Annotated in this window: 50 protein-coding genes and 1 riboswitch (1 of these 51 running past the window's edge); of the genes, 15 read left to right on the top strand and 35 right to left on the bottom strand. The window is 67.5% G+C overall.

The genetic code is table 11. The features are described from left to right. A protein-coding gene (locus tag FVP33_RS00850) for a 3-oxoacid CoA-transferase subunit B (RefSeq protein WP_147781753.1) crosses the window boundary here: on the bottom strand, positions 1 to 332 show its 5' portion. The gene continues 322 nt to the left of window position 1, outside the view; only the first 332 of its 654 coding nucleotides appear in the window; the start codon lies at positions 330 to 332; its stop codon lies off the left edge, out of view. Further along, positions 322 to 1,020, bottom strand: coding sequence for a 3-oxoacid CoA-transferase subunit A (locus FVP33_RS00845; RefSeq protein WP_147781752.1), 699 nt, complete (start codon positions 1,018 to 1,020; stop codon positions 322 to 324). Before FVP33_RS00845 ends, FVP33_RS00850 begins: the two co-directional genes overlap by 11 nt. A gap of 139 nt (positions 1,021 to 1,159) precedes the next feature. Between FVP33_RS00845 and FVP33_RS00840 the strand changes: the two genes are divergently transcribed. Next, positions 1,160 to 1,852 carry a GntR family transcriptional regulator gene (locus FVP33_RS00840; RefSeq protein WP_147781751.1) on the top strand — a complete coding sequence of 231 codons (693 nt, stop codon included), beginning with the start codon at positions 1,160 to 1,162 and terminating at the stop codon, positions 1,850 to 1,852. Here FVP33_RS00840 and FVP33_RS00835 read toward each other — a convergent pair. The 3 genes from FVP33_RS00835 to FVP33_RS00825 are packed head-to-tail and all read right to left on the bottom strand — an operon-like array spanning position 1,839 to position 5,493. Then, positions 1,839 to 2,786 carry a 3-hydroxyacyl-CoA dehydrogenase gene (locus FVP33_RS00835; protein ID WP_222706585.1) on the bottom strand — a complete coding sequence of 316 codons (948 nt, stop codon included), beginning with the start codon at positions 2,784 to 2,786 and terminating at the stop codon, positions 1,839 to 1,841. The genes FVP33_RS00840 and FVP33_RS00835 overlap by 14 nt on opposite strands. Then, complete coding sequence (locus tag FVP33_RS00830) at positions 2,783 to 4,030, bottom strand: iron-containing alcohol dehydrogenase (RefSeq protein WP_147781749.1); 1,248 nt, start codon at positions 4,028 to 4,030, stop codon at positions 2,783 to 2,785. Before FVP33_RS00830 ends, FVP33_RS00835 begins: the two co-directional genes overlap by 4 nt. Further along, positions 4,030 to 5,493 (bottom strand): NAD-dependent succinate-semialdehyde dehydrogenase, encoded by a 1,464-nt coding sequence (locus FVP33_RS00825; RefSeq protein WP_246142108.1) that lies wholly within the window; start codon positions 5,491 to 5,493, stop codon positions 4,030 to 4,032. The genes FVP33_RS00830 and FVP33_RS00825 overlap by 1 nt, the downstream gene beginning before the upstream one ends. A 292-nt stretch (positions 5,494 to 5,785) precedes the next feature. Between FVP33_RS00825 and FVP33_RS00820 the strand changes: the two genes are divergently transcribed. Beyond that, entirely contained in the window at positions 5,786 to 7,525 is a 1,740-nt protein-coding gene (locus FVP33_RS00820; protein WP_147781747.1) for an AAA-type ATPase lid domain-containing protein, read from the top strand. 44 nt (positions 7,526 to 7,569) lie between these two features. Here the strand turns inward: FVP33_RS00820 and FVP33_RS00815 are convergent, their stop codons facing one another. The 4 genes from FVP33_RS00815 to FVP33_RS00800 all read right to left on the bottom strand — a co-directional run bounded on the left by FVP33_RS00815 (position 7,570) and on the right by FVP33_RS00800 (position 13,100). Then, a complete protein-coding gene (locus FVP33_RS00815; RefSeq protein WP_187270522.1) occupies positions 7,570 to 8,580 on the bottom strand; it encodes an ABC transporter permease in 1,011 nt (336 codons plus the stop codon). Continuing rightward, the gene (locus FVP33_RS00810; protein WP_147781745.1) at positions 8,577 to 11,114 is read right to left on the bottom strand and encodes an ATP-binding cassette domain-containing protein; all 2,538 of its coding nucleotides are present in this window, start codon (positions 11,112 to 11,114) and stop codon (positions 8,577 to 8,579) included. Before FVP33_RS00810 ends, FVP33_RS00815 begins: the two co-directional genes overlap by 4 nt. 12 nt (positions 11,115 to 11,126) lie before the next feature. Continuing rightward, positions 11,127 to 11,846 carry an SDR family NAD(P)-dependent oxidoreductase gene (locus tag FVP33_RS00805; protein WP_147781744.1) on the bottom strand — a complete coding sequence of 240 codons (720 nt, stop codon included), beginning with the start codon at positions 11,844 to 11,846 and terminating at the stop codon, positions 11,127 to 11,129. Between the two features lie 102 nt (positions 11,847 to 11,948). Beyond that, positions 11,949 to 13,100 carry a substrate-binding domain-containing protein gene (locus FVP33_RS00800; RefSeq protein WP_187270521.1) on the bottom strand — a complete coding sequence of 384 codons (1,152 nt, stop codon included), beginning with the start codon at positions 13,098 to 13,100 and terminating at the stop codon, positions 11,949 to 11,951. Positions 13,101 to 13,545: 445 nt separating this feature from the next. Between FVP33_RS00800 and FVP33_RS00795 the strand changes: the two genes are divergently transcribed. Genes FVP33_RS00795 through FVP33_RS00775 form a run of 5 tightly spaced genes read left to right on the top strand, consistent with a single transcriptional unit; the run spans position 13,546 to position 18,244 of the window. Further along, complete coding sequence (locus FVP33_RS00795; protein WP_147781742.1) at positions 13,546 to 14,451, top strand: alpha/beta hydrolase; 906 nt, start codon at positions 13,546 to 13,548, stop codon at positions 14,449 to 14,451. A 59-nt stretch (positions 14,452 to 14,510) separates the two neighbouring features. Further along, positions 14,511 to 16,157, top strand: a complete 1,647-nt coding sequence (locus tag FVP33_RS00790) for a flavin-containing monooxygenase (RefSeq protein WP_147781741.1) — start codon at positions 14,511 to 14,513, stop codon at positions 16,155 to 16,157. After that, the gene (locus FVP33_RS00785; protein ID WP_147781740.1) at positions 16,157 to 16,927 is read left to right on the top strand and encodes an SDR family NAD(P)-dependent oxidoreductase; all 771 of its coding nucleotides are present in this window, start codon (positions 16,157 to 16,159) and stop codon (positions 16,925 to 16,927) included. The genes FVP33_RS00790 and FVP33_RS00785 overlap by 1 nt, the downstream gene beginning before the upstream one ends. A gap of 1 nt (position 16,928) precedes the next feature. After that, positions 16,929 to 17,171: a glutaredoxin family protein gene (locus tag FVP33_RS00780; protein ID WP_187270520.1), complete on the top strand. Its 243-nt coding sequence runs from the start codon at positions 16,929 to 16,931 to the stop codon at positions 17,169 to 17,171. After that, complete coding sequence (locus FVP33_RS00775; protein ID WP_147781738.1) at positions 17,168 to 18,244, top strand: NADH:flavin oxidoreductase/NADH oxidase; 1,077 nt, start codon at positions 17,168 to 17,170, stop codon at positions 18,242 to 18,244. The genes FVP33_RS00780 and FVP33_RS00775 overlap by 4 nt, the downstream gene beginning before the upstream one ends. A gap of 184 nt (positions 18,245 to 18,428) precedes the next feature. On the opposite strand, the gene msrA is transcribed toward FVP33_RS00775, so the two are convergent. From msrA to FVP33_RS00755, 4 genes are all read right to left on the bottom strand, one after another. Continuing rightward, on the bottom strand, positions 18,429 to 18,947 hold the full coding sequence (gene msrA, locus FVP33_RS00770) for a peptide-methionine (S)-S-oxide reductase MsrA (protein ID WP_147781737.1): 519 nt from the start codon (positions 18,945 to 18,947) through the stop codon (positions 18,429 to 18,431). Positions 18,948 to 19,497: 550 nt separating this feature from the next. Next, positions 19,498 to 20,583, bottom strand: a complete 1,086-nt coding sequence (locus FVP33_RS00765) for a VIT1/CCC1 transporter family protein (protein ID WP_222706582.1) — start codon at positions 20,581 to 20,583, stop codon at positions 19,498 to 19,500. Between the two features lie 193 nt (positions 20,584 to 20,776). After that, on the bottom strand, positions 20,777 to 21,730 hold the full coding sequence (locus FVP33_RS00760; RefSeq protein WP_147781736.1) for an aldose 1-epimerase family protein: 954 nt from the start codon (positions 21,728 to 21,730) through the stop codon (positions 20,777 to 20,779). Between the two features lie 9 nt (positions 21,731 to 21,739). After that, entirely contained in the window at positions 21,740 to 22,558 is an 819-nt protein-coding gene (locus FVP33_RS00755) for a DeoR/GlpR family DNA-binding transcription regulator (protein ID WP_147781735.1), read from the bottom strand. An 82-nt stretch (positions 22,559 to 22,640) separates the two neighbouring features. Between FVP33_RS00755 and galT the strand changes: the two genes are divergently transcribed. From galT to FVP33_RS00740, 3 genes are read left to right on the top strand one after another with little or no spacing between them, the layout of a single operon-like run. Further along, entirely contained in the window at positions 22,641 to 23,750 is a 1,110-nt protein-coding gene (gene galT / locus FVP33_RS00750) for a galactose-1-phosphate uridylyltransferase (RefSeq protein WP_147781734.1), read from the top strand. Next, positions 23,747 to 24,907 carry a galactokinase gene (gene galK / locus FVP33_RS00745; protein WP_147781733.1) on the top strand — a complete coding sequence of 387 codons (1,161 nt, stop codon included), beginning with the start codon at positions 23,747 to 23,749 and terminating at the stop codon, positions 24,905 to 24,907. The genes galT and galK overlap by 4 nt, the downstream gene beginning before the upstream one ends. A 37-nt stretch (positions 24,908 to 24,944) precedes the next feature. Next, positions 24,945 to 25,697 carry a hypothetical protein gene (locus FVP33_RS00740; protein ID WP_147781732.1) on the top strand — a complete coding sequence of 251 codons (753 nt, stop codon included), beginning with the start codon at positions 24,945 to 24,947 and terminating at the stop codon, positions 25,695 to 25,697. Here FVP33_RS00740 and FVP33_RS00735 read toward each other — a convergent pair. From FVP33_RS00735 to FVP33_RS00695, 9 genes are all read right to left on the bottom strand, one after another. After that, complete coding sequence (locus FVP33_RS00735) at positions 25,682 to 26,350, bottom strand: pyridoxamine 5'-phosphate oxidase family protein (protein ID WP_246142099.1); 669 nt, start codon at positions 26,348 to 26,350, stop codon at positions 25,682 to 25,684. The two genes, FVP33_RS00740 and FVP33_RS00735, sit on opposite strands and share 16 nt — an antisense overlap. Beyond that, a complete protein-coding gene (locus FVP33_RS00730; RefSeq protein ID WP_147781731.1) occupies positions 26,347 to 27,222 on the bottom strand; it encodes a bifunctional methylenetetrahydrofolate dehydrogenase/methenyltetrahydrofolate cyclohydrolase in 876 nt (291 codons plus the stop codon). The genes FVP33_RS00735 and FVP33_RS00730 overlap by 4 nt, the downstream gene beginning before the upstream one ends. Then, a complete protein-coding gene (glyA, locus tag FVP33_RS00725; RefSeq protein ID WP_147781730.1) occupies positions 27,219 to 28,535 on the bottom strand; it encodes a serine hydroxymethyltransferase in 1,317 nt (438 codons plus the stop codon). The genes FVP33_RS00730 and glyA overlap by 4 nt, the downstream gene beginning before the upstream one ends. Before the next feature lie 42 nt (positions 28,536 to 28,577). Beyond that, positions 28,578 to 28,660, bottom strand: a riboswitch (ZMP/ZTP riboswitch). A gap of 21 nt (positions 28,661 to 28,681) precedes the next feature. After that, positions 28,682 to 29,635, bottom strand: coding sequence for a PfkB family carbohydrate kinase (locus FVP33_RS00720; protein ID WP_147781729.1), 954 nt, complete (start codon positions 29,633 to 29,635; stop codon positions 28,682 to 28,684). Further along, positions 29,632 to 30,624 carry an ADP-ribosylglycohydrolase family protein gene (locus tag FVP33_RS00715; RefSeq protein WP_147781728.1) on the bottom strand — a complete coding sequence of 331 codons (993 nt, stop codon included), beginning with the start codon at positions 30,622 to 30,624 and terminating at the stop codon, positions 29,632 to 29,634. The genes FVP33_RS00720 and FVP33_RS00715 overlap by 4 nt, the downstream gene beginning before the upstream one ends. A gap of 1 nt (position 30,625) precedes the next feature. Continuing rightward, positions 30,626 to 31,348, bottom strand: coding sequence for a GntR family transcriptional regulator (locus FVP33_RS00710; protein WP_147781727.1), 723 nt, complete (start codon positions 31,346 to 31,348; stop codon positions 30,626 to 30,628). Beyond that, entirely contained in the window at positions 31,345 to 31,914 is a 570-nt protein-coding gene (locus FVP33_RS00705) for a cysteine hydrolase family protein (protein WP_281289353.1), read from the bottom strand. Before FVP33_RS00705 ends, FVP33_RS00710 begins: the two co-directional genes overlap by 4 nt. Further along, the gene (locus FVP33_RS00700) at positions 31,911 to 33,416 is read right to left on the bottom strand and encodes a purine-cytosine permease family protein (protein WP_246142098.1); all 1,506 of its coding nucleotides are present in this window, start codon (positions 33,414 to 33,416) and stop codon (positions 31,911 to 31,913) included. The genes FVP33_RS00705 and FVP33_RS00700 overlap by 4 nt, the downstream gene beginning before the upstream one ends. A gap of 133 nt (positions 33,417 to 33,549) precedes the next feature. Continuing rightward, on the bottom strand, positions 33,550 to 34,770 hold the full coding sequence (locus tag FVP33_RS00695) for an MFS transporter (protein WP_246142106.1): 1,221 nt from the start codon (positions 34,768 to 34,770) through the stop codon (positions 33,550 to 33,552). Positions 34,771 to 34,868: 98 nt separating this feature from the next. On the opposite strand from FVP33_RS00695, the gene purU reads away from it, so the two are divergent. From purU to nagA, 3 genes are all read left to right on the top strand, one after another. Continuing rightward, on the top strand, positions 34,869 to 35,726 hold the full coding sequence (gene purU / locus FVP33_RS00690; protein WP_147781725.1) for a formyltetrahydrofolate deformylase: 858 nt from the start codon (positions 34,869 to 34,871) through the stop codon (positions 35,724 to 35,726). A 123-nt stretch (positions 35,727 to 35,849) separates the two neighbouring features. Beyond that, the gene (locus tag FVP33_RS00685) at positions 35,850 to 36,224 is read left to right on the top strand and encodes a YrdB family protein (protein WP_147781724.1); all 375 of its coding nucleotides are present in this window, start codon (positions 35,850 to 35,852) and stop codon (positions 36,222 to 36,224) included. Beyond that, positions 36,221 to 37,357 (top strand): N-acetylglucosamine-6-phosphate deacetylase, encoded by a 1,137-nt coding sequence (gene nagA, locus FVP33_RS00680; protein ID WP_147781723.1) that lies wholly within the window; start codon positions 36,221 to 36,223, stop codon positions 37,355 to 37,357. The genes FVP33_RS00685 and nagA overlap by 4 nt, the downstream gene beginning before the upstream one ends. 106 nt (positions 37,358 to 37,463) lie before the next feature. On the opposite strand, the gene FVP33_RS00675 is transcribed toward nagA, so the two are convergent. The 10 genes from FVP33_RS00675 to FVP33_RS00630 form a co-directional block, all read right to left on the bottom strand. After that, positions 37,464 to 38,234 carry a glucosamine-6-phosphate deaminase gene (locus tag FVP33_RS00675; RefSeq protein ID WP_147781722.1) on the bottom strand — a complete coding sequence of 257 codons (771 nt, stop codon included), beginning with the start codon at positions 38,232 to 38,234 and terminating at the stop codon, positions 37,464 to 37,466. Continuing rightward, positions 38,222 to 39,151, bottom strand: coding sequence for an ROK family protein (locus FVP33_RS00670; protein WP_147781721.1), 930 nt, complete (start codon positions 39,149 to 39,151; stop codon positions 38,222 to 38,224). Before FVP33_RS00670 ends, FVP33_RS00675 begins: the two co-directional genes overlap by 13 nt. Beyond that, positions 39,148 to 40,623, bottom strand: coding sequence for a glycoside hydrolase family 3 protein (locus FVP33_RS00665; RefSeq protein ID WP_147781720.1), 1,476 nt, complete (start codon positions 40,621 to 40,623; stop codon positions 39,148 to 39,150). The genes FVP33_RS00670 and FVP33_RS00665 overlap by 4 nt, the downstream gene beginning before the upstream one ends. 124 nt (positions 40,624 to 40,747) lie before the next feature. Then, entirely contained in the window at positions 40,748 to 41,953 is a 1,206-nt protein-coding gene (locus FVP33_RS00660) for an ROK family transcriptional regulator (RefSeq protein WP_147781719.1), read from the bottom strand. 140 nt (positions 41,954 to 42,093) lie between these two features. Continuing rightward, complete coding sequence (locus FVP33_RS00655; RefSeq protein WP_147781718.1) at positions 42,094 to 45,117, bottom strand: alpha-mannosidase; 3,024 nt, start codon at positions 45,115 to 45,117, stop codon at positions 42,094 to 42,096. A 51-nt stretch (positions 45,118 to 45,168) separates the two neighbouring features. Next, entirely contained in the window at positions 45,169 to 46,005 is an 837-nt protein-coding gene (locus tag FVP33_RS00650; RefSeq protein ID WP_147781717.1) for a carbohydrate ABC transporter permease, read from the bottom strand. After that, entirely contained in the window at positions 46,005 to 46,946 is a 942-nt protein-coding gene (locus tag FVP33_RS00645; protein WP_147781716.1) for a carbohydrate ABC transporter permease, read from the bottom strand. Before FVP33_RS00645 ends, FVP33_RS00650 begins: the two co-directional genes overlap by 1 nt. Positions 46,947 to 46,948: 2 nt before the next feature. Then, positions 46,949 to 48,289 carry an extracellular solute-binding protein gene (locus FVP33_RS00640; RefSeq protein WP_147781715.1) on the bottom strand — a complete coding sequence of 447 codons (1,341 nt, stop codon included), beginning with the start codon at positions 48,287 to 48,289 and terminating at the stop codon, positions 46,949 to 46,951. Between the two features lie 158 nt (positions 48,290 to 48,447). Beyond that, positions 48,448 to 49,692: an ROK family transcriptional regulator gene (locus tag FVP33_RS00635; protein ID WP_147781714.1), complete on the bottom strand. Its 1,245-nt coding sequence runs from the start codon at positions 49,690 to 49,692 to the stop codon at positions 48,448 to 48,450. A gap of 106 nt (positions 49,693 to 49,798) precedes the next feature. Beyond that, positions 49,799 to 51,013 (bottom strand): NADP-dependent isocitrate dehydrogenase, encoded by a 1,215-nt coding sequence (locus FVP33_RS00630; protein WP_147781713.1) that lies wholly within the window; start codon positions 51,011 to 51,013, stop codon positions 49,799 to 49,801. 140 nt (positions 51,014 to 51,153) lie between these two features. Here FVP33_RS00630 and FVP33_RS00625 point away from each other — a divergent pair, with 140 nt between their 5' ends. Together FVP33_RS00625 and FVP33_RS00620 are read left to right on the top strand one after the other, a co-directional pair. After that, positions 51,154 to 51,606 (top strand): GNAT family N-acetyltransferase, encoded by a 453-nt coding sequence (locus FVP33_RS00625; RefSeq protein WP_147781712.1) that lies wholly within the window; start codon positions 51,154 to 51,156, stop codon positions 51,604 to 51,606. After that, a complete protein-coding gene (locus tag FVP33_RS00620) occupies positions 51,607 to 51,921 on the top strand; it encodes an MGMT family protein (RefSeq protein ID WP_147781711.1) in 315 nt (104 codons plus the stop codon). A gap of 314 nt (positions 51,922 to 52,235) precedes the next feature. On the opposite strand, the gene FVP33_RS00615 is transcribed toward FVP33_RS00620, so the two are convergent. From FVP33_RS00615 to ddaH, 3 genes are all read right to left on the bottom strand, one after another. Beyond that, positions 52,236 to 54,041: an ABC transporter ATP-binding protein gene (locus tag FVP33_RS00615; RefSeq protein WP_147781710.1), complete on the bottom strand. Its 1,806-nt coding sequence runs from the start codon at positions 54,039 to 54,041 to the stop codon at positions 52,236 to 52,238. Beyond that, positions 54,038 to 55,870 (bottom strand): ABC transporter ATP-binding protein, encoded by a 1,833-nt coding sequence (locus FVP33_RS00610; protein ID WP_425460920.1) that lies wholly within the window; start codon positions 55,868 to 55,870, stop codon positions 54,038 to 54,040. The genes FVP33_RS00615 and FVP33_RS00610 overlap by 4 nt, the downstream gene beginning before the upstream one ends. Positions 55,871 to 56,217: 347 nt before the next feature. Beyond that, the gene (gene ddaH, locus FVP33_RS00605) at positions 56,218 to 57,438 is read right to left on the bottom strand and encodes a dimethylargininase (protein ID WP_147781709.1); all 1,221 of its coding nucleotides are present in this window, start codon (positions 57,436 to 57,438) and stop codon (positions 56,218 to 56,220) included. Positions 57,439 to 57,671 lie beyond the last annotated feature (233 nt).

Raw genomic sequence — 57,671 nt, 5'->3', positions numbered from 1 at the left:
GAGACCTGCAGAGCTCCCAACACGCAAACGTCAAGGTGCCCGCCACGCATCATTGCGAACGAGTCGCCGTGGTGGAAGTAGCTCGCGCCGAGGGTGGCGGTCACCGGGATCTTGCCCGCGTTGATCAAGTCGGGGTCAAGCTGGTCGGGCCGCGCCTCGGGGCCCATGCCTAGCATTCCGTTCTCGGTGTGCAGAATGACCTCCCTGTCCGCGGGAAGGAAATTCGATACGAGCGTCGGGAGACCGATGCCCAGGTTCACATAGGCGCCATCGGGGATGTCTTGCGCGACCCGCGCAGCGACCTCGTTTCTCGTCAGTCGTTCAGCGAACACCTGCCCACTCCTCTCGGTCGAACCTGCTGCCGACCGCGACCACGCGGTCAACGAAGATTCCGGGGGTCACGACCGACTCCGGGTCGAGGGCACCGAGTGCAACGACATCGTCGACCTGGACGATTGTCGTCGTCGCGGCACTCGCCATGATGGGGCCAAAATTGCGGGCCGTCTTGCGATAGAGGAGATTTCCCAGCCGGTCGGCCTTGAAGGCACTGATGAGAGCGAAATCGGCAACCATCGGATACTCCAGCACGTATTCACGCCCGTTGATGGTGCGGGTCTCCTTGCCCTCGGCGAGTTTCGTTCCGAACCCGGTGGGGGTGTAAAACGCGCCGATCCCGGCGCCGCCGGCCCGGATACGCTCCGCAAGATTGCCCTGGGGAACGAGTTCGAGTTCGATCTTTCCGGCCCGATACAACTCATCGAACACCTGTGAATCCGCCTGCCTCGGGAACGAACACACGATTTTGTCAACCTGGCCGTTGCGAAGCAGAGCAGCAAGTCCGGTCGTCCCGTTTCCCGCGTTGTTGTTGATCACGGTGAGGTGAGATGCCCCCTGCTCAATGAGCCCGTCGATCAGCTCGCCGGGCTGCCCTGCAAGACCGAAGCCACCGATCATGATCTTCGACCCGTCGCCGATGTCGGAAAGGGCTTCCGAGATTGACCGTACAACTTTGGAAATCACACTTCCCTCTTTCGTTCGTCTGACGAACTAATGTTCATACAACGAACACTACCGGGTTTGGTTCCAAAGGGAAAGCCCCCTGAACCACGACACGAAGGCGCGAGGCTAGAATCGTTCACGGTTGGCGGAAGGTTCCCCTATGGACGCATCGAGACGAGTCACTCCCGTGGCCGCCCCTCTGCGTAATCTGGTCGTCCGAGCGCTACGCCAGGAGATCCTCGATGACGTGATGCATCCCGGAGACCGACTCTTGGAGAGCGCGCTGTGTGAGCGTTACGGAGTCTCACGAACCGTTGTGCGCGAAGCCCTTCGACAACTCGAATCCGAGAGATTGATCACGGTGCTGCCGAACCGGGGGCCCATCGTATCGGTGCTCTCGGTTCACGACATCACCTCGCTGTACGAGGTCCGCGGGAGCCTCGAAGGGCTGGCCGGCGAACTTTTCGCGCGCAATGCGAGCGAGGCGGATGCCGTCGCGCTCATCAACCTCCTCGACAAGATGGAATCGACGTACCTTCACGGCGACCTCCGAAGCCGTGGATCCTCGAAGGACACCTTCTATCGGATCCTGCTCGCGGGCGGGCGCAACGAGATCCTCGCCGAGGACCTGAGCCGGGTACACACTCGGATCGGAATATTCCGTCACTACGCGTTTCTCGACGAGGACCGAGTCTCGACCTCGATGCTGGAGTTGAGACGAATCGTCGATGCGGCCGCCCGTCAGCGCGATGCGGCCCGCGCCCGCGCGGCCTGCGAGGAACACATTCGTCTCGCCGGCGAGCTGGCGATCGTGGAGTACAGGCGCCGGGTTCCGGATCTCACGCATTCTTAGTCGGCGACGGATCGTGGTCGAGCACTTGTCGACGAAGGAGTTGCTCGTCGCGCCAGCGCACGCGTTCGTCCCAGTGGTCGAGCGGGAGCTGCTCCCGGCGCTGTCTGGCAACTTCAGTGACCAGTTCGTCCGTCCACGGGTCATCCTGACCACGTTCGGCGCCCATCCGCGCATACGCAGGCCCCATCTTCGCGGCGTGCGACTCGACACCACCTCGAGTGTTGAGATCGATCGTCTCGAAGGGGCCGATCACACTCCAGCGTCGACCGAGCCCCTGAGTGACTACGAGGTCGATGTCGGCCACGCTCGCGACACCATCCCTCACCAGGGCGTAGGCCTCACGAAGCAGAGCGCCCTGCAGTCGGTTGAATACGAAGCCCTCGATCTCCTTGCGCACTCGAACGGGCCTCAGCCCGGCCTCGACGTAGATCTGTTCCGCTCTATCAACGATCTCTGAACTCGTGAAGGGCGACGGGACCAGTTCGATCACGGGGATGAGGTATGGCGGGTTCCCCGGATGCGCAATGAGTACACGATCCCGGGCTGGGGTTGCCGTCGCAAACTGGCTGGCCACGATCGCCGACGATGAACTCGCGAGTACGGTCTTCGAGTCGCTGTAGGCGCCAAGCTGCTGAAAGAGTTCGCGCTTGATCTCGAGCGACTCCGGAGCGCACTCCTGAACCAGTTCGGCGCCGTCTAGCGCGTCGAGCAGGATGTCGTGATAGCTGACCCGAGCCGCGATGGTGTGAGTCGGCTCGTGGAGGGCGTCGAACCGGTCAAGCAGGTCCAGACGATCGAGGAGGTCCGGCGTCGCGCGATCGAAGGCTCCGGGGAGCGCGTCCCACATACGGACGTTGAAGCCCGCCCTCGCGAACAGGAGTGCAAACGCGACGCCGATTGACCCGGCGCCCGCGATCGCCACGGTCCTCGTCACTCGATCACCCACCAGGAGCGGTCGTTGGCGTATCCGCGCTCCAGCAGCGCCACGATCGAGTTCTCCGTGAGCACCCGGGGGTTGTTCGAGGTGAGCCGGGTCGCAAGCATTGCCTGTTGGGCCACGAACTCGAAGTCCTTCGGCTCGAGGCCGAGCTCCTTGAGGTCGCCGGGGACACCCAGGATCGAAAGAATCTGCTCCACCCTTTCGATGGCGGCGTGTGCCTGGTCGAGCTCGGGCTGTGCGGCATCGGCGACCCCGAGCAAGCGCCCGATCTCCGCGAACACCGCCACGCGCGCAGGAAGGTTGAACCGCATCACATAGGGCAGCAGAGCGCCGACTCCGATGCCGTGCGGCGAGTGGGTCAGATTACCGATTGGCGACTGGATGGCATGGGCCGCTGCCGTGCCCGCGGTGTTGATGGCCATGCCTGCACAGTAGGCGGCGAACATCGTGTCGGCGCGCGCCTGCAGGTCGGACGGGTCAGCAACCACCGCCTCCAGCGATCGCCCAAGGAGCTCGATGCCAGTGCGGCAGTACACGTCGGTGAGCACGTTCTTGCCCACGTAGAGATGCTGGTCGATGTCGTCCGCGCTCGGGTTCTTCGCGCGATCGGTGAATGACTCGATGAGATGCGAGAGCGCATCCGCTCCGGTCGCTGCGGTCAGCCCAGGCGGGCAACTGAGGGTGAGTTCGGGGTCGATGATCGCCGCGACCGCCTCGAGGTACGCGCTCGCCACTCCCACCTTCATGTGCTTCTCGTCGTCGAAGACAACGGCGATGCAGGTCACCTCAGCGCCCGTTCCGCCCGTCGTCGGGATGGTGATCACGGGCAGACCGGGCCGCGGCACCAGGTTCTCGCCGAAGTAGTCACGGATGTCACCGCCGAGCGACAACATCAGCCCCGCGACCTTTGCCATGTCAAGGCAGCTTCCTCCGCCCAGGCCGATGACCACATCGACCTGCTCGGATCCGAATCGCCGTTGAATGTCGACGACGTTGCTGCGGGGAAGGTCCGGTTCGACGTCTGAGTAGACGGACACCGCAATCCCGTTCTCAGTCAGTGACGCGGCGATTTCGGCGTATTCCGCAGTCGTCGCCATTCGCGAATCCGTGCAGATAAGGACGTGCGAGCCGAGTGGCTTGACGAGGTAGGGAAGCTGCCGACGCTGGCCCGCTCCGAACAGCACCGTCTTCGGCTGGCGGAGCAGGCCGAGCCCCAGATCGTTCTCAATGCTTGCCATCAGAGAACCACCGTCTCGTCGATCGTGAGCGCAAGGTACTTGCGCTCAAGGAACTCGTAGATCCCGTCGTGACCGCCTTCGCGGCCGAGCCCTGACGCCTTGATACCGCCGAATGGTGCGGCCGGATCCGCCATGATGCCGCGATTGATCCCCACCATCCCGAAATCGAGCTTCTCCGCGATCGCAACGGCTCGCGAGAGGTCCTTGGTGAACAAGTACGCCGACAGGCCGTAGTGCGTGTCATTCGCGAATTCGATCGCCTCGGACACGGTGTCGACCGTATACAGGGCAGCGACCGGCGCAAACAGCTCCTCGTTGGCGAATTCGTGCTTCAGGCCGCTGAACCTGAGCACCGTTGGCTCGTAGAAGAAACCCTGCCCATCGATGGCATGACCTCCGGCGAGCAACTCGGCACCAGACGCCTGGAACGCATCCACAAGCCCCACCACCCTGTGCCGCTGTCGTTCGGAAATCAGGGGCCCCACTGTGACGGCGGGGTCGAAGCCGTGACCGACTGCGAGCTGTCGAGTCTTCTCGACGAACGCCTCCACAAACCGGTCGGCGATCGCCGAGTGCAGGATTATCCTGTTCGCTGCGACACAGGCCTGGCCGGCATTTCGGAATTTGCAGATGATCGCCTGATCCACCGCGAGTTCGAGATCAGCATCATCCAGGACGATGAAGGGGCCGTCACCGCCCAGTTCCATCGAGGCATTCATGATGTTCGCGGACGCTTGGGCGAGCAGTGTCCGGCCCACGCCGGTCGATCCCGTGAAGCTCACCTTGCGCAGCCGATCGTCGGCCATCAAGCCCGCAGAGACATCGGCTGAGGTGCTGGTGTGGATGAGGTTGATGACGCCCGCCGGGAAGCCCGCCTCGTTCAGGGTGTCGGCGAACAGAGCGGCAGTGAGTGGAGTCTCACGCGCAGACTTCATGATTACCGTGCAGCCGGCTGCGAGGGCCGCACCCGCTTTGCGCGCCGACATCAGCATCGGAAAGTTCCACGGCGTGATCAGCAGGCTGGGGCCAACGGGCTGGTGGGTTTCGATGACTCGATACCCGCCACGGGAACCTTCCTGGTAGGTGCCATGCAGGTGTGCGATCTGCTCGCTGTACCAAAGGAAGAAACCGGCCGACAACTCGAACTCGCCCACCGCCTCGGCTCGAGGCTTTCCGCTCTCGCTGACCATGACATCCGCGAAGGCATCGGCTCGCTCGACCAGCAAACGATGCGCGCGGTGGAAGAGGTCCGCTCGAGCCCGCGGAGGCCAGGCACGCCAACTCTCCGCTGCGGCGGTGGCTGCGTCGAGGGCCTCGCGGGCCTCGACCGGTGAACCGTCTGACATGTCGGCGATCGTCTGGCCGGTGGCTGGGTTCGCCACGGCGAAGGTGCGCTCCGTCGAGCGCCACTCGCCGCCGATCAGAAGCGCGGTCGGGACGATGTGGCCGTGAATCTCGACCACCAAGTCGGAGGTCGGGGTAGTGAGGGTAGAGCTGGCCATGTGGCATTCCTTACTTTGAGCGGATGACGCGCGAACGGATGGCGGATGGTGACGGCGGATGAACCCGGGAATGCCGTATTATGGTATTACGCAGCGGTTGCCGTGGAGGCCCGGCTGACCGAGTAGCCATGACGTGTCTGAAACGCCCTACACTGATCGGCAAAACACTCATCGGCACCTGAAGACGTTCTGCACCAGCGGATCGCGACCGGCGTTGACGTACCCGTGCCAAAAGCGACAAAGGAGTTGCTGCGTGAACCCACCCCTCGACGGAGTGTCTGACGGCAATGCAGTGCGGCTGACTAAGGAACAGGCGCTGGGCGGAACCGACGAACACGGCACCCCCACTACTGAGTTGGTTCGGTCGTGGGAGCGATCGCATGCCGCTCTCGGCGCCCCGGGCAACGTCGAAGTGAAGCATGTGCCCGAGAGCCTCTTGGACGAGCACCTCCTCGAGATGTTCCACGCCCCGCTCACCAAGTTCGCGCAGGACCTCGAAGGCACCGGCCTTGGCCTTCTGCTGGCGGACTCGCGCGGGCAGATCCTTCAGCGCTGGTACCAGGACCGTCAGGCCATGTCCCACTTCGACCGCGTCGGCACTGTACGAGGCGCCGTCCTCGCCGAGAACGTCGTCGGGACGAACGGCGTCGGCACCGTGATAGCGACCGGCCGAGCCCTGCAAATCAAAGGCGAGGAGCACTTCGCGGAGTTCTATCGGGACGCGGTGTGCACCGGAGCCCCGGTGCTGCACCCCATAACGGGCAAGCTCATGGCGGTGGTGACCCTGTCGTGCGATCTCACACCACGCAGCGACCTCCTCAAACCGCTTGTGCGCTCGATGACGACCCAACTCGAACAGCACCTCATGTCGGTCGAACACCCCGATGCCCGGGAAATGCTGGGCGCCTTTGTGAGCCTCACCCGCCAGCAGCCGGGCCCGGTCGTCGCATTCGGCCCCTTGGGCATCATGATTCAGAGTTCGACGGCGAGCGTCATGAGCGATCATGACAAGTCCCTCTTGCAAGTACTCGCCGGCGAAGGGCGACCGAGCGGTCGGTACGCGGTCGAGTTGTCGTCCGGTCTCACCGATCTGAATCTCACTCGAATTGGACGCGACAACAGCGTCATTTCGGTCGCCCCCGCAGGACCGGATTCCGACAGGCGAACCTTTGCGAAAGGGTTCGCTCTCCCCCGCGTTGTCGGTCGCTCCCCTGGATGGCTCGCCGTCGCGAACCAGGTCGATCGCCTTCGTGATTCGCGTGAACTCGTGATCCTTGTCGGGGAAGCAGGCGTCGGGAAGACGACGCTCGCGCTCGGTACGCCGTTCAAATCAGGGTTGACGGCTCCGAATTCGGCCCTCATCGATGCCGCGCAGCGCCACATCCTGGGAACTCGGGAGTGGCTGACACGATTGTCGGAGGCGCTTGAGACACGGCACAACGTCGTACTGCGAGGAATTGAGACGCTCGATGCGCCCGCACTGGATGGTGCGCGATCGCTTCTCGATTCACGCACGACATCCGGTGCGGTGTTCATGACGCTGACGGCGGATGCACCCGAAGAACTCGAACCGCACATCCTCAGGTTTGCCGCACAACCGATCACATTGCCGCCGCTTCGGGACCGGATACTGGACCTCGAGGAGCTCTGGGCTTCCCTGGTCGCCGCGATCGCTCCCACCTCACGGATGGACTTGTCGTCCGAGGCCGTTGACCTGCTCCGAGCGTACGACTGGCCTGGGAATGTCAGGGAGTTGCGCCAGGTGATCAACCAGCTCGCCAGTTCCGGTCGTACAGGGAAGATAGTGCCTAGCGACCTGCCGACGACGATGCAGAACAAGCGAACCCTCAGCCTCATCGAGAGAGTGGAACTCGAGGCCATTCGCAAGGCGTTGGTGGTGGCCGGCGGTAACCGGATGAAGGCGGCCGACATCCTCGGCATCTCCCGGGCGACGGTGTACCGCAAGATGAAGGCATATCGACTCGGCTCGTAGTGGCTCACGGTTCACTTCCTCTCGTTCGACGATCTGATGAGCGGTCAGGCTGGCGCGGGCGACAGCCTGCGGCGGGCCAGGGCGGCCGAAATCCTCGGAACAATCTCGCGGAGCAGCACCACGATGATGAGGACCCCGGCCTGGATCAGGAGTTGCATCGCCTCTGGCAGACCAACGGCACGCAAAAGCTGGGCCAGCTGGGTGAGGAACAATGCCGCCACTCCCGATGCCACGATCGCAGCTCGTCCTCCGGTGAGCGCTGTCCCGCCGAGTACTACGGCCGCAACCGTCGGCAGGAGGTAGGCGTCTCCGAAGAACAGCGGTGGCGTGGTGACATAGCCGGTGTACAGGATCGCGGCGACTCCGTAGAGCGCGCCCGCAAACGCGTAGGCAACGATCTGGTAGAGCCCGACGCCGATTCCGAGCACAGATGCAGCCTTCTCACTCACGCCCACGGCCGTGAGACGACGGCCGATGATGGATCGCTGAGTGACGAAGCCGATGAGCGCGACGACAAGAATTGCGACGATGAGCGCGTTCGGCACGCCGATCGATTTCGAGGTCGCGAAGTCCGCCAACGGCTGCATCGCTCCCGCCGGAGTTCCGTTCGAAAGTCCGAACACGGTGCCAAGAAGTACGGCGTTCATTCCCAGAGTTGCGACCAGGGGCATCACGCCGAAACGTGTGACAAGAATGCCGTTCACGAGTCCAGCGGCGGCTGGGAGCACTATCGCGGCAACAATTGCGAGCCCCAACGGCCAGCCATTGTTCTGAGGCAGACCAGAGACGAGCGCGGCACCGAAGGCCATCATGCCCGGCACGGACAGATCGAGACCGCGCTGCTGAACGACAAGTGTCTGCCCGACGCCCGCGATTGCGAGGACTGCCGCGAACGGCAACATTCCGAGCACCGCTGGCCCGCCGAGGCTTCCCGGCGCGATGACGGGGCTCACGAGAAACAGGGCAACGGTGGCCACCCAGATCGCGACAGAGCCACCCCCAAGAACGCGCTTGAGAGGCGCATCCAAGGTCTTTTTGTCGATCGTGGATGTCATGAGTTCCTCCTGATACGTCGAATCTGCGCGTAAAGAACCGCCGCGCAAATGGTGATTAGTCCAGGAAGCCAATATCCCCATGCCCCGGACAGGCCAAGGAACGCAGGAACTCCAAGAACCTGCGCGACGAGCAGCGCTGCTGCGAGAACGCCGATGAAGGAGCCCCGTCCCCCGAAGATGCTCGCGCCTGCAAGAACGACGACGGTCACGGACGACAAGGTGAACGACAGGCCAGGACGGCCGTCGCCGATGCCGATCTGAGCGAATTGGAGCACACTGGCGGGCACAACGAGCAGTGAGGTGAGGATGTAGGACAGCAGGTGCGCGCGCTTCGAGTTGATTCCGAGACGCTCTGCAGCGTCCTTGCGTGAGCCGACCGCGCGCAATTCAACACCCCAGCGAGTTCGACGAAGCGCGAACTCGACGAGAAGAGCAATGATGACGGCGACGATGGTCGCGACTGGAACGAAGCCCACATTGGTGAACACCACGGCGCTCAACTGTGTCGAAACAGCGCCGCCGGGGGTGTTGCGCAATGTGAGGAATGTGCCCTGAAGCGCCAGAGCCATCGCCAGGGTCACAACAACCGGGCTCAAATTGAATCTGGTCACGAGGAACCCATTGACGAACCCCACCGCGAGAGCCGCCACGACAAGAATTGCCAGGCCCAAGACCAAATTCCCGCCGTCGATGATGAAGAAGGACGCCGTAACCACCAAGAATCCCATGAGGGGTCCCACCGACAGGTCGAAGCCCGAACCCATGACGACCACCTGCTGGGCGATTCCGATGAAGATCAAGGGCGCAGCGATGAACAGAAGATTGTTGAGGCTGAAGGCCGAAAAATACGCCGGGTTCGACACACCGATCACGATGGCCAATGCGGCCACCAGAAGGCCGAGCACGGCAGCCGGGGACTGGTCTCCCCGCATCCATCCGTGCAGTCGAGTCGCGGTGGTCGCCTTGAACGGCTCGCGCTTTCGAACAGAGGTCGAGGTGAGCGCGGTCCGGGTGACCTCCGCTTCCGTGACGTCAGCTCCTTCAAGCTCTGCAATGACGCTTCCGCGAGACATGATCAAGACACGGTCGCAGAGGCCCTCCAGCTCGACCCCGTCAGACGAAAGCAGGACGACGGCAGCGCCCGAATCCGCGATGCTTCTCAGGATCTTGTAGATGTCTATCCGCGCACCCGCATCGACGCCCTGAGTCGGTTCTTCCGCAAGCAACACCTTCGGGTTCGACAGCATGGTTCGCGCGAGAACGACCTTCTGCTGGTTGCCACCCGACAGCGACCCCACGGCGGTGCGCGATGATGGCGTCTTAATGCCCAGGCTGTGAATCTGTTCGTCGGCAATCTTCGTGATGTTCTTCTCGCTGATCACTCCACCCCTCGAAACCGAGCGGAGCTTCTTCATGACGACGTTCTCGCCCACCGTCAAGGGCAGGAAAACCCCCTCGGCGTGGCGGTCAGAGGGTACGTAGACCACCCCAGCGCGCGCCGCGGCAGTGTTGCTGGACAGCCTGACCGAGGAACCCGCGATCGAGATCGATCCGGACGCCGACTCGATCCCCGCGAGCGCACGGATCAATTCGGTCTGACCGTTACCCTGCACCCCGGCGAGCCCGACGATCTCGCCGGCACGAACGCTAAACGAAACGTCGGCGAACTGATGCCCGGTCAGTCCCGCCACGGAAAGCCGTTCTTCTTCGCGGACCGTGCCCGCAACTGACCCCTTAGGGGGAAAGACCGTGTCGAGCGCTCGACCCACAACACGCTCGATGATGTCTGTCTCAGTCACCTCGTTCGCGAAATATGTTCCGCGGGTCTGGCCATCGCGAAGCACCGTGATCCGGTCCGCGATCTGAAGCACCTCGGGAATGCGATGAGAGATGTAGACGACCGCGGCTGAGTCCTTGACGAGTTCGCGTACACGACGGAACAGTCGCTGGACTTCCTCGATACTGAGGTGCTCGGTCGGCTCGTCAAGGAGCAGCACACGGGGCTTCAAGGCCAACGCCTTCGCGATCTCAACCACGAACCGTTGCTCGACCGACAGTTCGGAAACCCTCGCCCGCGCACTTATTCCCATCTCCCACGGGTCGAGCTTCGACTGGGCCCAGGCTGGTGCGGCACGCAGTCCTCCGGCACGCGTGTAGCCGACGCCAATCGCCATGTTCTCGGCGACAGTAAGGTCAAGCAGGAGGGCAGGATCCTGACGCACGATTCCCAGTCCAAGCGAACGAGCCTCGTCCGGAGAGGCTGCGGTGAGAAGAGTCCCTCCGATTTCGACGGTCCCCGCATCCGGCTCGAGTGCGCCGGAAGCCACCGCCATGAGAGTGGACTTGCCCGCCCCGTTCTCGCCCACGAGCGCATGCACCTCGCCCGCTCGGACTTCGAGGGTCACGTCCGACAGTGCGCGGACGCCCGGAAAAGACTTGACTATGTCCGTGAGCCGAAGGAGCACTTCCCCGTTGTGCTGCTCGGATTGTTCGGCAGGGCCATCGGCCTGAGCGAGCTCGCTTACGTTCTTCATTTTTCTCCGTCCCTACTGGGCGAGGTATCCGCCGTCGATGACCAGCTCGGCCCCGGTCATGAAGCTGGACTCATCGCTTGCGAGGAAGACAGCCCCCCAGGCGATCTCTTCGGGCCGCCCGGCTCGACCCATGGGAGTCATACTGACGACGTAGTCGTTGACTTCCGGGGCCTGGGCGTCCGTCAAGGGAGTCTCGATGAAGCCTGGGTGGAGCGAGTTCACCCGGACACCAGTGGTGGCGTAGGTGATGGCGGCGTTCTTCGACATGTTGCGAACCGCGCCTTTGGTGGCGTGATACGCGTGGGCACCGCTCACAGCGGCGTTGCCCCAGATGGATGAAACATTGATGATCGAGCCGACGCCGGCGGCAAGCATCCCGGGTAGCACCTCGCGCATCCCCAGCCAGACGCCGGTCTGATTGACAGCGACGACACGGTCCCAATCCGCAACACTGAGCTCGTGAAGGGGGTCATACGCGATGATGCCGGCATTGTTGACCAGCACATCGATCCGACCGTGACGTTCGAGTACGGCCGAGACGAGGTCTTTCCAACCGGCCTCCTCGGCCACGTCCTGCTTGTGAAACTCGATGTTTCCCGAGAAGTCCGCGTGATCGGATTGGCTCGTGGCGATCACCGTGGCGCCTTCTCGAGCAAAAGCTTCGGCAATCGCGCGACCAATGCCGCGACCGGCGCCGGTGACGATGGCGACTTTGCCATCCAGTCGATTCAATGTGTACCTCCGGAATTGGGTTGCCAAGACGATCAACCGACTGGTTGCTTCGTCATCGAAGTGGGGTCCCGGTGCCTCGAGAGAGGCACCGGGACGGGTGTGCTATTTAGTGGAGAACAGTTTCGTCTGCTGCGCGACGGTCAGTCCGGATGACAGAATTGCGTCATTCGGCAGAGACTTCTCACACACCGGCTGCTGCGATGGGTTCGTCGAGTCCTCGATGATTCCCAGGTTGAAGGTCGAAGGCTCCGAGTTGAGGATCCCGTTGTATGCCGCCAGTCCCTTGTGCAATGCGGCAATCGCGACCCAGTTGCGGGACGACTCAGTGGCAATCTGGTAGTTCGGTTGTGTGCTCTTGTACTGGTACCACAGGCACGCGAACTGGTTGGAGTCGTTCGCAGACCACGGCGGGACTGGCTTGCCCGCATCAATGAAGGCCTGGATTCCACCGACCGACCCTCCGCCGTAGTCGGCTACGACTCCGTCGATGGTGCCGAACTTGGTGATGAGACCGGCAACCACCTGCTTGGTCTTGCCGGGCTCCCACCCGGTGTCCACCGGAATGTCACCGATCTTTGTGTTCAGCAGTGTGATTCCTGGGTTGGCCGCAACCGCCTTCTTGACTCCCTCGTACACCGCCTGAGAGTAGGGGTTGCCCGCCTGACCGCCGGTCATCAGCAGATTCCCCTTCCCGTGCATCTGCTTGATGGTCCAGTCGGCGAGACCTTTGCCGTAGGTGTCAACGTTTTCAGAAACGAAGTCCACGTAGTCGACGCCCGGCTTACCGCCAGGAGATGCGACGATCGGCACGAACTTGACGCCGGCCGCGGTGGCCTTCTTGATCGTCGGAAGAAGGGCAGGGCCGCCGTCGGTGAACGAGACGATCACGTTGACGCCCTGGGCGGTCAGGGAGTTGATGTCGGAAATCGCCTTCTGAGTATCCGCCTGGGCATCGGTGTAGACGACTGAGGTGATGTTCTTGCACTTGGCCGCCTCCGCCTCGAATACGGCGCGAGTGGTCTTGCGCCAGGAGTTGCCACCAAAACCGTCTGCATAGGCGACTTTGATCGGCTTTGTGCCGCAGAACTTGGAGATGTCCTGAATCTGACTCTGCGTGCCTGCAACGCCAACCTGCTGGCCTTTCGCGCCACCTGGGGACGATGTGCCGCCCGCGGCACCCGGCGCACCAGACGAACACGCGCTCAGCGCGAGCACGCCGGCAACGGCCAGCACTGCAACGAAGTTCTTCTTCAAAATTTGCACACTTTCTCTCGTGATTGAAAGGAACACCGAATCACTGGTCGGAACCCGACAGCGTGTGGTTCGGCATAAAGCACGGCATCTCAACTTGTGATTGGGGCTCGGAGTCGCCAGCGCGATGAGTGTCTTCTCTGACTGTGTTTCATCTGCTCTGACGAACTACGGATGTGCGCTTCGCTACTACTTGGAGCTCTGCCGACCCCAGGCTGGTTGTCCCCAGTCACGGAATCGGGCTGAGGCTGTTCTGCCTCGCAAAACCAAATATTGCAGCGCTCAGACCGTCGGAATGAGTCACGTTGAGACGCGAGTGATTCATTTTGAGACAGCGCTTTGAACACAGTTTTCTGCCGTGCAGTCTGAATTCGTGGCACACGCCACACCCCCGTTTCGTTATGCGCCGACGCATCGCCGCGTCGAGCGCTCGCACGCAAGGAGCACCATGTCGACCCCTAAGCCGACCGACCTTCTCGGCGAAATGTACGCCGAGTGGATCAATGAGATGACCCGCTACCCAGACATGTCCATCGGACTCCTTCGTATCGTCTTCGAGGACTGGCAGCGCGCAACGGCCGAGCCCGAAGACGTCACGTACGCCAACACCGAAATCGGCGGAGTCCCCGGGATCCTGGTGACTCCGACGGGAAGCGACCCCGCGCAGATGCTCATCGTCATGCATGGGGGTGGGTTCGCACTCGGCTCTGCCGCGACACATCGCAAGCTCGCTGGGCATATCGCCAAGGCGTGCGGGGCTGTCGCGTTCGTCGTCGACTTCCGGCGGGCCCCCGAATTCAAGTATCCGGCCCAGATCGAAGACGGTCTGGCGGTCTATTCGGCGCTTCTCGATCGAGGCGTGCTTCCGGAGAACGTCACGCTAGTCGGTGACAGCGCAGGTGGCAACCTGGCGATAAGCATGGCGATGCGCGCACGGCGCCTGGGCCTCCCGACTCCGGGTCGCGTGATCACCCTCTCGCCGTGGCTGAACATGGAGAACAACGGCGCGACCCTCGAAAGCAACAACGACACGGACTTCCTCATCGCGCCCGAGGGCTTGCAGGGAAACATCGACCGCTACATCGAAGGGGTGACGGAACCCACGAATCCGGACGTCAACCCGCTCTATGCGGACTTCGCCGGATTTCCCCGCCTCTACATCTGCGCGGCCGACACGGAATCACTCTTCGACGACGCAGTTCGACTAAGGCAATTGGCCTCAGACGCAGGTGTCGACGTGACGTTCTCGATCGGCGAAGGCATGCAGCACGTCTATCCGTTTCAGGCCGGAAATCTCGCCCGTGCGGACGAGGAGATCCGACTTATTGGTGAGTGGTACCACGCCGTCCGCTGACTCTTCCACCAGCCACCTGGCAAAACAGACAAAGAACTGACCACCGAAAGGAACTTCTCATGACATCAACAACATCGGGCGCATCGACGACGAAGCCTGACTTCGACAGCATCATCATCGGTGCCGGCTTCAGCGGCATTGCGCTTCTCCACCACCTCCGCGAGATTGGCCAGCGGGCACTGGTTCTCGACGCGGATTCCGACCTTGGTGGTACCTGGTGGAGCAACAACTACCCGGGCGTGCGCACTGACAGTGAATTTCAGTACTACTCATTCTCCTTCTCGAAGGAGGTTAGGGACGAGTGGACCTGGACCGAACGGTACCCGTCGGGCAAGGAGGTGCTCGCCTACCTGAACTTCGTCGCGGAGCGCCTTGACCTTCGTAAGGACATGCGATTCAACTCCCGCGTCGACCGCGCCGAATACGACGAGGAATCCAACACCTGGACGGTGCACCTCACCGACGGTCGCAGTCTTACCGCGACCTATCTCATCAGTGGAATGGGCGTCCTTTCCGAAGCGATTTGGCCCGACATTCCCGGCATCGAGACGTTCGGCGGGCAGAAGTATCACACTGCGAACTGGCCACGAGAGGGAGTCGATCTGACGGGCAAGCGCGTGGGCATCGTCGGACTCGGCGCATCGGGCATTCAGGTCGTACCGACCATTGCCCCACAGGTCGCCGAACTCCTGGTTTTCCAGCGCCAGCCCAACTTCATCGTCGAGACCAACAACGACAAGGTGAGTGCGGAGCAGATGAAGCACGTGCGCGACACCTACGACGAGATCTTTGCGAGAGCCGCAGCGCATCCGTTCGGCGTCGACATGGTGTTCGCAGAGAAGAGCGCTCTCGACGTCGACGCCGAGGAGCGCGATCGCATCTTCGAGAGTAAGTGGCAGGAGGGTGGGTTTCACTTCGCAAACGAATGCTTCAACGACCTGGCCACGAACCACGAATCGAGCGAGCTCGCATCAGCCTTCATCCGTAAGAAGATCCATCAGATCGTCATCGACCAATCGGTCGCCGACCTCCTGAGCCCCACCGACTACTCGTTCAATGGCAAACGTGTTCCTACCGGTCATGGGTACTATGCGACGTTCAATCGGGACAACGTGACGCTCATCGACGTGAAGTCAAACCCCATCACGACCCTGACCGAAAAGGGCATCCTTGTCGGTGACACTGAGTTCGAACTCGATGTGATCATCTTTGCTACAGGATTCGATGCGATGACGGGAACGCTCACCACCCCCGACATCGTGGGACGCGATGGCGTCATCCTCCGCGACAAGTGGGCGAAGGGCATTCGAACCAACCTCGGGATTTCGGTGAGCGGCTTCCCCAACTTCTTCATGTCCCTCGGCCCTCAGACGCCGTACTCCAACCTGCCGGTACCGATCCAACTCGGCGCCCAGTGGATCGCTCGCGCGATCAAGTTCGCTACCGCCCACGACATCGAGCACTTTGAGGCGACTCCAGAGTCGGAGGAGTTGTGGGCCGACGAGGTCGACCGCGCCGGCAAAGCCACTGTCATGTACTCGGAAGGGCTCAAAGCGAAGGCATGGTTTCTGGGCGAAAACGTCGCCGGCAAACCGCGCGAATTCCAGGTGTATATGGGTGGCGGTCAGGTCTACCAGCAGTTCTGCCGCGATGCCGAAGCGGCCGGGTACCCGACCTTTCTCGCTACGGAGAAGGCGACCGTCTGATGGGCAGACTCGACAACAAGATCGCGGTGATCACCGGCGCGGCGTCCGGGATGGGGCGCGCGACCGCCGAATTGTTCGCAGCCGAAGGCGCGACCGTGGCGGTGACCGACGTGAATGCGGCGCTCGGGGCCGAGACCGTCGCAGCGATCACGAGCGCGGGAGGTTCTGCCCGATTCTGGCCGTTGAACGTCGCCGACGAGACGGATGTCGCGTCCGTGTATGGCGAGATCGGCGAGGTGTTCGGCACGATCGATGTGCTCATCAACTGTGCTGGCATCATCGGCGTCGACAAGCCGACGCACGAGCTGAGCGAGTCGGAATGGGACGAACTTTTCGCGATTGATGTGAAAGGCGTGTTCTTCTCCACCAAGCATGCGCTGCCCTACATGATCGCGCAGTCTTCGGGATCGATCGTGAACTTCTCGTCGATTTATGGCCTCACCGGGAATGATGAGTTCACTGCCTACCACGTGGCGAAGGGCGCTGTCGCAATGCAGACAAAGCAGGATGCGGCCAGCTACGGCAGGTTCAACATCCGGGTGAACTCCGTGCACCCCAGCACCGTTCTCACGCCGCTCGTGGAGGGTGTGGCGAATGCGTTCCCTGGCGGACTCGTCGAATATGAAAAGGTCAACACCGCCAATCAGTCGATCCGTCGGCTCGGCCTGCCGATCGATGTCGCCTACGGCGTGCTGTATCTTGCGAGCGACGAGTCGAGGTGGGTCACTGGTGTCAACCTGCCCATCGACGGCGGATTCATGGCGCGCTGACATGACCGCGATCAGACTCTTCGGCACCCCAACCTGCGCCGACTGTGCGCGCTCCCGCGCGGCACTCAGGGACGCCGGAATTCCCTTCGACGACATCGACATCGCTGAGAACGCTGACGCAGCGGCCATGGCGGAGGAGATCAGTGGACGTCGTTCGACCCCGGTGATCGTCTTCACCGACGGCTCATTCCTCGTCGAACCGACCAACTCCGAGCTTCTCGAAACCGCGCGGCGGTTCCTGTGAGCAAGCTGTTCGAGCCCCTCACCATCCGCGGAACGTCGTTTCGCAACCGCATCTGGGTCTCGCCAATGTGTCAGTACATGTGCGTCGACCACGATGGGATGCCGCACGATTGGCATCTCGTCAATGCAGGAACGTATGCCGCGGGTGGCGCGGGGCTCGTCATGGTCGAGGCGACCGCCGTCACCCCTGAGGGGCGAATCACGTCGGAGTGTGCGGGACTTTGGAATGACGCGCAGCGCGATCGCTGGGCACGCGTCACCTCGTTCGTGCATTCGCAGGGGGCGCTCGCCGGAATCCAGCTCGCCCACGCGGGTCGGAAGGCCTCTGACTACCGAGGTTTCACAGCAGAAGCGGGAAGAACGAAGCCGGCGGCGGAGGGGGGCTGGGTTCCGGTCTCCGCTTCCGCGATTCCGTGCCCAGGCATGGATGTGCCGCACGAACTCGACCTCGACGAGATCAAGGCACTGGTCGATGCTTTTGGTGAAGCGGCCGTTCGCTCGCTCGAGGCGGGCTTCGACGTCATCGAGATCCACGCGGCGCACGGCTATCTGTTGCACTCTTTCCTGTCTCCGCTGAGCAATGAACGAACGGACGGCTACGGCGGCTCGCTGGAGAACCGTGCCCGGCTGCTCCTCGAGATCGTCGCTCGCATCCGGTCGGTTGCCCCGACGACCCCACTGTTCGTGCGCTTCTCGGGCACGGACTGGGCGGACGGAGGCTGGACGCCAGAGGAAACCGCGCAGGTCGCCTCGTGGGCGGCCGATGCCGGCGCCGACTTCTTCGACATCTCGAGCGGTGGGCTCATCCGCGACATCTTCATCTCCGTTTCGCCGGGCTACCAGGTGCCACTCACCGAGACCGTGCGTCGCCTCGGCGGGGTGAAGGCCGCGGCCGTGGGCAAGATCACGACGCCGGAACAGGCGGAGCAGATCCTCGTGGATGGTCGTGCAGACGCGATCTTCCTTGGGCGCGAGCTCACGCGCGACCCCCACTTCGCACTGCGCGCGGCCCACGTCCTCGGCGAGACCATCGACTATGTTCCGCTTCCGTTCCGGGCGGCCACCTGGGTGTGACCCGTGCTAACTGCTCCGTGAATCGGTTTGGACGCGTACCTGACGGGCAAGCCGCCAGAGCAGGCAGGTCAGGCCTGTCCCTGATCCGCGGCTCTGGCCGCGGCCGCCCGCCCGGCACAGAAAGGTGGGGAGGGGAAGCCACGCTTCCCCTCCCCACCTCATCGCCAACCGACGATCACCCCGCCTAGACTGCCGCCTGCTCGCGGTGCGGCAGCGTCCATCCGGGTCGGATGAAGTGGCAGGTGTAGCCGTACGGGTTCTTCTCCAGATAGTCCTGGTGGTCTTCCTCCGCCTCCCAGAAGTCACCGGCCGCCGTGACCTCGGTCACGACCTTGCCCGGCCACAGCCCGGACGCGTCGACGTCGGCGATGGTCTCCTCGGCCACGCGCTTCTGCTCTTCGCTGGTGTAGAAGATCGCGGAGCGGTAGCTGCGCCCCACGTCGTTGCCCTGACGGTTCTTGGTCGACGGGTCGTGGATCTGGAAGAAGAACTCGAGAATCTCGCGGAACGAGATCTGAGCGGGGTCGAAGACGATCTCCACCGACTCGGCGTGGTCGCCGTGGTTGCGGTAGGTCGCGTTCGGGGTGTCGCCACCGGAGTAGCCGACCCTCGTCGAAATTACTCCCGGCCGTCGGCGGAGCAGCTGCTGCGCTCCCCAGAAACAGCCTCCGGCGAGAATGGCGCGTTCCGTTGTGTCAGTCATCGTGTGGTCTCCTTTGCGGTGAATATGTTCCCACGACCGGTACAACACAGGGGTGGGGAAGGATGTTCCGCGCGGGTTCTATAGGTGTCCGCCCCGCAGACTCCAGTTGTGCAGGACGGCTCCGTCCGCTGGCGCCCGCCCCGCAGACTCCAGTTGTGCAGGACGGGTGGTGCAGGACGGCAGGACGGGTTGTGCAGGACGCCTCGGGCGGATGGCGACGACGATAGGTGCAGAACCGACGGGAGCGTCCTGCAGACCGGGACCGTTCTGGTCGCCACATTCCTTCACAAGCCGTCCTGCACAAGCTGTCCTGCACAACCAGAGTCTCTGGGGTAGGCACCCATACCTCCGGGGCCGTCCTGCAGAACGCGGCCCGACCGACGCGGGCGGCACCGCCAGAGGGCCGACAAGGTCCAGCCTCCGGCATCGCGGCGACGGGCATGCAGCGAAGGGCGGCCGGGGCGGCCGCGACGGGGCCGAGGCCGACGACCACGAGATCCGCAACGTCGCGCCCCGAGGCCGGTTAACCAACCTGCCTGGGCAGTACTACCTAGCCCGCGCTCGTGCCGAACAGCAGGCCGAGTCCGTAGGTGACCGCCGCCGCCCCGAAGCCGATCGCGAGCTGGCGCAGCGCCCGCCTGAGGGGCGAGGCGCCGGAGAGCAGCCCGACGACCGCGCCGGTGCCGAGCAGGGCTAGTCCGACCAGACCCGCGGCCACGAGGATGGCGGTGAGCCCGCTGAGGCCGAACAGGTAGGGCACAACCGGGATGATCGCGCCGGAGGCGAAGAAACAGAAACTCGACACGGCGGCCCCGATCCCCGTGCCGACCGATTCGTGCAGGTGGGCCGGGGGCGGCCCGGCGACGGCGAGGCTGTGATCCTCCAAGACCTCCCTGGCGTGGGCATCGGCCTCCGTCGCATCCATGCCCCTCGAGCGGTAGACGAGGGCGAGCTCGTTGGCGTCGACGTCGAGGTGCGGCAGCGCATCGTTGCTCTCCGGGTCGGGGGTGGACGCCTCGAGTAGTTCCCGCTGGGAGCGCACGGACACGTACTCCCCGGCCCCCATCGAGAGGGCGCCGGCGAGCAGGCCGGCGACGCCGGTGAGCAGCACGACGTTGGTGGCGACGCCGCTCGCGCTCACGCCGATCACGAGGGCCAGGTTGCTCACCAGTCCATCGTTCGCGCCGAACACCGCCGCGCGGAAGGTGCCGGACAGGCGGTTGCGTCCGCGCATCGCCAGGCCACGCAGCACCTCGCCGTGGATGCGTTCGTCAGCGGCCATCGCCGCCGTGGCGTCGGAGTCCCCCGCGTACGGCGACCGGGCCTCCGCACGCTGGGCGAGGGCGAGAACGAAGACGGAGCCGAACCGGCGGGCGAGGAATCCGAGCAGTCTGGTGCGGATGTCGCCCCTGCGCGGCTTGCCGACGTCGTCGCCGAGCAGTGCTCTCCAGTGTTCCTCGTGGCGGCCCTCCGCCTCGGCGAGTGCGAGCAGGATCTCCCGCTCCTCGCCCGCGCGTCGTGCTGCCAGGTCGCGATAGACGGCGGCTTCCGCCCGCTCGTCGGCGAGGTGTTGGCGCCATCGTCGCAGCTCGGCGGGGGTGGGTGCCAGTTCGCCTGGGCGTCGAGTCTCGGTCACGGGATCCTTCCGGTCGAGCTCACGGAGGGCAGGCGACAGTGCGCATCCCGGCTCCGTGGCCGTTTGACCGAAGGTCTCGTTCGCCCTGGCGGCCACTCTGGCCGTTCGGGTGGAGTACCGGGCCAGTCATCGAGACCGGCCAGTATGTCGATACGTCCGCGCCCGCAACCCGGAATGCGGGCGGCGGGGGGAACTACTCCCCTTCGTGCTTTCCAGAGTACCGGATTCCCCAGGACAGCGACCAGGTCTCGCCCGGTGCGAGCCAGCGCAGGCCCTGACCGCTGTTGAATGCGTTCGGCGGAGCCGTCATCGGTTCGACCGCGATCGCGGTGCCGAGGACGGGAGTTCCGAGGCCGACATCCCGCGGGAAGATTCGGGTGGCGAACACCTGAACGAAGGCGAAGTCGCCCTCCTGCCAGAGCTCGACGAATCGGCCGTCGCTCGCGGTGAGGCGGTGCCTGCTCAGCGCGCCCGCCGGTGTCACGGCCCCGAAGGCGTCGTCGAGGTGCAGCTCGGCGACGGGTCGTCCGGCCCGCAGGTCGAAGTCGGTGCCCTCGACCGGGTTCTCGCTCACCGGGTTGAGCCGGGCATCCGTCTCGAATCTCGAGCCGGCGGCCACGGTGAGCACGAGCTCGTCGGTGGGCACGTCGCCGAGACGGAGGAACGGATGCGTGCCGACGGCGACCGGCGCGGACCGCGACCCGACATTGGTGATGCCGTGGGTGACGCGCAACCCGTCGTCGACGAGCTCGTAGCGCACGGTGGTGTCGAGCTGGAACGGGTAGCCGCGGGTGGGGAACACCGTGGCGGCGAGGGTGACCGCCGAGGCGCTTCGATCGGCCACCGTGTACGGCCGGTCGCGAAGGAGGCCGTGCAGGGCGTTGCCGCGCTCCGGTTCGGTGAGGTCGAGCTGCTGCTCGATACCGTCGAGCCGCCAGAGGCCGTCCTCGACGCGGTTCGGCCACGGCACCAGCACGGTGCCGTCCCCGAACGGCGGCACGACATCGTCGCCGTACGGCTCGGTGAGGTGGACGCCGCCGATCGACAGGGTGCGCAGCGACGCGGCGACCTCGGTGATAATGGCGCGCGCCTCACCGAGCGGAGTCGGCGAGGAGAGTTCGAACTGGAGTCCCGTTGGCGAGTGCACCGGTCAAGCCTAGCGAGGCGCGTGGTCGGCCTGGATCACCCGAAGGCCGGCGGCGCGCAGGTTCTCCACCACCGCCGCATCCGCCTCGTCTCCGGTGATGAGAGTGTCGATCTCGGCGAGGGGGGCGACTCGGCTGAGCTGGGCCACGCCGAGCTTCGAGCTGTCGGCGACGACGATTGTGCGTGCGGCGGTGGCGATCATGCGACGCTTCACGTCGGCCTCGGGGAGGTTGACATTGGTGACGCCGGCGGTGACGTGCACCCCACTGCAACCGATGAAGGCGATGTCCGCCCGGATGCGGTCGAGCACCACCCCGGCGAGCGGGTCGACGAGCGAGTGCTGAAGCGGCCGCAGCGTGCCGCCGGTGACCACGACCGTGAAGCGGGGGATGGCGGGCTCGAGCGCCAGGGCGATGTTGAGAGCGTTGGTGATGACCACCACGTTCTGCAGGTCGTCCCGCTCGAGCATTGCCGCGGCGATCGCGGTCGTGGTGGTGCCCACGTCGAGCACGACGGCCTGGTCGGATTCGATGAGGGCAGCCGCCGCACGGCCGATGCGGACCTTCTCGTCGGAGCTCGCGAGCATCGACTGTTCGAACGGACGCTCGAGCCCGGCGGGACGCGCGGCGGTTCCGGCCACCGCACCCCCGTGCACGCGCTGCACGACGTTGTCGTCGGCGAGGGCGTTGAGGTCCGCCCGCACCGTGACCTCGGAGATGCCGAACTGCCGGCTCAGCTGGGCGACCCTGACGAAGCCGCGCTCCTCGATGAGGGTGCGGATCTGCTCGCGACGGGCGGCCGCCGGTGGGGTGTGCTGCGCGTCGGTCATGGACTTATCTTCGATTACTTGCGTTTTCTTGTCAATCGAAGGTATCGTTTCCTTCGTTTCGAAACCTGACCGGAGAAGCCCCATGTCATCGATCGTCAAACGCGAGCACCGGCTAGCGGACGGCCGCGAACTCATCTACTTCGACGACGCCGACACCACCCTGGCGCCGGATCGCAAGCCGGATGCCCGCGTGCTCGACCCGAGACCGGAGACGGCGACGATGCGGCAGGACCCGCTCACCGGCGAATGGATCTCCATCGCCGCCGCCCGGCAGAATCGGGTCTTCCTCCCCCCGGCAGACAAGGACCCGCTCGCGCCGGCCTCGGCAGCCAACCCCTCGGAGATTCCGGACAACTACGACGTCGCCGTCTTCGAGAACCGGTCTCCCTCGTTCGGACCGGATGTCTCGGAAAGCTACACCGAGCAGGACCTGCGCAGGATCGGCCTCGGCCGCACCCTGCCGTCGATCGGTCGCTGCGAGGTCGTCTGCTTCAGCCCGGAGCACGAAGGGTCGTTCGGCAGCCTCACCCCCTCGCGGGCGCGCACGGTGATCGAGGCCTGGGCCGACCGCACGGCCGCCCTCTCCGCCCTGCCCGGCGTCGCCCAGGTCTTCCCGTTCGAGAACCGGGGAGAGGCGATCGGAGTGACGCTGCACCACCCCCACGGCCAGATCTACTCGTACCCGTACGTCACCCCGCGTACGTCGCGGCTGATCGAGTCGATCGAACGCTTCGGCCCAGACCTGTTCCAGAGCATCCTCGACTTCGAGGGCGCGTCGGAGCGCGTGGTGCTGCGCGGCCAGCACTGGACCGCGTTCGTGCCGTTCGCGGCGCGTTGGCCGATCGAGGTGCACATGCTCCCCCACCGCCACGTGCCGGACTTCGCCGCCACGAGCACCGAGGAACGCGACGAGCTCGCCGGCCTCTACCTCACGCTGTTGCGCGGCGTCGACGCCCTCTACGACACCCCGACGCCCTACATCGCCGCGTGGCACCAGGCGCCGGTGCGGGAGAAGCGGGACGAGATCCGGCTGATGCTGCAGGTGACCTCCCCTCGCCGGGCCGCCAACAAACTCAAGTACCTCGCCGGCTCCGAGGCGGCCATGGGAGCATGGATCGGCGACGTGACGCCCGAGCAGACGGCCAGCGCCCTCCGAACCGCCATCGAGACAGCAGGGACCAGCACGCCATGACCGACATCAGGGACGACGTCCGCACGGGCTTCGCGGAACTCTACGGCTACGAGCCGAGCGGGCTCTGGTCCGCGCCGGGACGGGTCAACCTCATCGGCGAGCACACCGACTACAACGAGGGCTTCGTGCTCCCCCTTGCCATCGACCGCCGCACCGTGATCGCCCTCGGGCTGCGGCAGGACCGTGTCGCCCGGGTCGCGAGCGACTTCGCCGACGAGGTCGTGCAGATCGACCTCGCCGAGCTCTCGCCCGAGACCGTGCATGGCTGGTCCGCCTACCCGCTCGGCGTCGCCTGGGCGCTCGGCCAGCACGGCGCGGACCTCGCCGCCGTGCCCGGCTTCGACGTCTACATCGAGTCGGATGTGCCGGTCGGCGCCGGCCTGTCCTCCTCGGCCGCCATCGAGAGCGCGGTCGCCCTGGCCCTCAACGACGTGTGGCAGCTCGGTCTCGACCGGCCGACCCTCGCCCGCGTGGGCCAGCTCGCCGAGAACCGGGTCGTCGGCGCCCCCACCGGCATCATGGACCAGTCCGCCTCGCTGCTCGGTCGAAAGGACAGCGCGGTCTTCCTCGACTGCCGCAGCCTCGAGGCTCAGATCGTGGACCTCGGCTTCGACGCCGCCGGCCTCGTGCTGCTCATCATGGACACCGGGGTGAGCCACTCGCACGCCACCGGAGGCTACGCGGAGCGCCGGGCATCGTGCGAGCTCGGGGCGCGCGAACTCGGCGTCGAGTCACTGCGGGACGTGGGAGTCGACGACCTCGACCGGGCGCGCGGCATCCTCGACGACGTCACCTTCCGCCGGGTGCGGCACGTGGTCACCGAGAACCAGCGGGTTCTCGACACCGTGCGCACGCTGCGGGAGGAGGGGCCGGCCGCGATCGGTGACCTCCTCGACGCCTCCCACGTGTCCATGCGCGACGACTTCGAGATCTCCGTGCCCGAACTGGACCTGGCGGTCGAAACGGCGCAGTCCAACGGCGCCCTCGGGGCGCGGATGACCGGCGGCGGTTTCGGCGGGGCCGCGATCGCCCTCGTGCGGGCGGACGACCTCTCGCGGCTCCAGGTTGCTATTGACGGCGCCTTCGCAGAACATGGCTATGGTCAGCCTGATACCTTCGTCGTGACGGCTGCGCAGGGCGCATCCCGCGAACCCTGACCCCCTGAGCTCCTCGTTGAGCCGCTAGGAGACACGAGTGCGAGCGTTTCACCCCACAGCGTCGATCGCCGTCGGCGCCGTGCTTCTCACCGCGCTGCTCACCGGATGCGCCGGCTCGACGCCGACCGCGCCCGCCGCGAGCAAGACGGCAACGCCGACCGCCGCCCCCTCGGCGAGCTCGACCGCCGAGCCGAAGGACGTGCTGTTCACCATCGCGGCGAACGTTCGAGGCAAGGACGGCAGCACCATCGCGATCCTCCTCACGGCGCACAAGCCCCTTCCTTACAGCGCGAGCGCGGCGAAGCCCCTCAAGGACGAGTTCATCGCCTCGTGTGGAGCGGGCACGGCCGGCGTGCCGGTGACGAACGACAGCCTCGCCGCGAACGGCAGCATCCTGATGCCGATCGACATCGCCTCGAGCTCCACCGGCAAGGTCTTTGTCTACCCGGTCACCCTCTCGTTGGGCAACCAGTACCGCGGCCAGTCCGCGACGGGCAAGGGAGTCGCCCCGGCCGATTCGAGCCAGCCCTGCAACTCCGGCTACACCTGGGCGTCCTCCGGCGCGGTGCACGCCGTCGCCGTGTTCGAGAGCGGCAACCCCGGCCCCGACCTCAAGTCCTGGCGCTACGCGAAGTACGGGTTCAGCGTGCCGTTCGAGTCCAACTCCACGATCGAGGCCTGCTCGATCACGGTCACCGACTTCGGCAAGTCGGTCGTGAACGGCATCGACGGCTGGGCCAGTCCGGACTCCGACGGCACCTCGTGCCAGATCGGCTACGTGGGCGAATAGCCCGATCGGCGCCCCTCGAGCAGGCTCTGCACCGACGGCGGGAGTGGGATGCCCTCGGCAAGGTCCGGGGCCGCCAACGCGGTGGTGAAACCCGTGGCCACCGGCAGCACGCCGGCCCACGCGGTGCCGGCCACGTCATCCGGGCCGTCCTCCGGCCAGCCGTCTGACACCTTGAGGCTCCAGTCCTCCACCTCGAGCCGCAGCACGAGCGTCGCCGCGAGCTCCTTCGGGCTATGCCGACGGATCTCGCCGACGCGGCCGGGGATGATCGCGTTCGTGATGTGGTCGAGGGCATGCACCTTCGCGTCGTCGGTGACCGGGCGGCAGCCGCCGAAGAGCACGGCACTGCGGTAGTGCATCGAGGATTCGAACGCCGAGCGGGCAACCACGACGGCGTCGAGCGACGTCACCGAGAGGGCAACCGGCGTGCCCGTCGCGAGCAGGCGCAGCCAGCGGGAGCCGGTCGACCCATGCAGCAGGATGTCGTCGCCGGTCGAGACGATGGCGATCGGCAGCACGCGCGGTTCGCCGTCTAGCACGAAGGCGACGTGCCCCACCCGCGCATCGGCGATGAGGGCGTGCAGGGCCGCGCGATCCCGGCCGGGATACTTCTCCGGCATCCTGGCCGGGATCACGCGGTCCTCGTGGCTCATAGCCGTTCGGCCGCCGCCACCACGTTCGCCATGAGCATCGCCCTGGTCATCGGGCCCACCCCGCCCGGCACGGGCGAGAGGAAGCCGGCGACCTCGGCGACCTCGGGGTCGACGTCGCCGATGAGCTTCGCCTTGCCGGTCACCTCGTTCACCCGGCGGGTGATCCCCACGTCGAGCACGGCGGCACCGGGCTTCACCCAGTCGGCCTTGACGAGGCCGGGCACGCCGACGGCCGCGACCACGATGTCCGCACGGCGCACCTCATCGGCCAGGTCGACCGTACGGGAGTGCGCGAGCGTCACGGTGGCATCGAGTCCCTTGCGGGTGAGCAGGAGGCCGAGCGGCCGGCCGACCGTGAGCCCGCGGCCGATCACGACCACGCGCCGACCGGCGATCGGCACGCCGTAGCGCTGCAGCATCTCCACGAGCCCAGCCGGGGTGCACGGCAGCGGCGAGTCGAGCTCGCCGGAGACGCCGAGCACGAGCCGGCCGAGGTTCATCGGGTGCAGTCCGTCGGCGTCCTTGGCCGGGTCCATGAGCTCGAGCATCGCGTTCTCGTCGATGCCGGCCGGCAGCGGGAGCTGGATGATGTATCCGGTCACCGCCGGGTCGTCGTTGAGCGCGACGATGGCGGCTCGCACCTCGTCCTCGGTGGCCGTGGCCGGCAGGTCGACGCGAATCGACTCGATGCCCAGCTCGACGCTGTCCCGGTGCTTTCCGGCGACGTAGGACAGCGAGCCAGGATCCGTGCCGACGAGGAGCGTGCCGAGTCCCGGGAACACGCCGCGCGCCTTGAGGGCGGCGATGCGGTCGACGAGCTCCGACTTGACGGCGGCCGCGGTCGCGACGCCGTCCATCCTGACTGCGGTCACGCCCAGGTGCCGGGGCTCGTGAGGCCCGGGTAGAGCGGGTAGCCGTCGGTGAGGGCGAGCACGCGCGCACGGAGGGCCGCGACATCCGGGTTCGGCATGAGGGCGATCGCGATGATGTCGGCGACCTCCGCGAACTCCTCGTCGCCGAAGCCGCGAGTGGCGAGCGCGGCGGTGCCGATCCGCACTCCGGACGGCGTCATGGCGGGGCGCGGGTCGAACGGCACGGCGTTGCGGTTGACGGTGATGCCCACCGAGTGCAGGATGTCCTCCGCGTCCTGGCCGTGGATGGCCGAGGTGCGCAGGTCGACGAGCACGAGGTGCACGTCGGTGCCGCCGGTGAGCACATCGATGCCGGCCGCGGTCGCGTCCGGAGCGGTGAGGCGCTCGGCGAGGATCTGCGCGCCGCGCACGGTGCGCTCCTGACGGTCCTTGAACTCCGGCTCGGCGGCGAGCTTGAACGCGGTCGCCTTCGCGGCGATCACGTGCATGAGCGGGCCGCCCTGCTGGCCGGGGAACACGGCGGAGTTGAGCTTCTTGGCGAGCGCCATGTCGCGGGCGACGATGAAGCCGGAGCGCGGACCGGCGAGGGTCTTGTGCGCGGTGCTCGACACGACATCCGCGTACGGCACGGGCGACGGATGAAGGCCCGTCGCGACGAGGCCGGCGAAGTGGGCCATGTCCACCCAGAGCTTGGCTCCCACCTCGTCCGCGATGGCACGGAACGCGGCGAAGTCGAGCTGGCGCGAGTATGCTGACCAGCCGGCGATGAGCACGGTCGGTCGGTGCTCGAGGGCCTTCTCGCGCACGACATCCATGTCGACGCGGAAGGTCTCTGGATCCACCCCGTACGCGGTGGCGTTGTAGAGCTTGCCGGAGAAGTTGAGCTTCATGCCGTGGGTGAGGTGCCCGCCGTGCGCGAGTTCGAGGCCGAGGATGGTGTCGCCGGGCGTGGCGATCGCGGCGAGCACGGCGGCGTTGGCGGTGGCGCCGGAGTGGGGCTGCACGTTGGCGTACTCGGCTCCGAAGAGCGACTTGACGCGCTCGAGCGCAAGATTCTCCGCGATGTCGACGAACTCGCAACCGCCGTAGTACCGGCGCCCGGGGTAGCCCTCGGCGTACTTGTTGGTGAGCACGGAGCCCTGGGACTCGAGCACCGCCCGGGCGACGAAGTTCTCGCTGGCGATCATCTCCAGCGTGCCGCGCTGGCGGCCGAGCTCGGACTCGAGGGCCGCCGCGATCTCGGGATCGACGCTCGAAAGCGGATCCGTGAAGGTGGTGGGAAGTTTGTCGGTTACTGCGTTTTCAACGGACACTGGCGTTGCTCCTTAGACATGACCGGACGACAAAAGGCTATCCGGTTCGGCCCAGGCGTACGGCCGAATCGTAGAAGGTCGCTCCCCGATGGTTACCCACCTCAACGCCAGTCGCGACCCGATCACTTTACCAGCCCGGGGGCCGGTCAGCGGCCCGGATCCAGCAACGCGTCGACCTCCGCGCGGGTCGGGGCGGTCGACGGTCCCGAGCGGGTGACGGCGAGGGCGGCGCAGGCGTTCGCGCGACGGGCGGCGGCCACCGGATGCTCGCCGGCGGCGAGCGCGGCGAGGAACGCGCCGGCGTGGGCGTCCCCCGCTCCGGTGGTGTCGATCGCGGCGACCGGGAATCCCGCAACGTGGGTGATCTCGCCGCGCAGGCAGAGCAGGCAGCCGTCCGGTCCGAGGCGCACGATCGCGCCGCCCGACGCCCCGCCGAGCGCGCCGAGGGCGCCGAGGGCGCCGAGGGCGCCGAGGGCCAGGATCGCGGCCACGGCATCCGTCTCCCCCGTGAGCATCGTGGCCTCCCGCGCGTTGCAGCTCAGCCAGTCCGCCCGCCCGGTGACCAGCCGCCAGGTCTCGTCCGGGATGTCGGCGGCGAGCGGTCCCGGGTCGAACAGCACCCGGGTGCCGGCCGGCACGGTGCCCAACCAGGCCGAGAGCACGGCGCCGTTCGTGCGCTCGAGCAGGCCATAGCCGGACAGGTGGACCAGGTCGTGGTCCCCGGGACGCACCGCGGAGATCGCCGTCGCGGTGAGGGCGGCCTCCGCGCCGAAGACCGTGACGAAGGTGCGCTCGCCTCCCGCGTCGATGAGGGCGATGTCGTAGCCGGTGTCGCGGCCGGGAGTCGGCGACAGGAGCGCGTCGATTCCCTCCGCGGCGAGCTCGGCCCGCACCCGGTCGCCGAACACTCCGGTGCCGTGCGCGCCCGCGTAGGCGGTCGGCAGACCCTGGCGGGCCGCGGCGACCATGGTGTTGAAGCTCCCGCCCGGCGAGACCCCCGCGGCCTCGGCCAGCACATCCCCGCCCCGCTCCGGCAGGTGCGGCACCCGCACCACAATGTCGATGATGACGTTGCCGACGCTGATCAGCCGCGCGGTCATCGCAACTCCAGCAGCGCGTCGACGACCTGGGCGAGGCGCAGGCCGTTCACCCGGTCGACCGTCTCCCTCGCCTCCGCCGGGAAGCCCGCGGTGCCGTGGGTCGCCCCGGCCACCGCTCCGACCATCGCGGCGACGGTGTCGCTGTCTCCGCCGAGCGATGCGGCGGCGAGGCAGGCCTGCCACGGGTCGTCGGGGAGGGTCGCGAGCACGCCGAAGGCGGCAGGCACCGACTCCTGCGTCGCGAGGCTGGTGCCGACGAGCTCGTAGATGTCGGTGAGGCTGCGGTCAGGGTCGGCCGGGTCGGCGAGGTCGATGGCCCAGCGGATGCGGCGGGAGACGTCGGCCGCGGCCACCCAATTGCCGCGGGTACGCGCGATCGCCGCCGCCGCGATGGCCGCCTCGAACGCCTCGTGCACGGTGGCCCCGTCGACCCCGGCGCTGACCGCCGCGGCGACCGCCGACGCGCCGGCGATCGCGACGCCCGTGTTGTGGCTCACCACGCTCGCCTCGACCACCCGGTCGACGAGAAGGGGAAGGTCGCGCGAGCCGACGGCGATGCCGACCGGGGTCACCCGCATCGCCGCCCCGTTCGTGGTGCCGAACCGGCCGGCCAGCTCCACGGCCTCCCCGGCGTGCACGGCCCGCACCGCTCGACTCGTCGACGGCCCGAGCAGGTCGAGCGAGCCGCGCTCGCGCATCCCCTGCTCCCAAGCCACGAGGGCGGCCGCGAACTCGCGCGGGTCGATTCGGCCTCGGCCTTCGACGAGCATCCCGGCCAGCAGCAGCGCCTGCTCGGTATCGTCGGTGATCGACCCGGCGGAAAGTCCGGCCGCGAGCGGGTGGTCGGCCGCCGCCGGCTCGAAGCCGGTGAGGCGACCGTACCGCTCGGTGATCGCCGCGCGGTTCATCAGCTGGGTCGGCATCCCGAGGGCGTCGCCGATCGCCAGACCGTAGAGTGCCGCGAGCGCGCGATCGCGGGAGGCGGTCACGTCAGCGGGCCGAGAAGGAGAAGTGCAGGCTGAAATGCGCCGGGTCGAGCAGGCTCTCCACGCTCTCCACGAGAGCGCCGCCAGAGTCCCGGGTGACGCAACGCGACCACAGGAACGCCTCGCCCGGATCGCGCTCGAGAAGGCGGGCATCCTCGCCCTCCAGCCGCCGCACCTCCACCCACTGCTCGCCCTGGGCCGCGACCAGTCCAGACCCGAGCAGCAGCCGGGTGAGCGACCCGTCGGCCAGGCCGGCGCCGAACGCGGCGATCGAGAGGGGCGTCGCCGGGATGCGTGAGCGCTCGTAGGAGACGGGAGACCCATCCGCGACGCGGCGGAGGCGTTCGACGAGGATGAAGCGATCGGAACTCTCGCCGAGCTCGTCGGCCAGTTCGGCATCCGTCACCTGCTCGAGCCGCAGCACCTCCGCCCGGGCGTCGACGCCCTGCTCCCGCAGGGCGCGCGCCCAGCCGAGCTTGACGTCCAGCGGCCGGCCGTCGAAGGTCACAAAGGAGCCCTTGCCCGAGCGCGTCGCGATCAGCCCGGCCTCGCCGAGCTCGGAGAGCGCCGCTCGCACGGTGTTGCGGCTCACCGAGAAGCGCTCGGCGAGTGCCGCCTCGCCGGGCAACTGGCGGCCGAACGGCACGTTGCCGCCGCGGATCTCCGTCTCGAGCACCCGCGCCACCTGCTCGTGCTTGAGCCGCGGGAGCGGGCGCTCCGGACTCACGCGCCCTCCGCGCCGATCGCCGCCGCTGTCGTGATCTGAATGAGCGGCGTGTAGAGGGCCATTGCGCCGATGGCCCTCTCGTGGTCGAAGTCGGTGAGCCCGGCGCAGGCGTCCTCCACCACGCGGACGTGCATCCCGGCGTCAGCCGCGGCGAGGGCGGTCGAGAGCACGCAGCAGTCCGTCGACACCCCGGCGAGCACCATCTCGGCGCTGTCGCCCAGGATGCCCGCGAGTTCGGGTCCCCACTTGCCGAAGGTCTCGCGGGTCACCGTCGGCAGGTGGAGGCCGGCGAACATCGGCGAGAGTTCGTAGAGCGGATCGGTGGGTGGCACGAGCGCGAACGGCCACGCCTCGTAGTACGGGATCCAGGCTCCCCGTGGCTCGGCGGGGGCGACGAAACGGGTGAAGACCACCCGCGGGGAGAACTGCTCGACCAGCCGGGCGATCGTCGGTTCGATCGCGGGAAAACCGGGGGTGAACCACTCGCTCCCCGGGTCGCCGAAGATCCGCTGCATGTCGATCACGACGAGCCATGGCGCGGCCCCCGTCTCGACACTCTGGCTCACGCGCGCTCCTCGACCCGTGCCCGCTCGATCGGCTGCTCCTCCTGCCGGCGGATCGCCCCGCGGCCGAAGAGGAGAATTCCGAAGAAGCCGATCAGCAGGGCGATCAGCACGCCGAGGTTGGCGTAGGCCCAGGGCCCGGATCGGCCCCCCAGTCCGACCGGCCCGAGCAGGTAGCCCTGCCAGTTGAGCCACTCCGGCACGCCGAAGGTGTTCGTGATCATGCCCCAGCCGATCACGGTCCCCACCACGACGAGGCCGATGGACAGCCACCGCACGTCGCCATACCGGCCTCGGTGGTCGTAGAGGTCCGCCTCGGAGTAGTCCTTGCGCCGCAGCACGATGTCCGCCACCAAGACCCCGCACCAGGCAGCGATCGGCACGCCGAGCGTCACGAGGAACGCCTCGAACGGGGCGATGAAGCTCGGCGCGAAGAACACGACGTAGATGGCGCCGGCGATCATCACCACGCCGTCGATTCCGGCCGCGGCGAACCGCGGGATCTTGATGCCGGCGCTCAGCAACGCGAGGCCGGACGAGTAGATGTCGAGCACGGCGCCGCCGACGAGGCCGAGCACGGCCACCAGGGCGAACGGCACCAGGAACCAGGTCGGCAGGATCGTCGTCAGGGCGCCGATCGGATCGGCGCCGATGGCCTTGCTCAGGCTCGCCGACGACCCGGCGAGCAGCAGACCGAACACCACGAGGATCACCGGGGCGACGGAGGCGCCGAAGGCCGTCCAACCGATGACGGACGAGCTGCGCGAGCCTCGCGGCAGGTAGCGCGAGTAGTCGGCGGCGGCGTTCACCCAGCCGAGGCCGAAGCCGGTCATCACGAAGACGAGCGCCCCGATCACGGCCTGTCCGGCGCCGGCGGGCAGCGCCCCCACGGTGGCGAGGTTGATGTGCGGCACGGCGAGGACGATGTACACCACGGTGAGCACGCCGGTGATGATCGTGATCCAGACCTGCAGCCGCATGATGAGGTCGAAGCCGATCACCCCGGCGACGACGATCAGCCCGGCGACGACCACGAGGGCCACGATCTGCGTGGCGACACCGCCCTGCCAACCGAGTTCCCGAAACACGGTGGAGGTGGCGAGCACGGCGAGCGCCGTGAGCGCCGTCTCCCAGCCCACGGTGAGCATCCAGGAGATCACCGAGGGCAGCGCGTTGCCGCGAACGCCGAAGCTGGCACGGCTGAGGATCATCGTGGGAGCGGAGCCGCGCTTGCCGGCGAGCGCGATGATCCCGCAGAGCACGAAGGACACGACGATCCCGATCACGCCCACGAGGGTCGCCTGCCAGAACGAGATGCCGAAGCCGAGGATGAACGATCCGTAGCCGATTCCCAGCACTGACACGTTCGCCGCGAACCATGGCCAGAAGAGGCTGCGCGGCGCGCCCTTGCGCTCGCCCTCCGCGATGGTGTTGATGCCGTTCAACTCGACGCTCAGGGCGTCCCTGCCCGAGGACCTGATGCCCTCGTTTGCGGTTGTGGCCACGACCCGACCTCTCTCGAAATGCACCTGTTCAGACCTGTTCAGCACAAGCTAGTCCTGGCTTAGGTGGCGTGTCAACGGTGCCGGATCTCCCGTCGAGTCGGGCATCCTGGCTGCGGCCGGGCGCCTGACTTGGTCAGGCCGGACGGGGGCGCGCGCGGCTGGCCCGGGCGCTGAGCCAGGCGTCGGTCGCGAGGCTGAGCACGATTCCGGCGCCAAGAAACACGAGGTCCACGAACGGCAGGGTGGTGAGCCCCACCCTGTCCAGGAGGATGCCGCCCACGAGCGCCCCGCCACCGATCGCCAGGTTGAACGAGGTCGTGAACAGCGCGGCGGCGAGATCGCGGACGCGCGCGGACGCGGTGTGCAGCATCCGCGTCTGCAGCATCGCCGGAAGCCCGCCGAAGGCGATTCCCCAGACCACGATCGCGGCGAGCACCACCACCGGGTTGGTCGGGAACAGGGCGAGCGCGAGCACCGCCAGGAGCACGATCGCGGTCGCGACCACGAAGCCGCGCCTCGAGAACCTGTCGGCGACAGCGCCGGCGAGCGCCAGGCCCACGGCCCCGGCCCCGCCGTAGAGGAAGAGGATGAGGGCGATCGACGAGGCATCGAAGTGCGCGGTGTGGATGAGCCAGGGCGCGATGTAGGTGTAATAGACGTTCTGGCCCATCATGATCACCACGATCACGAGGCAGATCACGATCACGCCCGGCAGGCTCCTGTCGCGCCCGAGGGGCACCGCGATCTCCCCCGTCGAGAGGGTCACCCGATGATCCACCGGCGGCAGGAACCGCAGGACGAGAACCGCCAGCACGAGGATGACGACCGCGATCGCCGCAAAGGCGAGGCGCCAGCCGACGAGGTGGCCGAGCGCCGTGCCGAGGGGGACCCCGAGCACGAAGGCCGCCGTCGCGCCGCCGCTCGTGATGGCCACCGCCCGGCCGATCTGGTGTTTGGGCACGAGGTGGGCGGAGTACGCGCCGACCACCGCCCAGAAGAGCCCGTGCGCGAGACCGCCGATCACCCGCGCGGCCACCAACACCTCGTAGGTCGGCGCGAGTGCGGCGAGCACCGCGCCGCTCGCGATCACGATCAGCACGACGATCACCAGCGACTTGCGCGAGAAGCGACGGGTGAGTGCGGCGATGGGCGTCGTGGACACCACCACGGTTGCGGCGAAGATCGTGATGAGCAGGCCGATGCGGGACTCGGACACGTGCAGCTCACGCGCCATGTCCGGCAGGAGGCCGGTGGGCAGGAACTCGCTCGTCACCGAGACGAAGATGGCCCCCGCGAGCACGAGGAGTCCGGCGATCGGGAAGGCCGATGCCGTCTTTCCCTGAGCCCCGCGCACAGCCAATCGACAACCGTCCCGTGTGGAGTGTGGTGCGCTTCGCCGCCCGCGGGTTGCGGCAGACGCGCGCCGCAACCATTCCAGAATACTCTTGAGGCGTGACCACGTCCTCGACCCACTGGGTGCTGACCCTCGTTTGCGCCGACCAGCCGGGAATCGTCCACGCGATCAGCGGCGCGATCGTCGAGGCCCGCGGCAACATCACCGAGTCGCAGCAGTTCTCCAGCGACGACACCGGCACCTTCTTCATGAGGCTCCAGGTGGAATCCGACGCCGACCGGGCCACCTTCGAGGCGAAGCTCGCGCCCGTCACCGCCCGCTACGACATGGCTTGGAAGCTGGATGTCGTCGGCCGTCCGCTGCGCACCCTCGTGCTCGTGTCCCGGGCCGCTCACTGCCTCAACGACCTCCTCTTCCGGCAGCGGGCCGGGCAGCTTCCCGTCGAGCTGCCGCTCGTGCTCAGCAACCACCCCGAACTCGCGAGCCTCGCCGAGTTCTACGGGGTGCCGTTCGAGTCCCACCCGGTGGTCTCCCAGGGCCAGAAGCTCGCCTTCGAAGACCGCATCCTCGACGCGGTCGAACAGTTCGACATCGAACTCGTGGTGCTCGCGCGGTACATGCAGATCCTCTCCCCCGAGCTCTGCGACCGCCTCGGGGGCCGCATCATCAACATCCACCACTCCTTCCTGCCCGGCTTCAAGGGGGCGAACCCCTACCGGCAGGCCCACGCCCGCGGGGTCAAGCTGATCGGCGCCACCGCCCACTTCGTGACGAGCGACCTCGACGAGGGGCCGATCATCGAACAGAACGTGGTGCGCGTCGACCACTCGCGCACGCCGGCCGAGCTGGTCTCGATCGGCCAGGACGAGGAGTCGCGCACGCTCACCCAGGCCGTGAAGTGGTTCGCCGAGAACCGCGTGCTGCGGGACGGCGCCCGCACGATCATCTTCAAGTAGCGGGAGCGCCGCGCGCTCCCTCGAGAACCCGTGAATTCGGACACTCCGGGTCGGCGGGCCGGCCCGGAATGTCCCGGACCGCCCATATTCACGGTGCGGGTGGTGCTTCGCTACTGTTGGAGGGTGACGACGCCAGAATCTGATGCGGTCCGGCTCGGCCCCAACGACGTCGTGCGTTTTCTGCTCGAACTCTTCGCCCTCTTCTCGCTGGGCTACTGGGGCTACCTCGCCTGGCCGTTCCCGTGGCCCGGCGTGCTGTTCATGATCGGCGTGCCGCTCTTCGCCGCCGTGGTGTGGGCTCTCTTCCGCTCGCCCAAGGCGGTCGTGCCCCTCGACCCGGTGGGCCGCGCGCTCGTCGAGATCCTGGTCTTCGGCTCGGCCGCCGCCGCCTGGTTCATGCTCGGCCTGCCCCTGATCGGCGCGGGCTTCGCTGTTGTCGCCGTGATCAGCGGCGTGATCAACGGCCGGTCAGAGCTCACCAAGGGAGACAACGAATGACGATCCTGTTCCACGGAGCGCGCAAGCTCGACATCACCGGCCAGGTCGACGACTTCTGGATGCTCGTGCGAGGCGACGGCATCCTCGCCACCGGCTCGGGCAAGGAGATGCCGACCGCGTCCGAGACCGTCGACGTGGACGGTCGCTGGATGGTGCCGGGCTTCATCGACCTGCATGGCCACGGCGGAGGCGGCCACGCCTACGACGACGGGCCGGCGGCGATCGGCGGAGCCCTCGCCGCGCACCGCGCCCACGGCACCACCCGTACGGTGCTCAGCCTCGTCGCGAACCCGATGGCACAGCTGCGGGAGAGCCTCGGCGTGATCGCCGACCTCGCCGAGTCCGACCCGCTCGTGCTCGGGTCCCACCTCGAGGGCCCGTTCCTCTCGCCCGAGCACCGCGGCGCCCACAATCCGGACTTCCTGATCGACCCCAGCCCGTACCGGGTGGACGAGTTGCTCGAGGCGAGTCGGGGCACACTCCGCCAGGTGACGATCGCCCCCGAGCTGCCCAACGCGCTCGATGCCATCGACGTGCTCGTCGAGGCCGGAGTCGTCGTGGCTGTCGGCCACACGGACGCCACCTTCGAGAGCACCAGGGAGGCCTTCGACCGGGGCGCCCGGCTGCTCACCCATGCGTTCAACGCGATGCCGGGCATCCACCACCGCGCGCCCGGCCCGGTGGTCGCGGCGTTCGGTGACGACCGCGTGACCCTCGAGCTGATCCTCGACGGGCGGCACGTGCATCCGCAGGTCGCCGCGCTCGCCTTCCGCGAGGCGCCCCACCGGATCGCCCTCGTGACGGACGCGATGGCCGCCGCGGGCGCCTCGGACGGCGACTACCGACTCGGCTCGCTCAACGTGACCGTGCGACACGGCCTCGCCGTGCTCTCCGGAACATCGACGATCGCCGGCTCGACGCTCACCCAGGACGTGGCCCTGCGCTGCGCTATCGACAACGCCGGCGTGAGTCCCGCGGATGCGGTGGCCGCGGTCACGGCGACGCCCGCTCGGGTTCTCGGGCTCGGACACCGACTCGGCCGGCTCGCCCCTGGCTTCGCGGCCGACGCCGTGCTGCTCGACCACGACTGGCAGGTCGGCGAGGTCTGGGCGAACGGGCTTCGGATCGCCTGAGCCGCGCTCCGCTCCCGGTGCCACAATTGTGCCCGTTTGTCGTGATTGGGCACGCTCGAGGAGGCCCAATCGCGACAAACGGGCACATTCACGGGGATCTCGAGGCCTAGAGCGCCTCCCAGTCGGGCTTGTTGGCCCAGGCGTAGCGGTAGTAGTCCACGTTGGCGAGGGCGGACGCCGCCGCCTCGTCCACGAGTACTGTCACGTGCGGGTGCAGCTGGATCGCCGAGCCGGGAGCGCTCGCGGTGACCGGTCCCTCGACCGCCGCCGCGATGGCCTCGGCCTTGCCCGCGCCGAACGCGAGCAGCACGAGGTGCCGTGCGCGGCGGATCGTGCCCAGGCCCTGAGTGATGCAGTTCACCGGCACCTCGTCGATGGAGTCGAAGAAGCGGGCGTTGTCGTTCCTGGTCTGCTGGGTCAGCGTCTTCACTCGGGTGAGCGACTCGAACGAGGAACCCGGCTCGTTGAACCCGATGTGGCCGTCGGTGCCGATACCGAGAATCTGCAGGTCCACTCCTCCCGCCGCGCGGATCGCGCGCTCGTAGTCGTCGCCCGCCGTCTGGATCGGTCCGTCGTGGCCCGGAACGCGGACGAGTGCCGGATCGAGCCCGAGCGGTTCGACCACGTCGCGCGTGATCACCGACCGATAGCTCTCCGGATGGCCCTCCGGCAGCCCGACGTACTCGTCGAGCGCGAAGCCGCGCACCCGGGAGAGGTCCGCCTCGCGGGCGGCGAGGGCGCGGTAGACCGCGAGGGGCGTCGATCCGGTCGCGAGCCCGAGCACGGCATCCGGCTTCGCCGCCACGATGGCGAGGATGGCGTCGGCCGCGAGTTCTCCGGCCGCCGCCATGCCGTCGAGGATCACTATTTCTGCCATGGGGTGTCTCCGGTCGTTGTCATGCCGACGAGGGCAGCGCCCACGGCGGCGGCGGGGAAGTCGCTCGGGACGAGCTCTACCCGGTCGGGAAGGTCGAGGGAGGCGAGGAACGGCGAGGAGCTCGCCCAGGTGCCGAGCACCCCGCGGACGCCCACCAGGAGGGTGTCGCCGAGCGAGCTGAGGCCCCCGCCGATGACGACGCTGTCGACGTCCACCGAGAGCACGAGCATCCGCACCGCCGAGGCGACGTTGCGGACCAGCCCGTCGCGCACCTCGACGGCCCGGGCGTCTCCCGCCGCTGCCGCCTCGAACAGGGCGTGAACGGGGCTCGGGTGATCGCTCGGCCACTGCCGCGCCACCCCCGACCCGGAAGCGACGGTCTCGAGGCAGCCGCGCTGACCGCAGGGGCACAACGGTCCATTCGGGTCGACGGGGATGTGGCCGATCTCGCCGGCGGTGCCCCGCGAACCGCGCCAGAGCCGGCCGGCGAGCACGATCCCAGCGGCCAGGCCGGTGCCGAGGTTGAGGTAGGCCATGGACTGCTCGAGCGGCCGGTCGAGCAGCCGGAACGCCCCGACGGCCGCGGCATTCACGTCGTTCTCCACCCGCACCGGGAGGCCGAGCAGCGCGCCGAGCTCCCGGCCGAGCTCCAGCCCCTCGAGCCCGAGGTTCACCGCGTGGGACACCCGGCCGGTGTCGCTGTCCACCGCCCCGGGGATGCCGACCCCCACTGTCTCGAAGGATGCCGTCTCGACCCCGGCGAGCCTGGCGAGGGCGCGCACCGATTCGGCGGCGGTCTCGAGCACGACCGTCGGCCCGAACCCGGTGGGCAGCCGCACCTGCTGCACCACCGCCCCGGAGTCGTCGATGAGCACGGCGTGGATCTTGGTGCCTCCGATGTCCACGCCGACTCTCATGGCCGGCCCGTCTCGGTCGCCCCGGTGTCGGCGGCGCGCGTCTCGAGCCAGGCGAGCAGGGCCCGGCCCACGTGCCGTGATCCCCCGAAGGTCGCCACGTCCGCGTACGCGCGGTCGTCGCCCGGCCACCCCATGTCCACGACGACGGCGGAGGGATGGTCGGCGCGGACCGCGTCGATCGTCTCGCGTACCCAGGGCTGCCGGTGGTTTCCCTGTCCCACGAGCACCGGCTGCACGCCGGGCGGCAGGTCGAGGGTGTCGCCCGGTCGCAGCATGAGCGGATCCGCCCCCGCGGCGATCGGGCCCCAGAGCGACCGCCCCACCGCGATGTTCGACGCGGTCTCGAGCACGACGAGGGCACGCTCGGCGGATACCGTGACCTCCGGCCGCATGTCGAACGCCCCGACCGTTCGCGCGAGCTCGAACTCCGCGTCCAGCTCGCCGACGTATTCCGGAACGGGAATGAGAGCGGATCTCTCGTCCAGAACGCGGGCGAGGTCGCGATTGCGGGTCGCGGCCTCCTCGAGTCGTGCCGCGGAGAGAGTGCCCGCGGAGATCGCGTCCAGCAGCGCCCGCTCGATCTCGTCGAGCTGCTCGGCGGTGTTCCTCGTGCCGATGCAGAGCAGGTCGCAGCCCGCGTCCACGGCCCGAACCGCGGCGGCTGGGATGCCGATCTCGGCGCTCGCCCCCGCCATGTCGAGGGCGTCGGTCACGATCAGACCGGCGAAGCCCAGTTCGCCGCGAAGCAGGTCGCCGAGGATCCGGCGCGAGAACGTTGCCGGACCCTCCGCGTCCACCTGGGGAAGCACGATGTGCGAGGTCATGATGGTGCTCGTCCCCGCCTCGATCGCCGCGCGGAAGGGCGCCAGCTCGCGCTCGCGCAGTTCGTCGGGCGACAGGTCGACGACGGGCAGGGCCAGGTGGGAGTCCTGAGCCGTGTCGCCGTGCCCCGGAAAGTGCTTGGCACTGGAGGCGACGCCGGTGGACTCGAGTCCACGCACCCAGGCCGCGCTGTGCCGGGCGACGAGGGCCGGATCGGTTCCGAAGCTGCGAACGCCGATCACCGGATTGTCCGGATTGGAGTTGATGTCGACATCCGGTGCGAAGTCGAGCGAGCAGCCGGCCAGCCGCAGCTGCCAGCCGACCGACCTGGCGACGGCCTCGGTGTAGTCGAGGTCGTCGATCCGGCCGAGAATCGCGTTGCCCGGATAGGGCGAGCCGGTGGCCGCGAAGAGCCGGGTGACGTCGCCGCCCTCCTCGTCGATGGCGATGAGGGCGAGGGGGTTCGCCTGCCTGATCCGGTCGGTGAGCCGCCGGACCTGGTCGCCCGAGACGATGTTCTCGGCGAACAGGCAGACCCCGGCCAGGCCGTGCCGAAGCCTCTGCTCGAGCCAGTCGGGGAGGGTCGTGCCGGCGAATCCCGGCAGCAGCACACCGGCCGCGTTGCCCACGCTCGTCTCGCGCTCGGTCATGCTCTTCCTCACTCTGGGGCGGATCCGGTCGGCTGCCTGGCGACCGGTCGGTAATTACGTCAAGCGTCCTAACAAACCGGCCCCTTCCATGCTAGCGAGCGTTCGGCGATCGTGGGAGTCCGGATCAGGAGACGCCGAGCTCGGCGGAGATGACCATGACGGCGGCGCCCCGCAGCACGATGTCGTCGCCGAGGGTCGTCATCCTCAGGACCAGGTCGCCGGAGAATTCGGCCATGGTGCGCTCGCGCACCGTCTCGCGGGTCGCCTCGGCGAGGGTGCCGTCCAGCAGCGCCGGCGGCCCGCTCAGAATCAGCTCCGACAGGTCGAGCGCCCCGACGATGGGCGCGAGCACGATGCCGAGGCGCCGACCGGCCTCGCGCAGAATCGCCTCCCGTTGCCCTGGCGCTCGCCGAATCCGGGCCTCGAGCCGCGGCGCGGCCAGCCAGGTTTCGAGGCAGCCGGACTTTCCGCAGCTGCACTCCTCGCCACCGTCGGTGCCGACCACGACATGGCCGATCTCGCCCGCGGCGAATCGACCGCCGGAGAGCAGGCTCCCGCCGAGCAGCAGGCCCGCTCCCACTCCGTGCCCGACCTTGACGAGCATCATGTCCCCCTCGGCGTTGCCGAAGCTGTGTTCGGCCAGGATCGCGGCATTCGCGTCGTTGGCCACCACCACGGGCCGGCCGACCCGTTCGGCGAGCAGCGACCGCAGCGGAAGATCGGCCCAGCCGAGATTCGGGGCCTCGAGGACCACGCCGTCGGGGTCCACGACGCCCGGGGATCCGACACCCAGACCGAGGATCGGCCGGGTCGAGAGTGACACCAGTTCGTCGGCGAGCTCGAACACCGTGGCGAGGGCGTCGTCTCCGACCCTGCCCGCGAGCGGCACCTCCGCCCGCTCGAGGATCGTGCCGGTGAGGTCGAGCACCGCTCCGCGGAACGCCGAGTGGTCGCTGAGATCGATGCCGAGCACCTGGAAGGCCGTGCGCCCGATGTCGAGGAGGGTCGCGGGCTTACCAGGGCGCGAGCCGTCGCGCTGGCCGGTCTCCACGATGAGGCCCTCGGCGATGAGCTCACCGACGAGGTCGGAGACGGTGACCCGGGTGAGACCCGTGCGCCTCGCCACGTCGGCGCGGCTCTGCTGCCCGGCCGTGAAGAGGGTCTGCAGCACGAGGGCGCGGTTGTGTCCGCGCGCGTGTTCGGGAAGCACCTTCGTGCTCGGCCGCAGCACCCGACCGGCGACGAACGCCCCGGGAACGCGGCGGGCGGCCTGACGGCCGCGGGCCGCATCCACCTCGGCTGCGGTGTCACGGGCGCCTGCTTCGCTCATGTTTGTAAGTCAACCTTACGAACTCCGCGGCGCGCAATGCCCCGCGATTGTTCCCGTTTGTCGGGAGTGTGCCGGCGCGACGGGGCACACACTCGTCAAACGGGAACAGTCGCGGGTGAGCTCACCGTGGTGGGAGTCCGCTACGCCCGGGACACCCGCAGGGTCACGATCTGGAACGGCCCGACGGCGAGCTGAACCGTGCCCCCGGACGCCGAGGTCACCGCTCGAGCCGGCAGCTCCCGCTCGAGAAGATCGGTCTCGCGCACGGTCGCCGCATCGAGCGCGCCGTCGAAGTCGATGCTTCCGCCCGATCGCACGCCGGTCGACTCGTACAGCCGCACGATGACGTCGCCCGACCGGTCCTCCGCGAGCTTGATCGCCTCGACGACGATCGCCGGGTTGTGCACCACCACGAGCGGCGCAACCGGCCCGGAGCCCGGCAGCACCCGCTGAGGCAGGTTGATGCGGTATCCCTCGCGCACGGCGTCGATGATCTCCGCTCCGACGGTGACAGAGGAGCGGAGCACGTGGGTGCCCTGGTCGGCCTCGGGGTCGGGGAACACCGGAGCGCGCAGCAGCGACTGCCGCACCAGCGTCGTGGTTCCGCCGCCCTCGCGCGGCTGGCGCGTGATGTCGTGGCCGTACGTGGCGTCGTTCGCCACCGCGACGCCGACGCCGGGCTCGCCCACGTGCACCCAGCGGTGGGCGCTCGTCTCGAATCGGGCGACATCCCACGACGTGTTCTCGTGGGTCGCGCGGTAGACGTGGCCGAACTGGATCTCGGATGCCGCCCGCTCGGCGCGCACATCGATCGGGAACGCGAGCTTGATCAGCTTCTGCCGTTCGTGCCAGTCGAGAGTTGTCGTGATCTCCAGCGTCGTCGATCCGGCGGCCAGGCTGAAGTCCTGCATGACGCTCGATTCGCCGAACTCGCGCAGCACACGCACGGCCACTCGGCCGTCCTTCTCGGTGACCTCGAACGAGGTGACGTCGGTGAGGGTCTGGCCGTGCCGGCGGTAGTGCTCGTCGATGTCCCAGGCATCCCACTGGTTGGGGGTGTCGCGGAACAGCTGCAACTCGGCGAGGGACTGACCGGGAGCCACGAATTCGCGGCCGCCCAGCGCATCGGCGAGGGACGTGACCCGGCCGGTCGCATCGATCGACACGCGCACGAGCCCGTTCTCGAACACCGCTCCGCCGTCCACGCGGGAGACCGTGACCTCCCCGGCACGCATCGGCACCCCGGCGCTGAGCGGCGGCACTCCGGCCACCGCGAACGGGGAGGCATTGAACACCACCGACTCGTCGCCGGCGCCGCGCAGGGCGTCGATCGACGTCGCGATCACCGCTTCGAGCCGCCCGGCCACCTCGCGGTAGCTCGCCTCCGCCTGCTTGTGAACCCAGGCGATCGATGATCCGGGCAGGATGTCGTGGAACTGCAGCAACAACACCGTCTGCCAGATGCTGTCCAGCTCCTCGTACGGATAGTCGACCCCGGCGCGCACCTGCGCCGTCGCGGCCCAGAGCTCGGCCTCGCGCAGGAGGTGCTCGCTGCGCCGGTTGCCCTGCTTCGTGCGCGCCTGGGAGGTGTAGGTGCCGCGATGGAACTCGAGGTAGAGCTCCCCCGTCCAGACCGGCGGATGCGGGTACTCGGCCCGCGCGTCGTCGAAGAAGCGCCGGGGCGAGGCGATGCGCACGGTGGGCGAACCCTCGAGCGATGCGGTGCGGGAGGCCGCGGCGAGCATCTCCCTGGTCGGTCCTCCGCCGCCGTCGCCGAAGCCGAACGGCACGAGCGACGAGTTCGCCGCCCCCTTCTCCGCATACTGGCGCTGGGCCCTGGCGAGCTCCTGGCCGGACAGCACCGAGTTGTAGGTGTCGACGGGTGGGAAGTGGGTGAAGATTCGCGTGCCGTCGATGCCCTCCCACTCGAACGTGTGGTGCGGCATCACGTTCGTCTCGTTCCAGGAGATCTTCTGGGTGAGAAAATACTCCGACCCGGCGGCGGCGGCGATCTGCGGAAGCGCGGCGGAGTAGCCGAACGAGTCGGGAAGCCACACCTCGAGCGGGTCGACGCCGAACTCGCGCAGGAAGAACCCCTTGCCAGCCACGAACTGGCGGGCGAGCGCCTCACCGCCCGGCAGGTTGGTGTCGGACTCGACCCACATTCCGCCGACCGGCACGAAACGACCCTCGATGACGCGGGCCCGGATGCGCTCGAACAGCTCGGGATAGAACTCCTTCATCCAGGCGAACTGCTGCGCTGACGAGCAGGCGAAGACGATCTCGTCGTCGACCTCCATGAGCTGCAACACGTTGGAGAAGGTGCGCGCGCACTTGCGGATGGTCTCCCTGGTCGGCCAGAGCCAGGCCGAGTCGATGTGCGCGTGCCCGACGGCGGTGATGCGGTGGGCGCTCGCGTAGGCGGGCTGGGCGAGCACGCCGGCGAGCGCCTCGCGACCGGCCGCCGCCGTGCCGGCCACGTCATCCGGATCCATCGCGTCGACCGCGCGCTCGAGGGCGCGCAGGATCTCCGCCGCCCGAGGCAGGTCGGCCGGCAGCTCGGCGAGCAGACCCCGCAGGGTCCAGAAGTCGCGGTCCAGTTCCCAGACGGTCACGTCGCGCAGTGCGACGTTCACGTGCCGCAGGGTGTAGATCGGGTCGGTGCCCGCCGTTTCCTTGTCGCCGAACGGCGAGGCCTTCCAGCCCCAGTTCGAGCCGACGTCCGGGTTGGAGGCCGCCTCGACGAAGAGGTCGATCGCGCCGTCCGCGGTGGTCGGGAGCGGCACGTACGAGTTGAACGGCTCGATCGCCTTGACGATCGCGCCGTTCGGCTCGTAGACGAGTCCCTCGGCCTGGAAGCCGGGCTGGCCGCCGCTGAAGCCCAGGTCCACGAGCATCTCGACGGTGTGACCGGCGCCGCGCCACTCGCGCGGCACCTCGCCGGTCACGTGGAACCAGGTGGTCCCCCATGGCTTGCCCCAGGTGCGGCCGACGGTGAAAGGTTCGAAGCGCTGGCCGACGGCCTCGGCAAACGGCACCGGCTCATCCGGAACCTCCCAGGCGGTGAGCTCGAGCGGCCGGGCCGACGGGTAGATGGCCGGGGTGATCCGTTCGTCCACGAACCGGGCGATTCTTGCCGTGACGAGTCGGGAGTTGTCGTGCACTGGTGCTCCTTGGTTGTTGTGCGGATGGATGGTACGGCTGGATGGCGGCGGTCAGCCCTTGACGGCCCCGGCGAGCGCAGAGCCCCCGCCGAGCACGCGCGAGACGAACACGTAGAGGGCGAGCACCGGCACGGAGTAGACCAGCGAGAACGCCGCGAGCCGGCCGTAGGCGACGGTGCCGTGCTGGCCGAAGAACGCGAAGATGCTCACGGCCGCCGGCTGCTTGTCCGGGCTGAGCAGCAGCACGAACGGCACGAAGAAGTTTCCCCAGGCCCCGATGAAGACGAAGATGAAGACCACCGCGATGCCGGGCCGCATCAACGGCACGACCACCCGGGAGAGGGTCGTGAGCATCGATGCGCCGTCCATCCACGCCGCCTCCTCGAGCGAGATGGGCACGGAGTCCATGAAGTTCTTCATCATCCAGATCGCCATCGGGAGGCTCGTGGCGGCGAGGAACAGGATCGTGCCTCCCAGCGAGTCGATGAGATTGAGCGAGACGAAGAGGCTGTACACGGGCACCATCATCGCGGTGATCGGCAGGCAGGTGCCGAACAGGATGCCGTAGAGGAACGGCTTGTTCACCCGCATCCGGTAGCGCGAGAGCGGGTAGGCGGCGAGCACCGCCACGACGACCGTGATGATCGCACAGCCGCCGGCGAGCATGAGGCTGTTGCCGAGCGGAACGAAGGCGAGCTCGGGGGTCATCACCTCGGCGAAGTTCTTCAGGGAGAGACTCTCTGGCAGCTTGAGCGACAGCGTCGCCGAGGTGTCGAGGGAGGCCACGAGCAGCCACAGGATCGGCAGGGCGAAGCAGGCGGCGATCACGAGGAGCACCGAGTTGGAGACGGCGCGCAGGCTGCGGCCGCTCGGGGATGTCAGACCCATCAGTCCACCTCCGGTTTGAGCGCGCGGATGTACACGATCGAGAACAGCGCTCCGACCACGAGCATGATCGTGGCGATCGCGGTGCCGAATCCGAGCCGGGAGAACTTGAACGCCTCCTGGTAGGCGAGGATCGGCAGCGTCGAGCTGTCGGTGCCCGGCCCGCCGCCGGTGAGCACGAAGATCAGGGTGAACACCGAGAGGGTCTGCAGCGTCGTGAGCATGAGGTTGGTGCTGATGCTGCGGCGGATCATGGGGATCGTGATGTAGACGAGCCGCTTCGCCCCGCCGGCCCCATCGATCTCCGCTGACTCGCGCACGTCATCCGGCACGTCGTCGATCGCCGCGGAGTAGACGAGCATCGAGAACGCGGTGCCGCGCCAGATGTTGGCGAGGATCACCGCAATCATCGGCAGCCGGTAGAGCCAGTTGGGGCCATCGAGACCCACGACCGCGAGCAGCGTGTTGAGCGTGCCGGTGGCATTGAAGAACGCGTAGGCGGCGAAGGCCGCCACGATCTCGGGGAGTACCCAGGCGGTGACCACGAGGGTGCCGACGATCGCGCCGACCACCCGGTTGCCCGACTTCATCAGCAGCGCCAGGCCCAGGCCGAGCACGTTCTGCCCGACGATCGCCGAGGCGAAGAGGAAGACGAGGGTGAGCAGCACGGACTTGGGGAAGTCCTTGTCGGCGAAGAGCTCGAGGTAGTTGCCGAAGCCCACGAAGCTCGCGCCCTTCGCCGCGCTTCCCGTGAGCGAGGAGTCGGTGAACGAGCCGTAGAACGACGAGATCACCGGACCCAGCAGGAAGACGGCGAGCAGGATGATCGCAGGCACGAGCGGGAGGCTGCGCACGAGACTGCGGCCGACGCCCCGCGGGCGGGGAGGGTGAGCTCCCCGCCCGCGGGCGTCCCGACCCGCCGCGGTGGTGGTGAGGGAAGTCACGGCTACTTCGAGGTGTTCTTTTTGCCGACGATCCCGACCACGGCGCCGTCATAGGTTGACGCCGCCTGCTTCGGGGTCTGCTGGCCGGTCATCACCGATTCCATCGCCACCATGATCTCGTTGGCCACCTTCGGGTAGTCGGTGGTCGCCGGCCGGAAGTGCGTGTTGGCGACCAGCTTGGAGAAGAACCCGACGGTGGGGTTCGAGGCGAGATAGGCCTTGTCGTTCGACACGTCCTTACGCACCGCGATCTGGCTGCTCATGATGTCGAACTTCTGCGAGTTGTCCTTGTCGAGCGCGAGCGCCACGAAGTCCCAGGCGGCGGACTTGTGGGCGGACTTGGCGCCGACCGCGAGGGTCCAGCCACCCGACATGCTCGTCATCCCGGGCTTCTCGCCGTTCTGGGTCGGCATCGGGGCCACGCCCATCACGTCCTTCCACTGCGGCCACGGGGTGCCGCCGGTCGGGAGCCAGGTTCCGCTCACCCACGACCCGTCGAGGCTGATCGCGAGCTTGCCCTGCGGCAGCCACTCGTTGGAGACCGTGTTGCCCACGGTCGTGTCGAGGGCCTGCTCCGGTTTCGGTCCGAGTTCGCCCTGATAGACGTCCTTCACGAACTGGAGGGAATCCGTGATCCCCTTCGAGCCCACCGTCCACTTCTTCGTGTCGGCCTTGTAGAGCTTGTCCTGGGTACCGTAGAGCAGCATCTCGAAGCCCTGCATCACCGCCGCCTCGCCCTGCGGCTTGCCCGAGTACACGTTGATCGGGATCACGCCCGGCGCCTTCGCCTTCACCGTCTTGGCGGCATCCAGCACGTCCTGCCAGGTCTTCGGCGCCCACGGCACCGGCAGCCCGACCTTCGCGAGGATCTCCTTGTTGTACCAGAGCGCCCGTGTGTCAGTTCCCATCGAGACGCCGTAGATCTTGCCGTCGTCCCCCGCTCCGGCCTGCTTCGCGTTGTCGGGGAACTGCTTCCAGTCCGCCCACTTGGCGACATAGGAGTCCAGCGGAGCCAGGTAGCCGGCCTCGGCATCCGACTTGATCATGAAGGTGTCCTCGTACATCACGTCCGGCGCGGTGGCGCTGGCGCGATTCATGAGGGCGAGCTTCGTGAAGTAGTCGTTCTGCTGGGCCTCGATCGGCACGAGCTTGACGGTGACCCCCTTGTGCTTCGCCTCGTAGGCCTCCTTGACCGCCTTCATGTGGTGGTCGAGCTGCTGGGAGGGACCGAACTTCTGGTACGCGACCTTGATCTCCGTCGCGGCCGGCGCTCCGGCCGAACAACCGGCGAGAACGAGTGTCGCGGCGGCGGTGATGGCGAGCGCCGACAGGATGCTCTTCATGAATGCTCCTTTGCCTCATGGCGCCGACCCGGACAACTGTTCGAGCCGTGCGCTGCGGTTTTACTAAATCATTTTTAGTAATTGGCTGTCAAGGCTTGCCACGGATGTTGCAGTGCGCGCAAGGATGCCGCCCGCGCCCCGGGAGACGGATGCGGAGGCTAGGAGCGCACGCTCGGGGAGAGCAGCAGGGTGTCCGGGCGCGGAGAGAAGGTGTTGTCGAGCACGAGGCAGGCCGCCCCGACGGCCGCGACATCCTCGCCGATCCCCGACTCCTCGAACGCGACGGCGTGGGGCGCCACCAGGGCCGGGGAGTCCGCCACGAGACCCGGGATGAGGCCGAGCAGGAATGCCGATACCGGATGCCAGAACGGGCCGCCGAAGACGACCCGGTCGAGGTCGAGCAGATTGATGATCGCCACGAGACCGGTCGCGATGTGCGCGGCCGTCGCCTCCAGCACCGAACGGGCCGCGTGGTCGCCCGCCTCGGCGAGGGCGGCGAGGGCGGCGAACTCGCGATGCACAGCCTCGACGTCGAGCTCGAGGTCCGTCGGCGTGGCCGCGCTCCGCCCGATCCACTCGGTCACGAGCAGTCGCGGCAGGATCACGTTGCCGAGGCAGCCGCGCCGGCCGCACGAACACAGTTCCCCGCCGGAAGTCACGAGGATGTGGCCGATGTCGCCGGCGTTGCCGCTCGCGCCGCGGATCACCTCGCCGTTCAACACGACCCCCATGCCGGTGCCGGTGCCGTAGTAGAAGAACGCGAAGTTTCCGCGGGCGTCCGCATCGCCCATCCAGAGTTCGGCGACCGCCGCGGCGGTGACGTCCTTCTCCACGAGCACGGGCAGCGCGAGCCTCGCCAGGAGGGCGTCTCGCAGCGGCACGCTCTGCCAGCCGGAGAGCAGCGGCGGGTTGAGCATGATGCCGCGCCCCAGGTCCACGGGGCCGGGCGCCGCCACGCCGACGCCGACGATGCGATCGCGGCTGACCCCGGAGCCCGCGATGAGGGACTCGACGGCCTCGGCGATCCGGTCGATGGTCTCCTCGGACGACACCGCGGACGGGGCCGGCATGCGAGAGTGCGCCACGACGGAGCCGGCGAGGTCGAGCACGACGAGCGTGATCACCGAGGGGTCGAGGTGCACGCCCACGGCGAACCGCCCGCGGGCCTCGAGTTGCAGGATGGTGCGCGGTTTGCCGACGCCGCCGTCGGTGGTGGTGCCCGCCTCCCGGATGAGCCCGTCGGCGAGCAGCTTTCGGCTCACATTCGACACGGTCTGGGCCGACAGCCCGGTGGCCTCGGCCAGTTCGACCCGGCTCAGTCCACCGCTCGTGCGGCGAATGACGTCGAGGATCACCTTCTGGTTGTAGCCGCCGACGGCGGGCAGGTTGGTGCCGAGTCTCATGTCGTCACCTCCCTGTCCGCCATTGGACGGATGCCGAGAACACTACCCGGCAGGATCGCGCCTGCCGGTGCGCTCCCGGTCACGGGAACGCAGGCGGGGCTGGCCGCTAGGCCAGGCGCGTCGCCAGGTTCTTGTCGAGGGTGTCGAGGAACTCCTCGGTGGTCTGCCACGGCTGGTCCGGGCCGACGAGGGCGGCGAGGTCCTTGGTCATCGCTCCGGACTCGACCGACTTGATCACGACATCCTCGAGGGTGAGGCTGAAGTCGATCAGGTCCTGGTTGCCGTCCAGCTTGCCGCGGTGCGCGAGCCCCCTGGTCCACGCGTAGATCGAGGCGATCGGGTTGGTGGAGGTGGGCTTGCCGGCCTGGTGCTGGCGGTAGTGGCGCGTGACGGTGCCGTGGGCGGCCTCCGCCTCCACGATCGACCCGTCCGGAACGGACAGCACCGAGGTCATCAGGCCGAGCGAGCCGAAGCCCTGCGCCACGGTGTCGCTCTGCACGTCGCCGTCGTAGTTCTTGCAGGCCCAGACGTAGCCGCCCTCCCACTTCATCGCCGAGGCGACCATGTCATCGATCAGGCGGTGCTCGTAGGTGAGGCCGGCCGCCTCGAACTGGCTCCGGAATTCGGCCTCGAAGATCTCCTCGAAGATGTCCTTGAACCGGCCGTCGTAGGCCTTGAGGATCGTGTTCTTGGTCGAGAGGTAGACCGGGTAGTTGCGGGAGAGGCCGTAGTTGAGGCTCGCCCGGGCGAAGTCGCGAATCGAGTCGTCGAGGTTGTACTGAACCTGGGCGACCCCGTCACCCGGGGAGTGGTAGACCTCGAACTGCAGTGGCTCGGAGCCGTCGTCCGGGGTGAACGCCACGGTGAGCTTGCCCTTGCCCGCGAAGCGGAAGTCGGTGGCGCGGTACTGGTCGCCGAACGCGTGGCGGCCGATGATGATCGGCTTGTTCCACCCCGGGACCAGGCGCGGGATGTTCGAGATGATGATCGGCTCGCGGAAGATCACGCCGCCGAGGATGTTGCGGATCGTGCCGTTCGGCGACTTCCACATCTTCTTGAGGCCGAACTCTTCGACGCGGGCCTCGTCCGGCGTGATGGTGGCGCACTTGACGCCGACGCCGTGCTTCTGGATGGCGTGGGCCGCGTCGATGGTGACCTGATCGTCGGTCGCGTCGCGGTGCTCGATGCCGAGGTCGTAGTACTCGAGGTTGATGTCGAGATAGGGATGGATCAGCGTGTCCTTGATCCTCTGCCAGATGATGCGCGTCATCTCATCGCCATCGAGCTCGACAACGGTTCCCTCTACCTTGATCTTGGCCACGTAAATCTCCTCACCACAGGGGCATTCTGCCCACCGCCGCTAGCTTACTAGTTCTGCGAAGTATCTCGACATCAAGATACTTGCCCGATTGGCAGCAACGCGAGCTACCCGGTATCCGCCTCGCGGGTTAGCCTGTGTTCATGGCTGAGTTGAGACTGGAAGAACTGTCGGCGAAAACAATTGTCGCCGCGAACAGCCTCACGCTGCGGCGAGGCCAGGAACATTACGTGACGCCGCCCAGCTATGCGATCGCGGACGCGTACATCAATCCGGCCACCACCTGGCCCCGCGTGGTGCTCGACGGCGACACCGTCGTCGGCTTCATCCGCGGCAACTTCGACCCGGACGCCGAACAGGAGGAGCTGCGCAGCTGCGTCTGGCGCGTCAACGTGGCCGCGGATGCCCAGGGCTCCGGCGTCGGCCGCTTCGCCGTGTGGGCACTCGCCGAGGAGGCGCGTTCCCGTGGTTTCACCCGGCTCACCGCCATCTGGGAGCCGGGCGAGGAGGGGCCGGAGCAGTTCTTCCTCCGCACCGGCTTCAAGGTCGTCGGCGAAACCCAGTACGGCGAGAAGATCGGCGCGCTCGAGCTCTAGGTGGCCGCGCATCCCGACCAGGACTTCGTTTCCCGCGTGCTCGCGGTCGTCGAGTCGATTCCTCCCGCCCACGTCATGACCTACGGGGACGTCGCCGCGGCGATCGGCTCGAGGGCCGCCCGCGCGGTCGGCCAGGTGATGGCCTACTACGGCTCGGATGTGCCATGGTGGCGCGTGATCCGCGCGAGCGGACATCCGCCCATCGACCACGAAGCGCCGGCCCTCGAGCACTACCGCGCGGAGTCCACGCCGCTCGTCTGGCCCGCGGCCGGCGCCTACCGCGTCGACCTGCGCGTCGCCCGCTGGCGCCCCTGACCCCCGCCTCGCGGATCTCCTGCGTTTTCGGATGGTGCGCCACCACGCCGGCCGCACTCACGCCGACTCACGCCTGACGGCACGTCGGGCCGCGCCGGGCCGGGCCGGGCCGCGTCGGGCCACGCCAGCTCATGTCGGGCCACGCCGAGTGGGCAATTCTGGCGCCAAAAACGCGCTTTTAGGTGCAGAATTGCCCACTCACCGGGGAGGGCACCCGCGGAGACCCTCCCGCGGAGACCCTCCCCCGGAGACCCTCCCGCGGAGACCCTCCCCCGGAGGTCCCTCCGGAGAGACGTGCCGGATGCCGGGGGCCGCTAGACGAGCGACTCCCGCCACGCCGCGTGCAGCTTCGAGAAGCGCCCTGTGCCTGCGATGAGATCGCGCGGCGTTCCGTCCTCCACGATGATCCCGTGCTCCATCACCAGCACGCGATCGGCGATCGCGACCGTCGACAGGCGGTGCGCGATGATGATCGCCGTGCGGTCGGCGAGCAGCGTCTGCAGGCCCTCCTGCACGAGCCGCTCCGAGGGGATGTCGAGGGACGCGGTCGCCTCGTCCAGGATCAGCACGACCGGGTTGGCCAGGAAGGCGCGCGCGAACGAGATCAGCTGGCGTTGCCCGGCCGAGACCCGGCCGCCGCGCTTGTTCACATCCGTGTCGTAGCCGTCGGGCAGCGACTGGATGAACTCGTGCGCGCCGACCGCCTTCGCCGCGGCCACGATCTCCTCGATCGTCGCCTCCGGCTTGCCGAGCGCGATGTTGTCGCCGACCGAGCCGGAGAACAGGTACGCCTCCTGCGTCACCATCACGATCGCGCGACGCAGGTCCTTCGGGTGCAGCCGGCGCAGGTCCACGCCGTCGAGTGACACGACGCCGTCCGACGGGTCGTAGAACCTCGAGATGAGCTTCGCGAGCGTCGACTTGCCGGCTCCGGTGGATCCGACGAGGGCGATGGTCTGGCCCGCCGGAATGTCGAGGTCGAACTGCGGCAGCACCACGCGCCCGGCGTTGTAGGCGAATTCGACGCCCTCGAAGCGCACGCTGCCCTTCGCCTGCCAGAGGTCGATCGGCCGCGTCGGATCCGGCACGCTCGGCTGCTCCTCGAGCACGCCCGAGATCTTCTCGAGCGCGGCCGCGGCCGACTGGTAGGAGTTGTAGAACATCGCCATCTCCTGCGCGGGCGCGAAGAACGACCGCGTGTAGAGCAGGGCCGCGAGCAGCACGCCGATCGCGATGCCGCCCTGCGCCACGCGCAGTCCGCCGACGAGCAGCACGACCCCGAGCGCGACGTTGCCGATGAGCACGAGGCCGGGATCGAGCACGCCGAACAGGCGGATGGTGCGCATGTTCGCCAGGCGGTAGTCCTCCACGTAACCGGCGAATTCCGTCTCGTTGCGCGTCTCCTTGCGGAAGGCCTTGACGGCGCGCATGCCGGTCATCGTCTCCACGAAGTGAACGATGAGCCTGGCCGAGGTGGTTCTCGTCGCGCGGAAGGCCTTCTGGGAGTGGATCTGGAACCAGCGCACGAGGAACCACAGCGGAACGAGCGAGCCGAACAGCACGAGGCCGCTCACCCAGTCGATGGAGAACAACGCCGCGGCGATGAACACCATGTACAGGCCGCCCTGAACGAGTTGGTTGATGCCGGAATCGAGCAGCTCGCGGATCGAGTCGAGGTCGCTCGTCTGGCGCGCGATGATGCGCCCGGACGTGTAGCTTTCGTGGAACTCGAGGCTGAGCCGCTGGGTGTGCAGGAACACCCGCTTGCGCAGGTCGATCAGGATCGCCTGGCTGATGCGCGCGGTCAGCACCGTGTACCACGCGATGAGCACCGCCCCGATGACGCCGGTGAAGAGGTAGGCGAAGACCGCGAAGCCCAGCGGCACCCAGTCCTGCTTCACCAGCGCCGGCAGGCCGGAGTCGATCCCGTAGGCGATGAGTGCCGGCCCGGCGACCTGCGCCGCCGTGCTCACGATGACCACGGCGATGGTGAGGCTCACCCGCACCCAGAGGGGACGAAGCAGGGTGCCGAGCAGGCGCAACGAACGGTCGCGGATCTGCTTGCTCTCCGATTTGGTGAAGTCGCTTCGCTCTTCGCCGGTAACTCCGGTGACGCTCATGCGCCTGCCCTTTCCTCTAGTGGCTGTTCCGCCGGTCGGGCAGCATCGACCCGTTCGCGGCGTTCCTCGTCTTCCAGGCTCGAGATCACGAACCGGTAGTGATCACTCGTGGCCAACAGCTCCTGGTGCCGCCCGACGGCGGTGATTCGGCCACCCTCAAGCAGCGCGACCCGGTCGGCGAGCATGACCGTGGATGGCCGGTGGGCCACGATGAGCGCGGTGGTCGAGGCGAGCACGCGGCGCAGCGCCGCCTCGACGAGTGCCTCGGTGTCCACGTCGAGCGCCGAGAGCGGGTCGTCGAGCACGAGCACCTCGGGCCTCGCCGCGACAGCACGAGCGAGAGCCAGACGTTGACGCTGGCCGCCGGAGAGGCTCAGCCCCTCCTCGCCGACCTTCGTGTCGATTCCGTCCGGCAGCTGGTAGACGAAGCCGGCCTGGGCGATGTCGATCGCCTCGGCCAGGTCTTCGTCCGTGGCCTCCGGGCGACCGAGCAACACGTTGTCGCGCACCGACGCGGAGAACAGTGTCGCATCCTCGAACGCCATGGACAGGTGGGTGCGCAGGTCGGAGAGGCTCAGGTCGCGAATGTCCACGCCGTCGAGCCGGATGGCGCCGCCCGTCACGTCGTAGAGCCTCGTGGTGAGCGAGGTGATCGTCGACTTGCCGCTGCCGGTGAGCCCGACGAGCGCCATGGTCTCCCCCGGCTCGAGCTCGAGGCTGATCCCGTCGAGCAGGTCCGCGTACTGGGCGGGAGAGTCCTGGTAGCGGAAGTGCACGTCGTCGAACACGAGTCGTCCCTGGGGCGCCGCGATGGTCTTCGGGCGCTCCGGATCGATGATCGGGTTCGGGGCATCCATCACCTCGAAGAATCGGTCGGCGGCGGTGCGGGTGTCGAACGTCATCGACAGCAGGAAGCCGATCGACTCGACCGGCCAGCGCAGCACCGTCGCCGTGGCGAAGAACGCCACGAGCTGCCCGACGGTGAGTTCGCCGCCCGCCGCCAGCCAGACGCCGGCGAGCAGGCAGAGCCCGAACGTGACGTCCGGAACCAGCAGCAGCCAGAGCCAGATGCCTGCGATCGCCTTGGCCTTCTCGATCTCCGTGCCCCTCAGGTCTTCCGCCTGCGAGGCGAAGTTCTTCAGCGCGTGCTGCCCGCGACCGAACGCCTTGAGCACCCGGATGCCGTGCACCGACTCCTCGACGGCCGTCGCGAGGTCGCCGGCCTGGTCCTGGCTGCGGCGCGCGACCGCGGAGTACTTGTTCTCGAACAGGTAGCCGTAGATCCAGAGCGGGATCGAGCAGACCACGAAGATCAGCCCGAGGATCCAGCTGATCGAGATCAGGAAGAAGAACCCGATGACGATCGTGATCACGTTGACGACGAGCAGCACGGTGCCGAAGGAGATCCAGCGGCGGATGAGGTTGAGGTCGCTCACCACTCGGGAGAGCAACTGCCCACTCGCCCATCGGTCGTGGAAGCTCACCGGCAGCTCCTGCAGGCGCTTGTAGAGCGCGTTGCGCATGTCGGCCTCCACCATCGTGCCCGGCTGCAGCACGAACCAGCGGCGGAACCAGATCATGATGGCCTCCAGCACGCCGAGCCCGAGCACCGCGGCGACCGGCCACCAGATCTGACTCGAGTCACCGCCCTGCAGCGGCCCGTCCACGAGCGCGCGCAGCACCTGGGGGATGAGCAGGGCCACGAGCGCGGCGATGAGGGCCACGACCATCCCGAGGTAGATCCGGGGCATGGCCGGTTTGGCGTAAGGGTAGAGACGCAGGATCGAGGCAAAGGTGCCCTGGCGTTGTGGGTCTGCAGACACAGTGATTCCTTGGATGCGGGGGGTCGCCGACGTGCACGAACCGAGATTGTTGAGCGAGGGAGGGGTGAGCCGGATGCTTCTGGCAGTGGGCCGCGAAGGGCCCGTCGTCTACCGGTTCCTGGCTGGCGTCAAGGACGGACGGACGGCGACACGCTTCGCGCCTGCAGTTGCGAGAAAGGTGTAGATCATGGCGTCCTCCTGGGCACGTATGTTTTTCACTCTGGTTATGGCCACGCCCGCCTCCCACCCTCACGGGGAGCGGCGACCGAACAGCCTTACAGAATATCCCGCCCCCCTTCGATCCCACAAGGGGATGCCACAAACGGGGGCGCAAGAAACCTTGCGGCGTCTCTCTACCGCACGCGCACCGACAGGCAGGTGACGCATCCCTCGAGCTTCTCGAACTCGCTGATGTCCACGGTGACCACGCGGTAGCCGAGGTCCGCGATGAGGGCGGCGCTCGCCGGGGCGGACGCCGCCATCAGCACGGTGTCCGGCGCGAGCGTCACGACGTGCGCCCCGCCCTCCTCGGGCATCGCGAGAAAGCGGTCGAAGATGGCCGGGTCGTCGACCACCGGCGGGTAGCCGATGACGGTGCCGTCCGGGAGAGCCGTCACCGCGCTCTTGAGGTGCAGGGCCTTCGTCACCGGCACCGCGACCACGGTGTACCCGAGCCGCGCGACGATCGCCCGCAACTGGCGGATGCCCTCCGCGTTGGTGCGACCGCCCCGACCCACGTAGACGGTCGAGCCCACCTTGAGAACGTCCCCGCCGTCGAGGGTGCCCGGGAGCACGATCCGTTCGACCCGCAGCCCGGCCTCGCGCACCGTCGCCTCCGCGTCGACGATTTCGTCGCGGCGGGACTCGGCGCCGGGGCTCGTGATCACCGCCGTGTCTCCGAACAGCACCACGGCATCCTCGATGAAGACCGAGTCGGCGAGTGTGTTCGCGACCGGAACCTCGACGATATCCCAGCCGTTGTCGGCGAAGGCGGCCACATAGGCGTCCCACTGGTCGTTCGCGAGGTCGGTGTCGATGGCTGTGCGGTCGACGTGGGTGACCTCGCCCTCGGCGAGGTTGTCGGCCGGCGCCCGCACCAGGGCGATGCGCCGTTCGCCCGGAGTCGCGGGGGCGCCGGTGACACGGCTGAAGACCCACACGCCCACGGTGAGGGTGGAGAGTACGACGACGATGACGAAGACCAGGTTCGGCCCGATGAGGGTCGCGAACAGCTGGCTGAGGATCGACGGGGAGAGCGCGGTTCCGCGCAGCACGATGGTGAGCGCGGTGCCCACCAGTGCGGCGACGACACCGGCGACGAGTGCGGCGACCACCCTCACATACCAGTAGCGGTATACGCCGACGACGCCGAAGATCGCAAGCACCACAAAGACGCACAGGCTCGCGCCGAGGAAGTAGTCGCCGAGTTGCACGAGCGTGGCGGAGTCCGCGCCGGCTCCCACGAAGAAGAGCAGAACCGTCACCGCCTGGGTCATGACGGCCACCGCGAGGGCCGACAGGACGGCGGCGGCGAAGGTACGCAGGGAGGGAACGGGTCTGGCAATTGCGGTCATGAGAAACGACCCTATCCCGTTCCGCCCGACCCTCGGCCGGTGCGGGGCGCGGCATCCCGGCCGCACAGGACCCCACTCAACCGAGCACCCTCGCCCGACTCGGCCGTCACTAAGTGCTCGCTGAAGGGCCCCAGCGAGCAGTTACTGACGGAGGAGTGGCAGATGCCCGACCGGTGAGCACTGCGCCCGACTCGGCCGTCAATAACTGCCGGCTGAAGGGCCCCAGCGAGCAG

Origin of the sequence: Lacisediminihabitans profunda, assembly GCF_008040105.1 — a bacterium.
GTDB lineage: Bacteria > Actinomycetota > Actinomycetes > Actinomycetales > Microbacteriaceae > Lacisediminihabitans > Lacisediminihabitans profunda.
The sequence above is the reverse complement of the archived record's forward strand: the minus strand, read 5'-3'. Positions and strand labels throughout refer to the sequence as shown.

Bases quoted from the DNA above. Each gene is read 5' to 3' on its own strand.
- FVP33_RS00840 (WP_147781751.1), top strand. From the start codon at position 1,160: ATGGACGCATCGAGACGAGTCACTCCCGTGGCCGCCCCTCTGCGTAAT.
- FVP33_RS00830 (WP_147781749.1), bottom strand. From the start codon at position 4,030: ATGGCAAGCATTGAGAACGATCTGGGGCTCGGCCTGCTCCGCCAGCCG.
- FVP33_RS00815 (WP_187270522.1), bottom strand. From the start codon at position 8,580: ATGACATCCACGATCGACAAAAAGACCTTGGATGCGCCTCTCAAGCGC.
- FVP33_RS00810 (WP_147781745.1), bottom strand. From the start codon at position 11,114: ATGAAGAACGTAAGCGAGCTCGCTCAGGCCGATGGCCCTGCCGAACAA.
- FVP33_RS00795 (WP_147781742.1), top strand. From the start codon at position 13,546: ATGTCGACCCCTAAGCCGACCGACCTTCTCGGCGAAATGTACGCCGAG.
- FVP33_RS00790 (WP_147781741.1), top strand. From the start codon at position 14,511: ATGACATCAACAACATCGGGCGCATCGACGACGAAGCCTGACTTCGAC.
- FVP33_RS00785 (WP_147781740.1), top strand. From the start codon at position 16,157: ATGGGCAGACTCGACAACAAGATCGCGGTGATCACCGGCGCGGCGTCC.
- FVP33_RS00780 (WP_187270520.1), top strand. From the start codon at position 16,929: ATGACCGCGATCAGACTCTTCGGCACCCCAACCTGCGCCGACTGTGCG.
- msrA (WP_147781737.1), bottom strand. From the start codon at position 18,947: ATGACTGACACAACGGAACGCGCCATTCTCGCCGGAGGCTGTTTCTGG.
- FVP33_RS00755 (WP_147781735.1), bottom strand. From the start codon at position 22,558: ATGACCGACGCGCAGCACACCCCACCGGCGGCCGCCCGTCGCGAGCAG.
- galT (WP_147781734.1), top strand. From the start codon at position 22,641: ATGTCATCGATCGTCAAACGCGAGCACCGGCTAGCGGACGGCCGCGAA.
- galK (WP_147781733.1), top strand. From the start codon at position 23,747: ATGACCGACATCAGGGACGACGTCCGCACGGGCTTCGCGGAACTCTAC.
- FVP33_RS00735 (WP_246142099.1), bottom strand. From the start codon at position 26,350: ATGAGCCACGAGGACCGCGTGATCCCGGCCAGGATGCCGGAGAAGTAT.
- FVP33_RS00720 (WP_147781729.1), bottom strand. From the start codon at position 29,635: ATGACCGCGCGGCTGATCAGCGTCGGCAACGTCATCATCGACATTGTG.
- nagA (WP_147781723.1), top strand. From the start codon at position 36,221: ATGACGATCCTGTTCCACGGAGCGCGCAAGCTCGACATCACCGGCCAG.
- FVP33_RS00675 (WP_147781722.1), bottom strand. From the start codon at position 38,234: ATGGCAGAAATAGTGATCCTCGACGGCATGGCGGCGGCCGGAGAACTC.
- FVP33_RS00670 (WP_147781721.1), bottom strand. From the start codon at position 39,151: ATGAGAGTCGGCGTGGACATCGGAGGCACCAAGATCCACGCCGTGCTC.
- FVP33_RS00665 (WP_147781720.1), bottom strand. From the start codon at position 40,623: ATGACCGAGCGCGAGACGAGCGTGGGCAACGCGGCCGGTGTGCTGCTG.
- FVP33_RS00660 (WP_147781719.1), bottom strand. From the start codon at position 41,953: ATGAGCGAAGCAGGCGCCCGTGACACCGCAGCCGAGGTGGATGCGGCC.
- FVP33_RS00650 (WP_147781717.1), bottom strand. From the start codon at position 46,005: ATGGGTCTGACATCCCCGAGCGGCCGCAGCCTGCGCGCCGTCTCCAAC.
- FVP33_RS00640 (WP_147781715.1), bottom strand. From the start codon at position 48,289: ATGAAGAGCATCCTGTCGGCGCTCGCCATCACCGCCGCCGCGACACTC.
- FVP33_RS00635 (WP_147781714.1), bottom strand. From the start codon at position 49,692: ATGAGACTCGGCACCAACCTGCCCGCCGTCGGCGGCTACAACCAGAAG.
- FVP33_RS00625 (WP_147781712.1), top strand. From the start codon at position 51,154: ATGGCTGAGTTGAGACTGGAAGAACTGTCGGCGAAAACAATTGTCGCC.
- FVP33_RS00615 (WP_147781710.1), bottom strand. From the start codon at position 54,041: ATGAGCGTCACCGGAGTTACCGGCGAAGAGCGAAGCGACTTCACCAAA.
- ddaH (WP_147781709.1), bottom strand. From the start codon at position 57,438: ATGACCGCAATTGCCAGACCCGTTCCCTCCCTGCGTACCTTCGCCGCC.